We start from the raw sequence: 57,671 nt of genomic DNA, 5'->3' as shown, positions 1-57,671 counted from the left end.
GCGCTGTCTGATGCTATCAAGCGTATCGCGCTCGATCCGAACCTCTTTGATGCAATCTGTCGCAGGATCGAGGCCACGAGAGCGGACCGCTCCATGGCCCGCTTTCTGGAAAAATGCGTTGAATACACCCTGGGCGCAGGGAAGCGGCAAACGGAAGAGCAGCCGTAGCGCCGCTTGAGCATGAGGTCTCGATATTGCCGGGAGATTAGGGACCGTGAGAGGACGGACCATCATAATCGAACCAAACTTGATCAACGAACGTGGTCACCACGCGTTTGCCACGTCCAGGTTTGCAACCCTCATGGGCGACACACGCCCGCTGATAGCCGCTGGGAAGGGATGGAACGGATCGCAGCATCTCGGCGGCGGCGATATCTTGCGAGTATTCAGACATAATCGCGATACCGTATCACGATCTCGCCGTTACGGGCCCACGGTCACGACCGCGTTCTCGCTCGGCGCAGGCGCGATCATGCCTATAGCACGCTTCATTAGGGGCCGCAGAGGCTCTCATGCTCCTGACGCACCTACTCTAACGGTCGCTGGCGCAGACGCGAGCAAACTCCGCTCGATCATTGCCCCTGAACTCGGCGAACTTCTCAGCACCCTTGAGCCCGAGCCCGGAGACACCGTATTCTTGCCGTCTGCCGACGCTGAGCTTCTCATCGCAACCGCCGAGCAATTTGAGGCGCATCGCGGTCAGGCTCGTTTTGTCGTGCGGCTGATGTATGATGATGTGGGCTGCCATCCAAGCGATCCGACATGGCGATCAGCCTTAAAGCGTCTCCAGGAGTCCCCAGGGGCCATTGAGAACGTGGATCTACTCGCAGAGACGCCCGCCTTCGCACGCGCGATACGCGAAATCTGGCCTAAGCCTGTCGAGTTGCTACCTCACCCCACTGACCTGCCGGCCCAGCAATCTCCCGCGGTGAATGGCAGGTTCATTCTATACATGGCGGGTCATGCTCGCTCGGACAAGGGAGCTAGACTATTGAACGCGACGGCGCAGGCGCTCGCGGCAAAGCTCAACGCGCATGACCCAGACGTCGTCCTGCGTGTTCAGGGCCATCCAAGCAGCAGGGCGGGTAAGGTTCAAATAGAAGCATTGCCACTCCATCTGGATCCGGACGAATACGTATGGAGCTGGAAGCAGGCCCACGCAGCGCTCCTGCTGCATGATCCTGCTGTCTATGCGATACGAGGGTCGGGCGTCGTTTGTGACGCAATTTCGAGTTCGAGGCCCTTCGTGTTCCTGAGTGGCAGTTCGCTTTCCGACTGGAACGTGGGATGCAACGCCCTCGAAGCAACTCCATCCCCGCATGCAATCGCCCAGGCAATCGTTGAATTATTGAACGGTTACGAGACCTTCGCGGAGGCGAGCGCGACCGTCGCCTCGACTGTCGCTCGACATGTTGAAGTAGGAATGGTGACGGTGATGGGGCGCGACACGGCGAGCGAGGCTGGGTGACCTGGCGCCGGCAGCCACCCCCATATTGCAGGCGAGCTACCGATATGCCGCGTCACTTCAACAGCTATAGGCTCCACCTCCATCGAGGCTCCCAAACCTTCCCGACCCGTCTTGGCATCCAGATTCATTGATGCCTCGGCGTTGCAAGGAGCGACAATGAACCGTCCTGAGCCATGGCCCAGAATAACACGCACATCCAAGAGCAGGATCTCGCCATGGGTGACTTTGACGGCTCGCGAAGTCGAGTTTTCTTCAGGAACTGCGAGCGAAACGTACCATTCAGTCGAAACGTTCGACTACGTTGTCGTTCTCGCCATATCCCCCGAGGGTCTGGTGCCGCTGGTTCGGCAATACCGGCCGGCGGTTGAGGACTTCACTCTGGAGCTTCCAGCGGGTCTGATCGATCCTGGAGAGCAAGCCGCGAGCTCAGCGGCTCGAGAACTGCTTGAGGAAACTGGATTTCCGAGCAGGGCCGTCCATTTGCTCGGAGTGAACAAAACCGATGCAGGTCGCCTCAGCAATCGCGTACACTCCTTCTTCATTGAGACAGAAGCCCGGATCCCAGGATTCGCGCCCGAGGCAGGCGTCGAGACGCTGCTGGCAAGTCCTCCAGAACTACTGAACATGATCATGGGCGGGCTTTTCGATGCACAGATTGCCCTCGGCACGCTGCTGTTGGCTGACCTCCAGGGACATTTGCGCTTGCGAGGATCGCCGTAAGACTGGGTTGCGAGACTGCCCACCCACGCCGGAGTATCGCCTGGCGCTCGGGCCAAGCCGATCGTTGCGCCGCAGTTGTAAATATGTCATTCGATTAAACGCCCTTCCCTCGTTACTTGGCTATCACGATTCCTACGTCCATCCGTCTGGGTGCGGCTCAAGAGGAACCAATGCTAAGACGCGCGACACGATACCTAAAGCGCCTCATCGCGCCGAGACTCGTCAACGTTGCTGCACGGATCCGCCAGCCGGCAGCTGAACCAGCGATTGTTTCGCAACAGGGTCTTCTGGGCCGGCTGTCGCAAATTCCTTATTGGGAAGACAAGATCCGGGCCTACAAACAGTATACTTATGAGCCGGACTCTGGAGCCTGGACCAAGGCGGGATCTCGTGCTGCCCTCCGGAAGACAATCGAGGGAAACGATCTGAAGGTGAATTACGGTTGCGGCAGCACGATCCTCGACGACTGGATCAACATTGACCTGTTCGAGCACGACCATCCAGCCTACTATCAGGTCAACTTGCTGGACAAACACCCGTTCGCCGACAACACTGTTCGATTCGGCTATTCGGAGGATATGCTTGAGCATCTCCCCCAAGCCGCCTCGATCTTCGTAATAGCTGAGATCTATCGGACACTAAAGCCTGGAGGCGTGATGCGCTTCAGCTTTCCTGGGCTGGAGGGAGTTCTACACCGCCACTACTCGCCACCGACCGAGACAAGGATTCGTGAAGGTGAGTTCGAAGCCTATGCGTTTTGGGACCACATTCACTTCTATGCGAAGGAAGAGCTCCGACTTATCGCTGAGCACATCGGATTTAGAAAGGTAAGCTTCTTCACTTACGGCATTTCCGAGCATGCCGAGCTTCAAGGCCGCGATACCCGAGCACACCAAGTCGACCTCAACACCTTTGCTGAGCTTACCAAGTAGTTTCTGGATAAAACGTCTTGACCCCGGAAGGTGAGGCTCGCCCTGTCTCATCTGAAATTTCTGTTCTTTCGGACTTTCAACAGTCCATCATATTGGGCCGGATAGTGGCCCGATGGCCAGGGCGCAATGGCGCAAGGTCGCCGATCAGCTCAATCCCAAGGCGCCCAAGCTCGCAACCGTCATGGATGAGGCGGAGCTCGCCTGTATGAGCCGCCCGGCGCAGCACCGCGCCAAGCTGCACTCGCCCAATCCAATCGAGAGGGTCAACGGCGAGATCAAGCGCACACCGAGGTCGTGGGCATCTTCCCAAACGAGGACGCTATCGTTCGTCTCGTCGGCGCGATCTTGCTCGAGCAGAACGACGCGTGGCCGTCCAGCGCGTCCGTTACATGACGATGGAACCATCGCGCCTTTAAGCGACGACCCCATGGTGTGGCAGGCTGACCAGCCCGGCGCCCCACCATGCCAGCGAAACCACTCAATGGGACGCGGATCTGAAGTAGTTCGATGCGCAGACCACACGCTAAGGGCGAGCTGGGCATCGGGACTCCGTTTTGTGCCGGGCTGCTGCTGCGCAGATTGCGCGCTCACGTTTGACCTGTGGTTGTATTTATTCCGCTTGCCTCGGAATCGGTCTGGTAGCCTTGCGGTTACTCCTCACGCTGGGATTGATTTCGCATTCGTGAACAGGTACTGTTTCACCATATTTCATCGGTTTATGGTTGGGCCGGAATGGTTTGGGCGCTTGTTGCTTTGGCGGCGATAGTGGGGATTTCGGTTCTATTGTACGCCGTCCGACTGCTTGATAGCGACGCTTGGGATGACTCGAAAGATCGGTATGACTTGAAAGAGCAGATCCCTCCCTCAGCCGAGCGCGCGGGAAAGAGCGGTGCATCTGGCGAAGACAGGGGAGCTAACGGCTCCTGGCGCGATCAGGCCGATCGCAGTGATCGTCTCGCAACAGATTTGCAAGGGGCGTCCGGCTCCCGAGCAGTCGTTTGACTATCGCCCTCACTGATGATCGGGACGCCAGCTAGAAATCCCGAAAGGCAGGCTATGGATCTGCCGTTGGCTCGGCCGCTCACATCGGCTCGTGCTATAAGGCGCTGCTGGAATCGTTGGTGATCCTCATGCAGAGGGGGATGAGGAGTCCGAACGTTGATCCTTTGGTGGCGGCACGGGTCCAAATTGCTTTGACCTTTGCGCTGACGCTGGAAGCAGCCGCGTTGCTCGATCAGCGACCTGCTGCATTTCGATGCTTGTGACTGCGCGGCCGCAACTCTCCGATCTGACGCAATTCCAGAACTGGAAGCCATCCATTCAACCACCTCGATGTCGACAGGTACGTGCTTCGGCCGCCGGACCTCGAAGGTTTCATGGCGGATATTGGCCCTGCGCCGCCTCGGCAATTCAGCGAACAGTTGGGCTCAGAATGCCCCCAATGGGCGGCCTCCAGCCTGATCAACGCACGCACCGGGCCAATCCGCTTGCGCAGCAAGGCCATGCATCCCCTCGCACCCGCAGGACGAACTTTGTCACCTTCATGGTCGACGCGCTTGAACAAGCTCGTGAGGTCAACACCAGAGCACACAGACTGCAAACAACTTTTACGCGCAACGCGGCGCGACGCTCGGACCTGCGCCTCCCGCATTTCGAGGGAGCAGCCCTGAGCTGATGCCAGTTTCGACTCAACTGTTGATTTTTTTCACTAGTTAAGAAATGCCGAATTGCGTAATAATGAGACAAATTTAGTATGGTGTTTGTAATGGTCGGAAACTCTGCGAAACCGTCGTTGGCCCTCCGCCGACTTTCTCCGAGAGACATCATCGCGAGGTCGTACCCTGGTTGGGACTACAATACGGCCGACCGGGTACTCGATTGGCTAAGTGAGTGTGGCTATAGCATCGTTGAGAGCGGTGCAAATTTATCCCCTCCGGGAAATGGCGCCTCCGATCCAGTACAGCAGGACACTTAACCTGTCTCAGGCCAAATCGGCACGCAGATTGGGGCGCTGCAACTTCTCGGTGCATGCAGCCTCCAAGCTTGGAGTCGCGGCTCCGATCATCCCGCGGTTCTCAGCTTGGGTGAGTCCTGATCGACATTGTTCTGGTTGTGGGCTTCCACAAGCTTGGCCTGAGATGGGCCGACTTCCTACTGGTAGCTAGCCTTCTCGTCCTCGCTAAGGCGGATTCTCGGCACCGCCTGTTCGAGCCGCCGCCGCGACGAACTCGATCGTCGGAATGGACTGAAGGGTCTCGATCAACTTGTATCACCCCGCAACGGTCGCGTTCTAAACCCGCCGGCCGAATGGCGGAGACAGTTTCAGCTGTTGAACCCGGCCCCGCAAGAACTGCCAACTGGCCAACCGCAACGTTGCTGGCGTCCGCACGGCCCTGCCCATGTCGGGACAAGGCGCCCGGTCAGACGGAGCGAGAGAGTTCCGTGAGCCGATATCGATTGCGTTGGAACAGTGTCTCACCCACATCGATGCCGGCAGCCTTGCGATAGATCTGCTACCACGATCTTGATCCGGACCATCTAGTGACGCTGATTCAGCCGTTGACGATCAAGCGATCTTCGCGCGAGAAGAAGGGTAGGACGCTGGCTGTCGCAATGTCACCGGCTGCTCGAAGATTGCGTCGCCGGGTCGTCGTGGCCCGAAACGCGCCAATGGCATCTGACGGTTCGTGACGACAGCGCCATCGTTGCGACCCGTTGGAGGGAGACTTTAGAGGAGTGGAGAATTCAGATCGCTGCTTGCTGCCGGCATACTTCTCGACTTCGCCCATTTGGCGACGATCATGCAGGCAAAAACGCTTCACAGAGTTCGTCCTGCGTGCCGCAATCTCGTGCCGCATTACTGCCTCGGAGATCAGCGCTCCGTAGTTGACGGCTCCGGTTCCGTTAGCCGGGCGCCGGACGCGGCGGCGAGGCTCGTCGGGCAGCATCGTTGCGCCATGTGCTCCGAACCACCATTCGAACACAACCCGGAGTCCGGAAATCGTCAGCCGGAGTCTGGCCACGCTGTTGGACTCGTGCAGCAGAACGCCCCGTCCGAGCCTGGAGACATGGCAACGCGAAGGCTGGCTCCGCACAATGGGAATGTGTGGGCGGTCACCGTCATCGACCTGGATCGCCGGTGCTGCTATGCCATAAAATCAGACCGAAGACGATTTTGATGCTGCATGTCAGAGGGTAACTCGTGTCCTACCGCTTTCATCTTTCTGGAAAACGCGTTTTTGTCGCAGGTCACCGCGGCATGGCTGGCAGCGCATTGATACGCCGCTTGTCGTCCGAGGGCGTCGAGCTTCTGACGGTGCCACACCGAGAACTCGATCTGCGCGATCAAGCCGCGGTGTTCGCATGGTTCGCACGCGCGAAGCCCCAAGTCGTGGTCCTGGCGGCCGCCAAGGTCGGCGGCATCGTCGCCAATAACACGCTGCGCGCGGAGTTCATCTACGACAACATCGCCATCGCCACCAATGTCATTCACGCTGCCCACGTGAACGGCGCCGAGAAGCTGATGTTTCTGGGCTCATCCTGCATCTATCCGAAGCTTGCTCCTCAGCCGCTGCGCGAGAACGCGATGCTGACAGGGCCACTGGAGCCGACCAACGAGCCTTATGCGATCGCCAAGATCGCCGGCATCAAGATGGTCGAGGCCTATCGCAGCCAATATGGCGCCGACTTCATCAACGTCATGCCGACCAATCTCTATGGTCCGGGCGACAACTATCATCCCGAATACAGCCACGTCGTCGCGGCGCTGATCCGCCGCTTCCATGAGGCCAAGCTCGCGGATGCGCCGGAGGTCGTGGTCTGGGGCACCGGCACGCCGCGGCGCGAGTTCCTCTATGTCGACGACATGGCGGATGCCTGCGTGCACCTGATGAAGACCTATTCCGACACCGCGCTGGTCAACATCGGCACTGGCAAGGATATCACCATTGCCGACTTCGCCCGCGTGGTTGCCGCCGTAGTAGGCTTTAAGGGCAGCATCAGCTTTGACCGGTCGCGGCCGGATGGCACACCACGCAAGCTTCTCGACGTCTCCCGCCTGACGGAGCTCGGCTGGCGCGCGACGACTTCCCTGGAAGTGGGAGTCGGGCTCGCCTATCAGGCATTTCTGCGCGAAGCGGCGACGCAGTAGTTGGTCATCATTGGCAAGGGCGAGTCCACCAAAGGCCATTCGGCGCTGGATCTCGTCGAGGCTGCCGGAAGCCTCGATCTCAGCGACGATATCAAGATCCCAATAGTGCCGCGAATAATCCGGATTCTGGGCCTCGATGAAGTGCTCGGCTGCCGTGAGAGCCTCACACTCCTCCGTCCGACGGTTGTTGTTGATAACGGCGAGCACCCCGTTCTGCGACAAGACGCGGCGCACTTCACGAGAAAGCGCGGCCTATCAGTGAAATGCCTGCGCCACCGTGGCCAGGCCTACGGAGTTTGGCTCGATCGGCAGAGCCTCAGCGGGCGCGATTGTGACTTCGAGTCCCGCCGCACCCGCACGTGCAGCTATGTGGGGGTTGGGCTCGGCGGTCTGCACGGTCCAGTCAGACAGGGCGTCAATGAGTGCACGCATCGAAATTCTGTTACCTGCGCCGACATCGAAACAGCGATGCCGGACCATTACCTGCGGCGACAGCATAGGCGACGGCAACGAGAACGTCAGGCGGATAAGTCGGCCGGCTAGCCGTCGTAAAGGTCGGCGAGACCGTCAAACTTTCGCGTATGGTTCTGCATTGCGGACAAAGCTCCTTGAGTTTGCCTGTGGAGGGATCAATAGACGGCGCTTTCAACAGCCTTGTTTCAGGCAGACTCCAGGCTCCCCCTCCGTTTGCGGTCCGCGAACACGATCTTGCAATTCAATCTATGATTGACCGTCGAGCGGCGGCCGCAAGGCTCGTGGTCGTGAATGCACCGCGGAGACCCGGCCGCTATCGACACGTCGGCATAGAAAGCGGTAGCCTTCCAGAACTGCCCCGTCGACTGTCGCAGCGGCCGCGTTGTCGAATGACACTCCCTCCGCGCTCTGCGCATCTGCGCGACATGCATATCTGACACGTGTGCTTTGCAAGTCGCGAGCGTCGCCGGCTCATTCTCAGTGCGTCGAACTGATTCAGCGCAATCGCGCGGCCGACTCGCCGGCCATAATTAATGCTGATCAACTACTTTCGACAATTTTTGGTCGCAGTTTATGATGATTATCGCTCCGCGTGCACTCGACTTGTGCAACCTCGGCGAGCTTTTGCCTTGCTCGTGCGGATGATCGTTCGTATGATTCGAATGTGATCGGATCGTGAGAAAAGTTCACTGCCGGCACGCATTCTTTCAACGCTCGCGAGACCCGGCCAGTGTTACAGCGACGTAGTTTTCTCGGGCTTCCGCTATTGGCGTTGTGTGGCTCGGCGAATTGGGCCTGGGCGGGCAACTCTGTCGAGACGACCAGAGTGAGAGTCACGATCGGCGGAAAGGCATTCCTACAATACGCACCGGTCACACTTGCCGAGCGCCTTGGCTTCTTCAGGGACGCGGGCCTCGACCCGGAGCTTCTTGACGTGAGCGGCGGATCCAAGGCGCTCCAGGCTCTGGTGGCAGGAAGTGCTGAACTCACCGCTGGCGCTTTCGACCACACGATTCAGATGCATGCCAAGGGACAGAAAATCGTCGGGGTTGTGCTGTTTGGCAGGCATCCGACCTTCGCATTGGCTCTGCGAAAGGAGAAGGCTGCGGACTATCGCGACCCAAGCAGCCTGAGAGGCATGAAGATCGGGGTCACGGCATTAGGATCCCAAACGCAGTTCATGGTGGAGTACATCGCTTTGCGAGCTGGTGTCTCTCCGGCCGACATTTCCTTCGTCAGTGTCGGAGGTGGCACAGGTGCCGTAGCAGCGATCCGCAATGGCGCTGTGGATGCGGTCGTCACGGGTGAGCCGGCGCTTACGGCGCTGACATCAGCAGGTGACGTCAAACTGGTCGCGGACACTCGCACCAACGAAGGGACCATCGGCATTTTCGGCGGTCTCTATCCGTCAGGGACGATCTACGCGCGGTCGGACTTCATCGAACGCAATCCCGATACGCTCCAGGCCTTTGTTCTCGCGATGGTGCGCGCCCTGCAGTGGATTGATCGCGCGTCCGTCGACGAGATCGCCGATGCGCTCCCGGAGGAATGGGCCAAACCTGATCGAAACATCTTTCTCGCCTCCATCCGGGGCACCCGAGACATGTTTTCGCCCGATGGCCGGTTCAGCGCCGAGGGCGCGGGGATCGCATTTCAGGTGTTGTCGACCGTCGACCCACAATTGCGTGGCGTGAAGGTCGATCTCGCGGAGACATTTACGAACAGATTCGTCGAAAAGGCTCTCCAGACGCTAGCATCGAAATAGCATCGTGGAGAGTTCGAGCCGATGAACACGCCCGCGGCACTGTGGGATCGAGGCTAGGTGGTGGCGCCGCGAGCTCCGCAGCATTCGAACGCTTCTGCTTCGGCCGTCAAGAAAACGGCGCCGAAGACGCGTCCGACAGATAAGCCCAAGCGCCCAAAAGGACGGCCCGCGATCCTTGCAAGACGGCGGCGCGACATACCGCTTCATCATCAGGTGTTCTTGGTCCTGCAGGACGAAATTGCAGAACGCCGCTATGCACCAGGAGAAGTCTTGCCGGCGGAGGCGGATCTGGCTGTGCTCTTCGGCGTCTCGCGCGTGACGATTCGGGCAGCTTTGGACACTCTCGATGAGCTCGGACTGATCGAACGCCGCCAGGGTATCGGCACGTTCGTACGGGAGCTCTCGAAGCCAGAGCCTCTCACGGTGCCGATGATGGACCTCGCTGCTCGAAACAGGGAGATCGTGCGCACAACGCGAGCTCACGTGGTCGAGTTCGAGTTCAAGGCGGCCCCTCGTCACGTTCGCGAGCACTTCCAAGCCCAGCCAGGCGACCTTTTCCAGCGCACAGTTCGCATCCGTTACATGAATGACTGGCCAATCATGCAGGTCACGACCTACATTCCGGAAGCGATCGGACGGCAATTTGGTCCTGAAGACATGGAAGGAGGGTCGCTCTATGCGATTCTGCAGCGCTTCGGCATCACATTCACATCTGGCGAGCAGATTGTGACGGCAGCTGCAGCCGACCCCATTGTCGCAGCACGCCTCAATGTCGCGATAGGCGCACCGCTCTTGAAGGTGGTGCGCATTCATTTCGACAGCGCCGGACGTCCGATTCAGCACTTCGAGCTGCTGGCTCCACCTGCAACCTACGAGCTTCGCATGCCATTGAAAGACTTCTAGCCTGCCTGCAAGCGCGCCAAGTCCCGAGCACGTCCCGTCCAAACTGACATTTCGGTGTGCGTGCGAAGGAGAAGCGCTCACGATCTCATGGGGCCGCGCCATGGGCGGACCGGCCCACACCGGAAGGCGTCACAAGACATGAGCTTCAGCACGGCTGTCGAACGATACAGATGACGTCCGAACCGGCCTCTCCAGCATTCCCGCGCTTTCAATCGACGGTCCCTCACTACGTGGCCGGGCGACCGAATTACGCACCCGCGCTCATCCAAGTCGTGGCGGATCACCTTCGTCTGACCAAGGACCACCGATTGATGGATCTCGGCTGTGGACCAGGGTGGCTCGGCATCGCATTTGCGCCCCTGGTCGGCAAGGTCATCGGAATAGATCCGGAGCCTGCCATGCTGGAGGCTGCTCAGGCGATCGCCAACGCGGCGGCCGTTGAGATCGAACTGATCGAAGGCAGCTCGTTCGACCTCAGCCCGCAGCTCGGCCGCTTTCGCGCCGTGGCGATTGGACGCGCCTTTCATTGGATGGATCGCGCCGATACGCTGCGAAAGCTCGACCCATTGATCGAGGAGGACGGCGCAGTCCTGCTGTTCAATGACGTACGTCCCGATGTCCCACAGAACGCCTGGTACAAGCGTTACTCGGACGTCGTCGATCGCTTCACCAACAAGAGTGTCGGTTTCGCACCCGAGCGCCTACGTCACGAACCGATCCTGCTGGAGTCGCGCTTCGGTCAGCTCACCAGAATTGGTGTCATTGAGCAGCGTCTCGTGCCTGTCGCTCGTCTGATCGATCGCGCACTATCGATGTCGACCTCCTCGCCTGAACAGCTGGGCGTCCTCGAAGGTCAGCTCGCGCAGGAATTGACGATGGAGATGTCGCCATTCGCAACCGCCGGCGGCATCGTAGAAGTCATTGAATCGCAGGTCCTCATTGCGCAGCGCCGCTGAGGCCTACAAGCTTCGCTGCCCAATCGACCTACTTGGCCGCCCCATAGGGGCGAGAGCGCCGGCACACGCCTGTCGCCACAGGCCATCGCACCGCTCCATGATGAAGACGGCCCGCAGCAAAGACCTTAGCTCAGCTCTACACCGGCGACTGAACAAGCGGATTCGATCAGATGCCGCACGGTCCGGGCATCCCAGTCGAGCCTCTCGGGGACGTCCGCCCAGTAATTTGAGAGCACATGTGCAGCATGCCGCGCCTTCACCCCCAGGCCGACGACCGTTCTGGCCGGAATCGCCATGATGGCGCGTTCAATCGGGTCAAGCGAGCTCAAGACCGCTTCGATGCGCTCTACACCGGGCACCACCACGGCGGAGATCTGCGAGTTTGCATCCCAGGTGGCCGCAGCTGATTGCGCATCTTGCTGCTGGAGAGTTGCGAGTTCTGCGGAGAGCGCTTCAAAGCTGCGTCCGAGGGCAACGAGCACGGCGTCGGGATTGCTTTCGATGGCTTGCTCATCGAGCCTCAGACCACCTGGCTCGACGGTTGCCAAAATCCGCAGGGTTTCATCAAGAGACATCACCGAACTCCAGGCCGAAAACGGTCGGTGGAAGGTCGCCGACAGCCGATCGGTTGCAAGGGATCGACGTGCACCCAGCGGACGAAGTCCGCCTCTCCTTCTCGACGTGAGACGATATCGCCCAGTCGTATCAACATCAATACAATATCTGTTTCAGGCCGTCATCAATAGGTCCCAGACTGCCAGAGCCCCGTCACGACGCAATGCGGAGAGCTCGCATCGCGACGCAGGAAACGGCGTTGTCTTTGACGCCGGCTCATTTCACGCGATGTGCCGAGACGAAAGAGGTTGCGCTCGGCCAGCTTGGCCCACTCATGCCACGCAAGCCTGCGCTTGGCGAGCTACCGAAATTGGTGGTCCTACACCAGCGGCGGAGTCACTGGCCAGAAAGCTCGTCCGGCGTCCGCAGTGCGGCCTATTGCTGCGTGCACTATCATCACCACCCGTCTTACGCGAGTAGCCAACGCCTGTTCGCCTCACTTGGCCAGCGCTGAACGCCTCCGTCCTATCATGGGACGGCGCAATCAAAAGCTCCGGTTGAGCAGACGGCTGCGACATGTCGCGCCTGAATTGAGCCAAGCCATGCCGCGCCGCGTTGCTGCGGACCCAAGCACGAACTGCCAGGTTTCAAGACAATTGACGCATTGCAAGCGGGCCGCTCAACAGCCGGAAAGCTCGCAAGACGGCACTCAACCACTCGCCATCAGGGGTGCATCAATCATCCTCGTACTGCATCGCGCAGCTATCAAGGGGTTGATGCAACGTTCTCGACGAGCGACGCACCGACAAGCCGAGCTGGTCTGGAGCCAATCGAACCGCAGGGAAGGATGAGGCGCCTGTAGTGCACCCGCAACCTGTCATTTCGGTGCGGGCGCCGGATGACGGCATCAACGTCGTCGAAGAGCGGCTTGCCTGTATGAAGCACATGGTCGTAAACGCCACGGACCCATTGGCCGTAATGATAGTCCGGCTGCTCCTCGAGCGGCAATCCCGGTGCATGCTGTTGCCAGGTTCTGCCGAAGCTTTCAAACCCCGAGCCGATGTCAGCGAAAATGAGCCGGCCGTCGACAGGCTCGATGATGACGAAGCGCTGCAGCGATTGCAGATCGAGGAGGCCCTTCAGTTCGGTATTGTCGCGGCCCTGATCACATTCGAGCCATCGCATGAACAGGACCGCAAGAGGCTCTGCCTCTTTGGCAAGCGCAGTGATGGGCAACTCACGGCTTCTGAACACCGGCGACAGATGCAGGCGGGCTCGCGCGACCTCATCCCCGATATAGGTCATCGCCTGGCTGACCCTCGGGAACATGCGCTCGACAACTTCATCGCCTGCTTTCACAACGATGATTCGCTCCACGGCCCTATCCGCGATGAAGTATAGCGCCGAAGCGATGCTGATCCCGCAGGCGGTCCTCGGCCTGAGCCGGATCCGGGCCGATCGACTGTCGATCATGGTGACAGCGACGAATCCCAGATTGTCGACCACATAGGACGAGAAATCAAAATCTGACACCGGGCATTGCAGGAATCGCCGCAAAACCGGCGAATGAGCATCCCAAGCCCGCCCATGATCGTCCAGAAGGATGGTTGTCATCGGATCCACGCCATCTTCAATACGAACGCGGCAGCGCGCCAGCGTCTCTGGCGCCCGTTGATGTATCGTCATCGGATCAGATCCGCCAAACGGCTGACCGGATGCCGAACGAAGCAACCAGTTGAACGCATATCGGTCCGCGCCGCTACTACAAGCTTAGGTAGCGGCCGGCCATCGCCCTCCCTCCAGGCACGCGACTTTCCCGGCGGCGCAAGCGGACGCGGCAGGGCCGCGGTCCTCCCCTTGCCAGCACGAACCCGGGCCTGCTCGCCGGCAGTGCTCGCCCTCGGCGAGATCGCCTCCCTTGCCCTCCCCACCGGAACCTATGCGCTGGTGTGACTACCAGAGTTAGTAATTGATCCCGGTATCGCAAAACTGTCAACTGGTGGTTGATGACAGACCCGCACGGGGAAGGGAGACCTTGCATGCTCACGCGACCGCAATCGATTCGTCATGCTGCAGATCATCGTCCGGAACTCGCCACTCGCGCCGCAGTGCTCCGCGAGCAGATCTGCTGCAATCGAGATCTGAGCTTTCTGATGGAGGCCCATGATGGGCTCTCAAGCGCCGTCGCCGAGCGCGCCGGCTTCAGGGGCCTATGGGCATCCGGCCTGTCGATCGCCTGCTCTCTCGGCTATCGCGATGCAAGTGAGGCGTCCTGGACCCAGCTCATCGACGTCGTCGAACGCATGGTCGATTCGACTGATCTCCCCGTTCTCGTCGACGGTGACAGCGGCTTCGGCAATTTCAACAACGCGCGCATTCTGGCCCACAAGCTCCGTCAGCGGGGTGCCGCGGGTGTGGCCTTGGAAGACAAGCAGTTTCCGAAGATGAACTCGTTCGTCGGCGATCGTCATCCGCTCGCCGATGCCGGCGAATTTTCCGGGCGTCTGCGTGCCGTGAAGGATGCGGTTGGAGACGAACTCGTCCTCGTCGCCCGCATCGAGGCCTTGATCGCCGGCCATGGCATGGACGAGGCCCTTCACCGCGCTCACGCCTATGCGGACGCCGGAGCGGACGCCATTCTCATTCATTCCCGGAAGAGCACGGCGGACGAGATTTTCGCCTTCGCCAATGGTTGGCAGAACCGCCTCCCCGTCGTGATCGTCCCAACGAAATACTACCGGACCCCCGCGTCCGCCTTTCGTGCTGCCGGCATCTCGACCGTGATCTGGGCCAATCATTCGATGCGCGCCGCGACAAGCGCGATGCGCAATGTCTGCGAGCGCATCATCACCGAGCAGAGCATCGCCGGGATCGAGGCTGAGGTCGCGACCCTCGAGGATGTCTTCTCGCTGTTTCACTACGACGAGCTGGCGCGCGCCGAGGCCCGATACCTGCTCGTGAATGCCGCGTCAGGCCAGCCAGACTGACCGAACAACTCATGCCGTTCTCGTAAAGGATCAGACTCATGACCCCGACTGCACTCGCATCTCGCATCGACACACCGACGGATGTCTCACAGGTCGACCGCCCCGACATTGCCCAGGTCATCAAGTGGCGGGATAGCTCATACGCCGCCGACCTCTACATTGCAGCGGTATCCTGGCTCGACCTGTTCACCTATCTGGACGGTCATCCCGTCTCTGAAGACGAACTGCGGGAGCATTTCTCGCTTCGTGACCGGCCGACACGTACAATGATCAGGCTCTTCGAATCCTGGGGCCTGATTGCCCGCGAAGGCGGAAAACTTCACGCCACCATCGAAGCCGTCCGATATCTCAGCGGCCGATCCGACGAGAATGTCGCCTCCTACATCGCCACAATGAAGTACAAGTCGTCGGTTCGCGAGCTGTACGACGTCCTGCGGAACGACGGCTCCGACACCTGGCATGTCGCGCGCGGCGACACGACCAGCTGGGACGATCTGATGCAGACGGATGAGTTCGCGGACCTCAACACGCGCGGCATGGAGGAGCGCGGCCGGATCTTTGCCCCGCATCTCGCTACCCTGCTCGATTGCAGCGGCGATACGTCCATGCTCGACATCGGCGGCGGCTCCGGCGTCTATTCCGCTCATCTGCTGATGCGCTATCCTCGGCTATCCGCGACCATCTTCGAGCGCCCCCCGGTCGACGAGCTCGCGCGATCCTGTCTGATCGCGCGGGGTCTCTATCCCGACCGCGTCCGTATCGTCGCTGGCGACATGTTTGTCGACCCGCTGCCTCGCGATGCAAGCCTTCATCTCTATTCCCACGTTCTTCACAATTGGGGACCCGAGAAGGTCCGCCTGCTGATGCGCAAGTCCCACGGCAGCCTCCAGCCCGGTGGCCGCATTGCTGTCTACAGCTGCCATCCCGACGATCGCGGCGGGCGTCCGGCCCCGGCCGCCGAAGCTGAATATTCGGTGCTCCTGACCACGGGCTACGAAGGCTGCTGCTACAGCTTTGAAGACATGCGCGGGATGCTCGAACAGGCCGGCTTCGGGCAGGTCGAGTACCACAGATCGCTCTGCAACCGCAGCCTGATCGTGGCGAAGAAACTCAGTTGAGGTCACAGGACGTCGATTCATTGGGGGCGGCAGAGCCGCTCCCAATGCCCTTGTGCAGGAGCAGAGACATGTCCGTGCCGACGAGCGTTCTCCTATCGAGATTGAGTACAGCAGGCTACACGTTCTTCTCGGGCGTTCCGTGCTCGCACTTCGCTGACCTGTTTGAGAGGGCGGCCGAAAGCAGCGCGTTGACCGACGTACCCGCGGCCAACGAGGGCAGCGCGGTGGCGCTCGCCGCTGGCGCTGCGCTGTCCGGCCAGCGAGCCGTCGTCGCGCTGCAAAACTCCGGTCTTGGTCACGTCGTCAATCCACTCACCTCGTTGTTGATGGTCAACAGGATCCCGGTCCTGTTGCTGATCTCGGTGCGAGGGCATCCCGACGAGAGCGCAGATGAGCCGCAGCACATCTTCATGGGTGCCGCGACCAAGGCGATCCTCGATCAGCTCGCCATCGACTGGGACGAGTTCGACGGAACGACGGGCGGACTGGATCGGCTTCTCATCCGCGCCGCTGAAGCGCATCGGCAGGAGGCACCTTTTGCTGTGCTGTTGCGAAAGGGCCAGCTCACGCCGAGCGCCGCAGGGGCGACCCCCGACGCACCGCTCGATTACCCGCTCAGCGCGGGAGAGGCGATCGAACTGATCTGCGAGCGGCTCGATCCGACCACGTCGATCGTCTCGACGACCGGCTTCATCACGAGAGAGCTCTTCCGGGTCAACGATCGTCCCGAGAATTTCTACATGCAGGGCTCGCTCGGACACTGCAGCGCATTGGCGGCAGGCCTCGCCATCGCCATGCCCAACCGTCCCGTGCTCGCACTGGATGGCGACGGCGGGGCGTTGATGCACATGGGCGTCATGTCCACGATTGGCCACACCAAACCCCAGAACCTCATCCATGTCGTGCTCGACAATGAAAGTTATGCGTCCACCGGTGGCCAGGCCTCGACGTCACGAAGCTCGTCCCTGGATCTTGTCGCATCCGCCTGCGGCTATCGCTCGTCGGTGCGTTGTGCCGAAGCCGGGCACATCCTGACAGCAATGGAGCACTGTGCGACGACGCGGGGCCCGCATTTCCTGCTTTGCAAGATCAATCGTTCCCATCCCGCAACGCTTCCGCGCGTGACCACCCGCCATACGCCTGTCGGTAACAAGCGCCGATTCCAGGACGCCATGGGGCGCTACGTTCTTGAACCTTCAGCTGCCGGCTAAAGGGGAAACGATGTGATGGTCCGCAAGACGTCTGCTTCGGCAGCCCTCTGCCTGATCTTCGTGATCCTGATCTGGGGTATGAACTGGCTCGTCATAAAGGACGCGCTGCAGATCGCGCCGCCCCTGTTCTTTACAGGACTGCGTCTTATCGGCGGCGCGGTGGCGATCGCGGTGGCGCGCCTTGCCTTGGGGTATCAGCTCCGCATCGGCGATCGCGGACGGCTCAACCTGATTGCCGTGGGCATGCTGCAGATGGCCTGCGGGCTGGGCCTGAGCCTCGTTGGGCTCCAATATCTGGACGTCGGCCGAAGTGCTCTCATTTTCTATACGATGCCGCTCTGGCTTGCGATCATTGAGTGGGCTTTGGACGGAAGGCGGCAGACCGGCTTCGAGCTTGCAGCGATCGGGAGCGGGCTTGGTGGCATCATGTTGTTGAGCGCCAATGGCCTCGGGCCAACGGCTGCGCCAATGACTTTCGACAACGCGGAAGGGGTTGCCCTGCTGCTGATTGCGGCCATCTGCTGGGCCCTGGGAACCTGGCTCGCCAACCGAGCTCACAGCGATATCGACGTCTGGAGCCGGACTACATTCCAGCTCGCAGCGGCAGGGATGGCGGTCATGATGGCCTCAGCCGTCCTTGAGCCGCATTTCGAGGTCAAGCGCCTTTCAGCTCTCGCCTTCCCGATCGCGTTCAACTGTATCGTAGCGACCGGCCTCGCATTCGTTGCCTGGTACTATGCGTTAGCTTCGATTCCGGCGCGGATCGCATCTCAGAGCCTCGTTCTCATTCCCGTCGTCGCGCTGATCTCAGCTCTCATCCTGCAGGGGGAAGAGCTCGCGTTGCGCACGGTTCTTGCCAGCCTGCTGATCATCATGGGCGTTACGATCGTGATCTGGCAGCGCGAAGAGCAGCCTTCGCGCAACAAGCCGGCCAGAGCGCCTTTCAGCCAGATCGACGAGGCCGACAAGCCCCAAGCAAGCGTCAGCCAGCGCAGTCTTTGAGTTGAGGAGCCATACATGCACGCTGTTGAGCCGATCTACCAGCCGATGCTCCTGGCTGGAGCATCAGCAGACGCGGATCGCGTCATTGAAGTCAGGAATCCGTTCTCCGGCGCGCTTGTCGGGACGGTCCCGCAGGCAGAGCCACGTCAAATACGGGCGGCATTCGCGGCAGCCGCGCGCTTCCGCCCAAAGCTGAGCCGCCGCGAAAGGTCCGATATCCTGCTCGGCGCTGCGCGTGCGATCGCAAGAGATCAGAACCGGCTCGCACAGCTCATAACCGCCGAGACCGGTCTCTGTCTGAGGGACTCCCTGCATGAAACCAGGCGCGCCTGCGACGTCTGGTCGTTTGCCGCCCATGCGCTGATTCAAAATGATGGCGAGATCTACCCTGGAGACATCGGCGGAAACCCTCATCAACGGCGCATTTTTTCAATGCGTACGCCGATCGCGGGGGTCATCGCGGCCATCACCCCCTTCAATCATCCGCTGAACCTGGTCAGCCACAAGCTGGCGCCGGCAATAGCGACCAACAACCGCGTGGTGCTCAAGCCGTCGGAGCAGACGCCCCTGACGGCACTTGCGCTGGGCAGGATCCTCCGCGAACAAGGCTTGCCAGAGGGCATGCTCTCGATCGTGACCGGAACGCCGCGCGATCTTGGAGATTGCGTGTTCACCGATGAGGACGCCGAGCTCGTGACATTCACGGGGTCGGTTCGCGTCGGGCACCAGATCGCGGAACGGGCAGGTTACCGGCGGCTTGTCCTCGAACTGGGTGGGAACGATCCGTTCATCGTCCTTTCGGATGCGGACGTCGATCGGGCCGCGCATCTGGCCGTGCAGGGCGCAGTCAGACATTCCGGTCAACGCTGTACGGCCGTGAAGCGGGCGCTCGTCGTGGAGGAGCTTGCCGATCACTTCGCCGAGAGGGCCCTGCACCACATGCAGCAGCTCTCAACAGGCGACCCCAGCGACCCTTGCGTTGATCTCGGCACCGTCATCAGCGAAGACGCAGCCCAGCTGATTGCCAGACGCGTGGCCGGTGCGGTCGCGGCAGGTGCCAGGCTTCTGCTCGGCGGTGAACCTCGCGGCGCCTTTTATCCTCCCACGCTGCTCGATCATGTCTCGCCCGCTTGCGAGCTCGTTGCCGAGGAGACGTTCGGCCCGGTTCTGCCGATCATCCGATGCAACAATGATATCGACGAGATCATCAGGATTGCGAACGCCACCAAGTTCGGACTTTCCGCCGCCGTCTGCTCCAACCGCCTCGATCACGTCACGAGGCTCATCGAGGGCCTCGCGGTCGGCTCCGTCAATGTGTGGGAAGTTCCCGGCTATCGCACCGAACTCACTCCGTTCGGCGGCATCAAGCAGTCCGGCCTCGGTCACAAGGAGGGCATCCTGGAGGCGATGCGCAGCTTCACGCAGGTGAAAACCTACTCCCTGCCCTGGCCGGTCTAGGGCCCTCGACCTGCTCGCCGGCTGACACCGAGCGAGTAAGCGGTCGAGCCGCCGCGCCAGGAACGAAGCGGCTGCGCATGCAATGCCCACCTAGTCGACCAGCAGCTTCTCCGCCGCATTTTCATCAGTCACGAGAACATGACAGAGCCCGGCCAGCAGCGCGGCGCGAATGATCGCGACCTTCTGCAGTCCTCCCGCTGCCAGAACCCGGTGCTTGATCCGATGAATGTGGTCCCAAGGCGGATTGATGGTCCGCCGCGACAGCGGATGATCCACTCGCTTGCCCCTGCGATCGAGGTAGTGGCCGCAAATGTCTCCGACCGCGCCGGCCGCTCGCAGCGATGTCCAGGTCTTGCGCGAGATGACGTTGTATTCGAGCACCTTTGACTGCTCGGAAAGGTCGATCGCGCTCAAGAGGGCCATGTCCAGACTTGGCACCATGGCCAGCACGGAGCGAACCGGCTCGCTGTCCACGATGAGGTCTCGGAAGGCCGCGTCGTCGACGAACATGGGCGCTGTGAGATAATAACAGCGGGCTCCGAGCGCGCGAGCGATCATCGCAGCGTTGTCGTACGGATTGATCGGCGCGCTTTCCGCCAATCCGCCGCAGAGCAGGACGACCTTGGTGTTCTGCCCCTGACGCGGCCTCAGGTTCTGGGCGGCTGCGTTGATCGTCCCTCCCCAGGTAATTCCAAGCGAGCCGTCCGCGGGGAGCCGTTCAGCGACGTAGTTGGCAGCTGCCGCTCCCAGAAACGACCTGACGTCCGGGTCGGTCATAGGGGTTGGGACCACGATGGCTTGCATCAAGCCGTATCGTGCAGCGAGCTCCGCCTCGAGTTTCGTTCTCTGCCCGGCGGGATCGGTGATCGTGATCTGTACGAAGCCGCTTTCCCGCGCGAGCCCGAGGATCCGATTGACGCGCTTCCGCGTCATGTTCAGCCGCTGCGATATCGCTTCCTGGGTCTGCCCTTCCTTGAAGTAGTACCAGCATATTCTGGCAACCAGGACCCGGTCTTCCAGGATCGTATCGGCGTTGTCGGTCTCGCCGTCGCGCAGTTTCAGGTTTGAGGTGGTCACGTCACAGCCTGAGTCGGGTTTGGGTCAGGACCCATGTGTGCCCCGTCGCGGTCGCTACGACAACTGCCATCCCGAATAGCCCAATTGTACCGCGTTCGTCACAAATGTGTCAGCGAACCCGGCTAAGCACCCCCTGCCAATAATGATAGGGGGCTGACCATGCGAAGCATTCTGCTGTCGGTTGCATTTCTCTCCGTCTCGATGAGTGCCGCATTGGCGGAATTCTCGGACGGCAAGGTCGTGATCGGCGTCATGGGAGATCAGAGCGGCGTGGTCGCCGACGTTGGTGGTCCTGGCTCGATCCTCGCGGCCCGGATGGCCGTTGCCGATTTCGGGAGAACCGTCGACGGCACCCCGATCGAGATCGTCACGGCAGATCATCAGAACAAGCCGGACATCGCCTCCAGCATCGCCCGCGAATGGTTTGACCGGCGCGGCGTCGATGCCATCGTCGATCTGCCGCATTCGGGCGTGGTTTTCGGATTGATCCCGCTCGCAACCGATAAGAAGCGCTCGCTTCTGATATCCGGCGCAGCCTCTACCGACATCACGGGCCGCTATTGTTCGCCCTATGTCACACACTGGACCGACGACACCTATGCGCTGGCGCGCGGCACTGCGGCGTCGCTGCTCGACCAGGGCTTGAAGACCTGGTTCTTCCTCACCGCGGATTACTCCTTTGGCCATGATCTGGAGGGAGTAGCCCAACAGGTCGTGGACGAGCGCGGCGGCAAGGTGACCGGCAGCGCTCGCCATCCGCTCGGCACCGCCGACTTCTCCACACTCCTGGTGAGGGCGCGCAGTTCCTCCGCCGAGGTGATCGCGCTTGCCAGCGCCGGCGCCGACACTATCAACGCCATCAAGCAAGCCGGCCAATTCGGGATCACGCGGTCCGGGCAAAAGCTGGCCGCGCTACACGCCTTCGTAACGGATATCAATAGTATCGGTCTGGAGACCGCGCAGAACCTGATCATCAGCACCGGCTTCTACTGGAACGACAATGATGCGACGCGCGCATTCGCCCGGCGGTTTTTTGCCGCCCATGGACGGATGCCAACGCGTGAGCAGGCCGGCGTCTATGTCAGCGTGCTGCACTATTTGAAGGCCGCACGGGCAGGGAACAGCGACGACGCCGCTTCTGTCAACGACCAGATGCGGCAGCTGCCGGTCGACCGCTTCGGCAGCGTGGCGCACATTCAGGCGAATGGACGGGTGACCTATGACATCGGCGTCTATCGCGTGAAGGCGCCTGCCGAAAGCAAGGAGCCGTGGGACTTCTACGTCCGCACAGCCACGGTTCCTGCGAGCGCGGCATTCCGTCCCGCGTCGGCATCCGGCTGCAGCTCGCAGGCGGCCAAGGCGCAATAAACATGGTCGCCAGCGCCTCGCTCCAGGCTTTCGAAGATCCGAGAGCTGTCTCTGCCCCGCTGCCGACCAATCCCGTGCTGAAGGTTCGTGCTCTGACGGTTCAGTTCAAGGACTTCGTCGCCTTGAACGAGGTGTCGCTCGACCTTCGGGAAGGCTGCATTCACGCGGTGATCGGTCCCAACGGAGCAGGCAAATCCACCCTGTTCAACGCGATCAGCGGCTTCATCAAGCCCACCCGCGGTCAGATCGAACTGTTTGGACGCGACGTCACGGCCTGGCCTGCCAATCGGCTGGCCAGGCTCGGGCTGGCCCGATCTTTCCAGATCTGCGCGGTATTTCCCGAATTGTCGGTCGAGGAGAACATGTTGGTGGCGCAGGCCCATGCCAGCCCACCGCTCCGGCTGTTGCGCCGCCGCGTCAGCGGCGATCTCGCCCCTCACAACGAGACTCTGCTCGCGCGAGCTGGCCTGACCTCCGACCGACGCAGGCAGGCGCGTGAACTCTCCTATGGCCGGCGGCGCCTGCTCGAAATTGCAACCACGCTCGCCCTCAAACCTCGCCTCCTGCTTCTCGACGAGCCGACGTCGGGGCTCGGCCGGGAAGACATCGGTCCAGTCGTCGAGATGATTGCCGACGCAGCGCAGGATTGCTGCGTCCTGCTGGTTGAACACAATCTCAAGGTCGTCGAACGGCTCGCGGACCACGTCACCGTCCTGGCGAACGGCGCCGTTCTGAGCGACGGATCCTATCAAGACGTTGCGCGCGACCACCGCGTCCGCGCCGCCTATCTCGGTGCAGCCGCTGATGCTTGATCCGGAACGAAGCGAAGCAAGCCTTCCGCTTGCGATATCCAACCTCAAAGCCTGGTATGGCGAGGTCCAGGCGCTGTTCGGGATCGACTTCACCGTATCGGAGGGTGAGGTCGTCGTGCTGCTGGGCCGCAACGGCGCCGGCAAGAGCACCATCCTGCGCGCCATCATGGGCCTGTTGCAGCGGCAGTCGGGGCATGTGCTGGTGCAGGGGCGAGAGGTGCGTTCGCTGCGTCCATCGGAGCGCGCGCATCTTGGTCTCGGTTACTGTCCGGAAGAGCGAGGGATCTTCGCCAGCCTCACCGTGGCCGAGAACATGGCGCTATCGCCCACGCTGGGCGGCTCCGGCATGAGTGATGATGAGATCTTCGAACTGTTTCCGAATCTCAGGTCGCGGCCCCGCCATCTCGGCGGGCAGCTGAGCGGCGGCGAACAACAGATGCTGGCGATCGGGCGGATCCTGCGATCCGGTGCCCGAACTCTGCTGCTGGACGAGCCGACGGAGGGGCTGGCCCCCATCATCATCCGCCAGATCGAACAGGCGATCACCGCCCTCAAGCAGCGCGGCTACACCATCCTGCTGGTCGAACAGAACCTCGCTTTCGTGCTGGGCGTCGCTGACCGGGTTGTTGCAATCGAGAACGGACTGGTTGTCGACAATTGCCCGACCTGCGAGGCCGAGCGCATCGAAGCGCGCCTCTCCAAATACGTTGCCGTGTGAATCCCTATGTCAAACCTCGTTCTCTCCTATCTCACCATCGGTCTGGTCAATGGATCGTTCTATGCCCTGCTCTGCCTCGGCCTCGCATTGATCTTCGGGCTCTTGAACATCCTCAACATGGCCCACGGCGCGCTCTACATGATGGGTGCATTTGCCGCCTGGGCGGCCGTTGCGCGCCTTGGTCTTCCCTATCTCGTGGGCCTGTGTGCGGCTGCCGTTCTGGTTGGATCGACCGGGATGGTGCTGGAGCGACTCTTGTTGCGGCGGACCTACAGTCTCGATCCGCTCTATGGATTCATGCTGAGCTTCGGGCTCGCAACCGCGATCCAGGGCGGATTTCAGGTCATCTTCGGCTCTACGGGACTGCCCTTCACGACGCCCGCCTGGCTGTCGGACGTGGTCGATCTCGGCTTTGCAGTGTTCCCCGTCTACCGGCTGTGGGTCGTCATGGTCGCCTTTATTGTTTGCCTTGGGGTGTGGAGCGCGATCGCACGAACCAAGGCTGGAGCGACGCTTCGGGCGGCTTCCGAAAACGCCACGATGGCCGAAGCGCTGGGCGTCCCGATTCCCGCGGTGATGACGGCAACCTTTGGGCTGGGCGCGGCTCTTGCGGGCCTCGCCGGCGCTCTTGCGGCGCCGATCTATCAGGTGAGTCCGTTGATGGGGTCTGACGTCCTGCTTGTTGTCTTCGCCATCATTGTGATCGGCGGGATGGGCTCCCTCGGAGGGACGATCCTGGCGGCCTACTGCCTGGCATTGCTCGAGAGCGCGACACTGGCGGTGTTCCCGCAAGCGGCCAATGTCATGATCTTCGCTTTCATGTGCATCGTCCTGTCGGTCCGGCCACAGGGCCTGTTCGGCATCGAGGTGCTGCGTCATCATTCCTTTGCCGGCATTCCTCCCCCGGTCACGGCCACGCCGGATGTACGCGCGGACAAGAAATACGAGCGCATCCTGATCGTCGTCATCATCGCAGCTGCACTCGCTGTCCTGCCGGCACTGCTCTACCCGATCTTCCTGGTCAAGATCTTCTGCTTTGCGATTCTCGCCGCGTCGTTCAACTTCCTGCTGGGGTTCGCCGGGGTCATGTCGTTCGGACAGGCGGCTCTCTACGGGACGGCCGCCTATGTCACCGCGCATGCGCTGAAGCACTGGGCGATGTCCCCGGAGCTGGCCATGCTGGCGGGGATCACTGCCGCTATTCTGCTCGGCATCGTCATGGGAGCGCTGGCGATCCGGCGGCGTGGCATCTATCAAGCCATGATCACGCTTGCCGTCGCCCAGATGGTCTACTTCGTGTTCGTGCAGTCGAGCTTCACGCATGGCGAGGACGGACTGCAGGCGGTGCCACGCGGCCTCCTGTTCGGTCTGATCGATCTGCGCAACGACCTCGCCGTCTATGCGCTTGCCGTCGCAGCCTTCTGCTCCGTCCATTTCGGCATCAAGCGGCTGCTGTCGTCTCAGCTTGGGATGATGCTTGTCGCGGTCCGCGACGACGAGCGGCGCGCCTTGTCCCTTGGTCAGAATGCCCGGGGCCTCAAGCTGTTCGCCTTTGCGATCGCCGCCAGCTGTGCCGGCCTCGCCGGGTCACTGAGTGCGGTTGCCTTTCAGCTCGCGACTTTGTCCGGCGCGCACTGGCACCTCTCCGGAGAGGCTGTTCTGATGTGCCTCATCGGGGGCCTCGGCACATTGAGCGGACCCTTGGTCGGCGCCGCGGTCCTGGTCACAATGCAGCACTTTCTCGCTCCCTATGGGGCCTGGGTGCAGGTGCTCCAGGGCGTCGTCTTCGCATCATGCGTCCTGACCTTTCGTGACGGGATGATGCCTCGACACGCGTTCGCCTGGCCTTCACGGCTCCGCGGGACCAGCGCCAGCTCATTCGCACCTGCCGAGACCCTCGAGGAGACGGGCCGATCATGACCATCGCGATCCCACACAGTCGGCGTCAGCTTTGCGAGATGGATGGCGATCCTTCGCAGCTGACAGCCACGGCTGCAGCTTCGGCCATACGCGAACGACGCCTCTCCGCGGCCACACTACTCGAGGCCTGCCTCGCTCGCATCGCGGCACGCGACGGCGAGGTCCACGCCTTCACTCATGTCGCGGTGGACGCGGCGCGCGAGCAGGCGTTCCTCGCCGACAAGGCGCAATCGGAAGGCCGGCTCTCCGGACCGCTCCACGGCCTGCCCGTCGGCGTCAAGGATGTCTTCGATACGATCGACATGCCATCGGAATATGGCAGCAGCCTGCTGCGCGACCGTCGCCCGGCAGCGGACGCCGCGGCGGTCGCGATGCTCAGGCGATCGGGCGCCATCATCATCGGCAAGACGACGACGTCGGAGTTCGGCATGTATCATCCAAGCGCTGCCCGCAATCCCAATGATCTTGGGCGCTCACCGGGTGTGTCTTCGGCCGGCTCGGCGGCAGCTGTGGTCGACCGAATGGTCCCTCTTGCACTCGGGACTCAGCACACCGCCTCGACGGTGCTGCCGGCATCGTTCTGCGGAGCGTATGCCTTCAAGCCGTCGTTCGGGTTTGCAAGCATGGAAGGCTCCAACATCCTGGTGCCGCGGCTTGCGCAGATTGGCTATCTCGCGAGATCCGTCCAGGATCTCTGCTTGTTTGCCGGCGCATTTGATCCCGTTGTCGACAGCGCCGCCGATCGGATCGGACGCCCTCCGAGGCTCGCTGTAGTGCGCGGACCGGGATTCGAGCAGGTCGCTCCGGACGCGGGCGAGGCTTTGACGGCCTTCATCGGTGCGTTGCCGGTTGCAGTCCACGAGCTGGATCTTCCGAGCGAGTTCGGCGGTGCGATCGAGGTGGCTCTTGGCCTTTTGAACGCTCATCTGGCGGCTCGCTTCGGCGATCTACCCCAGCATCTGTCTGCCGAGCTGTGTCCACCGCTGCAGGATGGAATTGCCGCAGGCATTGCGCTCGGCGCAAAACGTTACATCGAGTTGAACGCGTCGGCCGATCGCTTGATCGGACTGACGTCGAAGCTGTTCGCGCAGCACGATGTGCTTGTGACCCTTTCGGCGCCGGGCGAGGCGACAAGGCTCGATGAAGGTCCCGGCTCGGGGAGTCTTGCCATGCCCTGGAGCCTGTGCGGTCTGCCTGTCGTCTCACTGCCGCTGCTCTGCGGCGCACACGGCTTGCCGATCGGTCTCCAGCTCATTGGGCGTCATGGCTCTGACCGTGAGCTGCTTCAGAGCGCCGCCTGGGTTGCTCACACCTGCCGCCTGCCAACACGGGTTGATCATTGATGCGATATTCATCCGCCACCGAGCCGACAACGGGTTCCGACACGCAGATCGAAGTGAACGGACGGGTCTACAATTGGCCGCGCGTTTCCACTGTCATCATCTGCTTCGACGGCTGCGATCCCGACTATATCGCAGCGGCGAGCAGCGCGGGCATCGTCCCTGCCCTCGATCGCATGCGACGCGACGGCTTTGCGACCACGGCGCTCGCGGCCATACCGACCTTCACCAATCCAAACAACGTTTCGATCGTCACCGGGGTCGCGCCGGCGCACCACGGGGTGTCGGGCAACTTCTACATCGATGCCGCGAGCGGAGAGGAGGTGATGATGGTGGACGCATCGCCGATGCGAGCGCCGACGATCCTTTCCGCCTTCTCCCGTGCCGGAGCCAAGGTGGCCGCCGTGACGGCCAAGGACAAGCTCCGCAAGGCGCTTGGCAAGGACCTCAAGGGAATCGTGTTCTCTGCCGAGAAGGCGGATTGCTGCAGCGAAGCCGAGAATGGCATTGCAGACGTGCCCGCGCGGATCGGCCGCTCCGTCCCTCATCAGTATTCGGCGGACCTGTCCCTGTTCGTCCTGGACGCGGGTCTCAGGCTCTTGGCGGATCATCGTCCTGATCTGATCTATTTGTCGCTGTCCGACTATGTCCAGCACGCCTACGCACCGCACGAGCCGGAAGCCCTGGCGTTCATGGCCAAGGTGGATCAGAGGCTCGGCGCACTGCTCGCCGAGGGCGCGCTCGTCGGGATCGTCGCCGATCACGGTATGAGTGATATGGCGCACGCCGATGGTTCGCCCAATGTCATGTATCTCGGCGATCAGCTCGACGCAGTCTTCGGCCTCGGGCGGACGCGGGTGATCTGTCCCATCACCGACCCGTTCGTCCGCCATCACGGCGCGCTCGGCGGCTTCGTCCGGGTTCACCTCCTGGATCCAGTCCTGCGCGCCTCAGACGTCGTTTCGTTTCTCGCGGGGCTTCCGGGCGTCGGTCTCGCCTTGACCGGAGACGATGCGGCCGCCCGCTTCGAGCTGCCGCGCGACCGCGAGGGCGACGTCTGCGTGATCGCAGCAAAGGGAATCGCCCTGGGCGCCCGGGCGTGCGACCACGAGCTTTCCAACCTGGCGGGCGCAAGGCTGCGCTCGCATGGCGGTCTCGCCGAGCAGCGCGTCCCCTTCATCCTGTCTCATCGGCTTCGCGCGAGCCCGGGCGCGCCCGACGGGCGCACTTTGCGCAATTTCGATATTTTCAGTGTCGCACTCAATGAGGTGGACCTTTGACCATGAAGCGTGTTGTCATCATGATCCTCGACGGACTTCGACGGGACCTCATTTCGCCTGCGACCACGCCCCATCTCGCAGATTTCGCCGCGCGCGCCGAATGGTTTGAGGACTACCGGACCGTCTTTCCTTCGTGCACACGCGTCGTGTCGGCGAGTGTTGCAACCGGATGCACTCCGGCAAGACATGGACTGCAAGGCAATTCCGTTGCCCTGATCGAATCCGGCAGGTTGGTGCTGCGCGACGCCGGAGATCCGCAGTTTCTGCAACACAAGCGCCGAGTCACGGGATCCTCACTGCAAGTGCCGACCCTGGCGGAACGCGTCAAGACCGTGGGTGGCCAGATCGTCTTCAGCAACGTGTCCCCCGGGGCTGCCTATGCCCATGATCCCGACGGGCATGGATTTGTCTATCACCGGGCCGGCTCGTTCGGACCTGGCCGCATTGAAGTGGCGGCCGGCGATCGATTGGACGTCACGCTGGACAGCGGCGGTGACGCCAGGATGACAGCCCGCTTCATCGACGACGTGATGGTGAAGCGTCGCCCGGCGGTCGGCATTTTGTGGCTTGGCGAACCGGACCACGTTCAACACAACGCACCGCTCGGTTCTCCGGACCATCTTGCCGTGCTGGCGGAGGCGGATCGTCGGGCGGCCGAGGTGATCGCAGCCGTCGAAAGACAGCGCGACCAGGGCGAGGACATCCTCCTTCTGATCGGATCCGATCATGGTCATCAAACGGTCGAGGACATCGTCGACATCGATGCAGCGCTGATCACCGCGGGTCTCAAAGCCAACCCCATGTCCGACGAGATTCTGGCCATCTCGAACGGGACCTCGGCCTTGATCTATGTCGATTCCCAGCGCGGCCCCTCGCTGCAGAACGTGCGATCGCTTCTGGAACGCAGTGATTGGGCCGGGCAGGTCTTTGGGCCGGACGAGCTCGACCGCGTTGGACAAGCTCACACCGGCGGCCTTGCCTTTGCTGTGTCCATGCGGTCCAGCGACGTCCCCAACCGCTTCGGAATCCGCGGTTCGAGCCTCGCGGCCAAGCCTGCCCTCGGCAAGCCCGACCGACTTGGATGCGGACAGCATGGGGGACTCGGGACCTACGAGCAGGCTCCGTTCCTGATGGCATGGGGCGAAGGCTTCAGTCCGGGTCGGATCCGCAAGTCACCCGCGCGCGTCATCGACATCGCGCCGACAGTGCTGTCCCATCTCGGGCTGCCCCGCACAGGGATGGACGGCGAGGCCTTGCAGGCGGCAGCCTGGCGTTCCGAGACGCGCGCCATGACGGCCTGACGCCCGCGCTGTACACGCATTGGCCCAAACGATGTCCAACCAAGCATCTGTGGCCAATGCCTGCCGGCTGCACCGCAGCCCCCATCCTGTCGATGCCCCCTGGGGCGAGCAGTTGTTCACTGGTGCCGAGAGCGCGTGGCCACTGCGCTGATCAGAGCGCCGGACTGTCGAAGAACGTCCGCCGCAGGCCGATGCGGCCACCGCTGAGATGATAGACATCGGCAAATCTGGCCTTCAAGGGACGCCCATTCTTGTCCTGGCCCGCAAAGCTGCCCCAGCAGGCGATCTGTTCGCCATTGCTCAGCACCTGCTCAAGCAGGTGCTCTCCCGAGGCCACGATGCGCTCGTGGCGATAGAACTGCATGATGGCCAACTTGCCGACAAAGGGCTCATATCCTGGACGCTCATAGACGGCACCGTCGTCCAGCAGGCTGGACAAGCCTGCCCAGTCGTGAGCGTCGATACACGCGAACAGGTGCCTGACATATGCCTCGGCTTCCCGGTGACCCAGCGGTCCCTGCATGCTTTCCCCCGACATTGAGAGCCGGCTCTGCTCACATCGCCGCTGCGCGCGGATCGGATTCCTCGCGCCAGCTTACGCCCATGGCGGCCTCCAGATCGGCCAGCATCTCCTGCACCGGCATCCAGACAAGACCACAGCGCATCGATCCGAGCGGAGATACGACCAGTTCGACGCTCGACCGCTCGATCCGGGTGTAGCCGGTGCGATCCGCCATGCCGCCGGCAATCACAGCGTCGGCCATCATGCTGATCGTGAAATCCGTATTCCAGCGCGCATGAGCATAGGCACGCGAAATCCGGGGCAGGATTCGCGCCAACCCTCTGCCGCGAAAATCGCGCCGGTACCAGCCGGCGCCGGAAAACACGACCCTCCCCGCAATCGTCGACGCCACCGGGGTCGCAATCAGACAGCCGTCGCCGCGCGCCAAGGCGGCTGCCGGATCTGCGTAGAACATACGAAGCGAGATGGCTTCCTCGAACAGCGTCGTGGCTGTCCAGTCGTAGTACCGACCCGCCTGTGTCGCGACGATCTCCCCGTCCTTGTCTTTTCCGACCATGACGAAGGTGTTCTCAGCTGTCGCGCCGCCGAGGTCGGGCTGGAAGATCGGCACCAGCGGTCGCCAGCTGTCGGAATTTGCGCTGTTGATGTCGAGCAAATCCTGTAGGCTCGCAAAATAGACGCTGACGCCACGCTCTTGGGCGGCGGTGTCAGCGGCGAGGAAGAAGCGTCCCAGGAGGCTGATCGGACCATGATCGATCTTCAGATTGGAAGGCACGCGGCCAGATTGAGGACAGCAATCCTGCATCGACATTCCTTGCCCTTTGCTACGTCACGCACATCAAACCGTGGCTGGCGACGATTGCATTTGATCTATCCTTTGTAGTTGTAGCGTGAATGACATAATTCTGGTTGATTGTTTCAAGCTGAGATTGATGCTTCATGGACGAACATCTTGGATACGGCATGAGGTAAGCGGACGTGGCGACTTCCAAACAGCTCCCTGACGGCCGCCCCGCTGTGTCCCGCAACCAAGGCAAGCGGCTCAGGAGGTCATCCAAGAAGCCCAATCATGTCGATCAGCATGTCGGAACGCGCTTGCGCCTGCGACGGAACCTGCTCGATCTCAGCCAGGATGACCTGGCAAGACGCCTCGGCGTGACAGCTCAGCTCATTCAGAAGTATGAAGCGGGCGAGACCCGGATCAGCGCATCTCGGCTGTACGAAATCGCAAACCAGCTCGCTGTTCCGATCACGTGGTTCTTTGACGAGATTGACGTCAAGGCAGGCGCCGCTGTGCCAGAGGCGTCTCATGAGCAGACGGCGGACTTCAGTGAGCTTGTGACCAAACGCGAATCTCGCCAACTGCTCGAGCTCTATTTCGGCATATCCGACGAGCGGCTTCGCCGAAAGGTGCTGCAGATGGCTGAACTTCTCCGCTCGCGCGACGACGAGTAATGCGCTCAGGACATCGGCCAAGCCGAATGACTGAGTTTTCGCATCCCTCATGCAGTCCTTGCGAGAGGGTCGACTTTCCGCGGCGGCTGCGAGACGGACCAGCGCGCCGATCATGCTGATCGCCGTTGGCTACGCAGCAGATTTCGATAGCCGCCTCGGATCAGGGTCTGACCTGTTTGAACCAGCCGGATCGTCCGGCTGCGCAGGTCGTGCGTTTTCCATCCCCGATCTTCAACCCGCTCGGACCCGAACAGAACCGTGGCGATCGCCCGATAGTTCTGACCCTCGAGGTGGCCATCCAAGGCGCGCAACGCAAGAACGAGGCGCTGGCGCTGTTGAATGGGCCCGGTGTGAGCCGGCAGCCGGACCGGACCTCGTCTCAGCGCCGTCCAAAGCCGATAGGCCGCGCGCGTCTGCAAATCGAAATCACGGTCGAGCGGCAGTTCGACAGCCACGGCCGTCCCCTTCGCCGGAAGCCGGGAGAGCATCAGCCGGTGCGTGGCGCCGCCCAACTGCAGCACCGCGTACCAGCCGTCGGACGCCCGTCTCAGCTCGGCGCCGGGCGATCCGCGAAGGTCGAGATGAGAGAATGGCGCAAGCGAGCCTTGCGAGGTCGGAGCAAGGCGAAGCACAGTCGGCAGCACTTCCGGCGCCCAGAATATGGCCTGAGCATCAAACCGGCGCATTGGGTCAGCCGCGAAAAGAAAGCCCCCATCGCTGCCGGAATTCAGGATCGGTCGGGCCGTCTTTGTCTTGTGCGAGCAGACCGCTGTAATCTCGCCGATAGTCTGGATTACGACGTAGACATTCCCAGGCAAAGTCGGCCGCATCGGCTGTTTCGAGCTTCTTGTAAGACTCGGACGACCGCCAGTTGAACTCGCTCATTACACACTCGTCCCTGCCATTTCCGCTCTCTCACCAAGGTTTGCAGAGGCTAGCAACGAGGGCTCCTGCACGGAGCTATCAATCTGCGGAGTTGACACCGATCGAGCGCAACACAGTGGATTTTGCGTATTCCAGTGACTTTCGGTTTCACTCAAATCGCGCCGGCCGCGCTACTGTGTGCGGCGCCAAGCTCGCCTCGGGTCGACTTGCTAAAGATTTCAGCAGATGACCGAGAAGGCAGCTGCTTACACTTGAGGCTCACGCGAGCTTCTCCACTAGTGCTCACGCACGTTTGACGAGCGCTTCCCGTCGGCCCGACCAATCTCGGTCAAGCGACCTCGCCCATGCCATATCGCCCAAGTCAACGCGCTCCGCTCAATCCGCAGGATCGAGCTGATGTTCCAGGCATTGCGCCGCGCGATCGGAGATCAGCTCCGGATGAAGTCCCGCTGCGCCGGCGCTCTCGTGCGGCGCTTCTATCGTAAGCCATTCGCCGCGCGCCCGTGCCCACCCCGCGGCAGGATCGATGGCCAAGAGCGGCGCAGCCAAGCTGCCCTGGAATAATGGAAGACGCCACACCGTTCCCTCAAGCACGCATATGTCGTCGCGAACGACGACAGTCCAGTGCTCAACAAATCCGGACCATTCGAGCGTAGATGGCGGCTGTGACGGACCCTGTGCTCAAACAGCCGAGCAGCTTCGCCGCGAACACAAGGTTCGCCTTTGATACCCGCCGGTTCGCCTCGCAATCCGCCCGACAGGAACGGGGCATTCTGGCAGTATCCGTTCCTGCACGTGAGGGAGGATCCGTTGCGACGCTCGGCCCGGTCTCTTGGCTATGGTCGATTCGATTGACGTGTGATTCTTTTCAATTCGATGGCGATCGTAGCGCCGTATTCACTGCACTGAAGATCTTCCCATTCTCGTGACAGCCATACGACCGCATTCCGGACCACTACCTTTACAGGTAGCTGCTTCAAAGTAATTTTCATATCAGGAGGCCAATTGACACCGCATGGCAAGGATGATGCTGGAGCGCTGCAGAAGCCAGATCGCCGGCGCCTCCTCGCCGGCTTCGCGCGCGCTTCTGTCCAGGGGGTGGGACAAAGCGATCTGCGTAGACCTGTTGGCAGGAGGACTTTCTTGCCGCCGTCTCATCGCTCGCTGGGCCTACTCGGCGACCTCAAGCCGCTCGACAGGCGACGCGTCATTCGAGCTGGCGAACAGCCTTGCTTCCAGCATCGATTGCAACGGCGCAACATCTCCGCTTCGCAACGCGCCAATCGCATGTGGCATCCCAGCCGCGACACGAGCATCGCGACCAGCTGCAATGGCCTGGAACTTCGACCCGATGTCGTCCCAACTCATCGGATTCGTAGGCTCTCCTTTCGGCGCCAACACGGTCCGCTCAAAGGAGCCCGACGCCGTGGTGATGCGAACCCGCCCGGGAACCGCGGCCGGGAACATGAGGTCGAATTCGGGATTGACGGTCATGTGGACGCGTCCAGCAATCTCGATGGCTCTTTGGTCTGTCAGCGACTCGTTGCTCAAGGGGAGCAACGCCGCTGCGCCGCCGGTCGCGGCGACACCGAGGCAGAACGGAAGGCTGTACTGCGCTCCTTCCAGCGTACGCGGCTCAACCTCGTTGCTCAGGGTCAACGACCTCCCAAAGGTCTCCACGTCGATGTTGATGATGGCTTCCGGATGAAGCTCATGATCGCTCAGCAATGTGATCAGCGCGTCAATCGGCGCGTGAATCCAACGGCAGCAACTATAAGGCTTGAAATAGGTGCTGTTGATGAGCCAACTCGTTCCGAGCCCGTCGAGAAGCCGCGCGCGATCGTAACGTTCTGAACTATCCAGAATATCGACCGGTCCGGTGAAGCCCTGCTTGGCCAGATCGACCGCAAGGATGCCATTGGCGGCTCCCCATGGGATCCCCTCCTTGACACTGTTGCCTCTGAAGCGGGTGTATGGAGTAGCCGACTGGCTCGGTGCCGTCGTGCCAGCGATTGAGATCGCGTGTGCGATCTGGCCCCGCGACAGCCCCTTCAGCCAAGCAACCGCTGCGGCAACGGCTTGACCGCTCCAGAGGCCGCTGTTCACCGTCGGGACGCTTCGTAGATCCCGGGCGGCAGAAATACGAACGCCTATCTCATATCCGATGGCAATCGCGGCAAGCGCGCGTTGCCCATCCAAGGACGGAGTGCCGAGCAGTGACAATACCCCCGGAATGATCGCTGCGCCGGGGTGCCCCGAAGCGGCGCGGTGGCCATCATCCAAATCGAGCGAGCACGCGGAGGCCGCGTTGACGAAGGTTGCCCCCGCAGCGGTCGACCGCTCTCCTGAAAACCACATCGCCGCCGATCCATGGCCCCAGGTCGCGCTCGCTATTCGGCGCACGGCCACCGCATTTGGCGTGTCATGGCCGGCTATCGCGGCCGTCATCAAATCGAGCACGCATTTCGCCGCGCTGATCCGGGCTTCTTCTGGAACTTTGCTCGCGCTGACCCATTCGGCCAACAGCTCGGCAGCGGTGTATGTCATGCAGGCCTCCAGGGATCTTCAACATGTGTACTGGATCGGACGAGGTGAGGTAGCGCAGCCGTCCACGTCGGCAGATCATGGCGGGCAGACAAATCAATGCGCGGTAAAATCCTCGAAACCGCTACAGCTCTCGGAGCGAGCTCCCGCTCAAGTCCATCTCAATCCAGGGGAGGATCGGGCAACTGGATTACGATCACGGCAAGCTCGCCAATGAACTCCTTTGGCGGGGCTCTAAGTCATCGCGCTCCGATGCGCAGGCTGTCCCACGCTATATCGCTTGTTTCCGGGAAGTAGCACGCTCGGAATCGGCCGTCTCCCGACGTCTCCAACTGCGGCTTTTCGACGGAACATAGACCTTCCGCTCGCGCGCAACGCGGATGAAAGCCACAGCCCGGAGGCGGATTGGCTGCGGAAGGAACCTCTCCCACGATCTGGATCAGAGGCCGGCGGGCCCTCGGATCCGGCACTGGATAGCTGTCGCGCAGAAGCCTGGTGTAAGGATGCAACGGACGGTCAAGAACATCTGCCGTCGGCCCCTCTTCGATGATGCGCCCAAGATACATGACGGAGACTCGGTCGCAGAAATGGCGGACCACCCCGAGATCATGCGAAACGAACAAGAACGACAGGCCGCGGCGTTCGCGCAGCCCCTCCAGCAGTCGAAGAATTTGCGCCTGGACCGAAGCATCGAGTGCAGAAACGGCCTCGTCTGCGACGATCAGTTCGGGATCCAAGACCAGCGCCCGTGCAATGCCGATCCGTTGCCGCTGCCCGCCGGAGAACTCGTGCGGATAGCGTTCCAACGCTTCTCGCGGCAACCCGACCTCGACCATGGCGGCTTCCGCCCTCTCGCGGATCTCCTTGGACGAGAGTCGCAGATGAACGCGAAGAGGTTCTTCCAGAGTCTGGCGAATTGTTCGGCGCGGGTTGAGCGAAGAATAGGGATCCTGAAAGACGATCTGCATCCGGCGCCGCAACGCACGCAAGGTGGCACCCTTGGCGGCCCGGACATCGATGCCGTCGAATAAGATTGATCCGCTATCGGGCTCAATGAGCCGAAGGATGGTACGCGCGACCGTTGACTTGCCACAACCGGACTCGCCCACGAGGCCAAGGGAAGCCCCCTTTGGAATGCGGAAGGACACATCATCGACCGCCCGGACGCATCTGGCGCCTGAACCTCCGTGTCTCACGAAGGTCTTCGAAAGATGACGTACAACAAAGTCGCAGCTTCCCAGGGACGTCGTCATCAATGCACTCCTCCGACCGGTCTGACGGGACAGCGCACCAAATGTCCGGGATCACCTGATGATACGAGCTCTGGGTGCAGTTCGGTACAGCTGCGGTCCTTGAACGGGCAGCGGGGCGCATAGGCGCAGCCTGCTGGAACGGCAGACAGGGCCGGAACACTGCCGGGGATCGGCTCCAGACTCTCGCTGGCCCGGTCAGCTCGCGGCATGGCGCGCAGCAACGCCGCCGTATAAGGGTGCATGGGCTTTGCGAACAGCGCGTCGACGGTCGCAAGCTCGACAATCTCGCCCGCATACATCACGGCAACGCGGTCGGCGATCTGCGCAACCACGCCAAGATTATGCGTGATGAACAACATCGACATTCCGTAGGCCTGTTTGAGCTCTTCGAGTTGAGTCAGCACCTGCGCCTGGATCGTCACATCGAGTGCCGTCGTCGGCTCGTCGGCCAGAAGAACCCTCGGATGGCAGGCAAGTGCCATGGCAATCATGACGCGTTGGCGCATCCCCCCCGAAAATTGATGCGGATACTCATCTAGTCGGCTCTTCGGCGATGGAATCTTGACCTCCGCCAAGAGCCGAAGCGCCTCAGCCTTGGCCTCCATGCGCGACCCTCCGCGATGAATGAGGATCGCCTCCGCGATCTGGTCTCCCACGGTCATGGTCGGATTGAGACTCGTCATCGGCTCCTGGAAGATCATCGCAATCGAATTGCCCCGGATCGTGCTCATGTCCCGCTCGGACAAGGTCACCAGATCTTGACCCTCGAACAACACCTCTCCGCCTTGGATGCGAGCACCGGCATGCGGAAGCAGCCGTAGGATGGACAGGGCCGTGACGCTCTTGCCACTGCCTGACTCGCCCACGACCGCGAGCGTCTCGTTTGGCATCAGTGATACCGAGACGTTTCGTACTGCCGGGTACCAATGGCCGCCGATTCGGAATTCGGTCCGCAGATTGCGCAGGTCGAGAGCTGGCCTAGGAAACGATGTCATGCCTGCTATTCCCCCCGCAGCTTTGGATCGATTGCGTCTCGCAGAGCGTCTCCCAGGAGATTGAGGGCGAGCACGGTCAACAAGATCGCAAGGCTCGGGAAGACCGCGAGCCACCAGGCGTCGAGGATGTTGTCGAACCCTTCGCGGATCATGCTGCCCCAGGTCGGTGTCGGTGGCGGAACGCCCAGCCCGATGAAGCTCAGCGATGCTTCCGTGCGAATCGCGGAAGCCATCCATAGTGAACTCATCACCACGACATCCGAGATGAGATTGGGGAGAATGTGAACCCCCATGATCCGGACGGGTCCGAACCCAAGCGCTCGGCCCGCGATCACGAAGTCCTGCTGCTTCAAGGCAATCGTTGGCGCCCGGGCAACTCGCGCAAACGGCGCGATCTCCGTGATTGCGATTGCAATGATCAGGTTCTGAAGGCTGGCGCCGAGCATCGCCGCAATCATGAGGCCGAGCAGGAGAGCTGGAAACGAGAGCATGACATCGAGCACTCCCATCACGAGCTGATCCAGCGCTCCTCCGACATAACCCGCAACGATTCCGATCGTGCAGCCGATCGTCATCGCAATCAGGATGGCGACGAAACCGACCATCAGGGAGATGCGGGCTCCATAGATCAGACGGGACAGGACATCTCGGCCGTAATTGTCCGTTCCGAACAGGAACTCCGCCGACGGCGGCTCGAGCCTGGCCACGATATTCTGCTCCAGCGGGTCATGAGGCGCGATCAGCGGCGCGAGCACCGCCACGACAATGATGAGCGCAAGAAGCAGCGCACCCAGCCAGAAGAGAGGATTTCTGGAAAAGGCCAGCCACAATCGACTAGGCTGCGACACTGCAACCGATGCAACCCCGACCGTCATTTGTATTTCACCCGCGGATCGATAAGCCCATAGGTAATGTCCGTCAGCGTATTCACGACGATGACGCAGATGGCAAAGATGATCATCAGCCCCTCGAGCAGCGTATAGTCGCGAGCATTGAGTGCCCCGAAGATCAGCTTGCCGAGGCCGGGCCGGTTGAAGATGATCTCCGTGAGCACCGAATTTCCGATCAACGTACCGAAGTAGAGGCCAACAACGGTAACCACCGGAATGAGGCCATTGCGCAGAGCGTGTCGCATGACGAGGCGGGTGGGAGTCACTCCCTTCGCGCGCGCTGTGCGGATGTAATCCTCACCAAGGACTCCCAGCATGGATGACCGCGTGACACGCACCACATAGGCCATCAGGATCAAGCCGAGATTCAGCGCAGGCAAGGCAAGGCTTCGTAACCGTTCGATCGGATCAGTGCTATCGGACGCGAGAACGGGGAACCATCCCAGCTGGATCGCGAATACGATGAGCAAAAGAATCCCTGACACAAACGCTGGGAACGATAGCCCGACCAACGAGACCAGCCGCGAGACGTAGTCGATCCAGCTGTTGCGGCCGAGCGCGGCGAGGATTCCGAGCGGCAGACCCAGGACGATTCCGATCACGATGGCCGCCAAGGTGAGTTGGATTGTGGAGGGCAACACCAGCAGGACCTCCTGCACGACAGTCCGGCCGCTGCTCAGCGATTGCCCGAGATTTCCGTTGAGCACCTCACCGAGAAAGTGAAGATATTGGACCTGGATCGGCTGATCGAGCCCGAGCCGGGCGCGCATCGCGCGAAGCGAGGCTTCGGTTGCCTGGTCGCCGAGGATGACGGATGCCGCATCACCCGGAACGAGACGCACCAGCACGAAGATTGCTGTCAACATCACCAGCAAGGTGGGGATGGCCAGCAGCAGCCGCTTGAAGGCAAAGCTGATCATTGGATCACCCAGCACATTCGCGAGTAGAAACCAGAACGTTCGGACTGAACTCTTCTCTCCAGACAAGGAAAGTGCCTCACAACACCTCCTCCTTTTGATCGAGTGTGGCCAGCTCTCCAAGCGTCACGGGCTTGAGCGGGGGCCTGACTCGATAGAAGCCGATCTCCCCTATAGGACAATCCTGGATTTCCGCGAGGATGCGGGTGACGGTATAACCGCATTGCCGCCCCTGGCAGGGGCCCATCCCTGCACGCGTGAAGGCCTTGATCTGGTTCGGGCCGGAGCCGCCGATCTGCGCCATCGCCCGGATCTCTCCTGCCGTGACCTCCTCGCAGCGGCATATGACGGTCTCATCGGACGGACTAAAAATCCTGCCGTGGGGTCTGAACATGGTGTCAAGAAAGGGCCGCAAGGCAAGTTCGCGAGCCAAACTCTTTTGAACGCGCAGCGCTTCCTTGAGCACGATCTGCTCGTCCGCATAGCCGAGCTTGACTGCCAGCCTGTGTGCTGCGAGCGCCCCACGACATTGCGCGGCCTTCGCGCCAGCAATGCCCGCGCCGTCCCCGGCAATGAAGATACCGGCTTTGGTCGTTTCACCCCATTGATCGAGAACCGGAACGTAGCAATCCTGCTCGTCACGCCATTCAACCGCGCAGCCCAGCCCCAGCGGAGCATGGACGTTCGGCACGACACCTTCATGCACAAGCAGATTATCCGCGGAAACGGTCTTCTCTTGCGCATCGGCCGTTCGATAGCTGATGGATTCGATCCGGTCAGATCCGTGCGCCACGAGGTCGATGACATGGCGGACGACGGGCACACGCCGGTGTCGAAGGACGGCCGTCCACGCGAGCCCTTTGAGGAGCGCCCCACTGCCACGCAGGGCCTTCGGCAGATGCCGGAGCGCCGCCCAATGACTCCCGGCCGGTGTCGTGTCCAGATAGCCGGCGATCTGACCTCCGGCGTTGAGCAACTGAACGAGGTAGAGAAGCGGCAACGGGCCACAACCAGCGACCCAGACCGGCTTGGAGGGGATCTGCCCGGCGGTCTTCAACAGGACCTGAGCGGCACCCACCGTGAGGACTCCCGGCAGTGTCCAGCCTGGGAAGGGAGCAGGCCGCTCCTGGGCGCCGGTTGCGAGGATGATGGCGCGCGCCTCGATCGTCCTGGCTTTGCCATCATGGGTCACGAAGGCACGAAAACCAGGTTCGACCTGCCAAAGCTGTGTACGAGGCTCGTACCGCGCGCCACTGGCGCGGAATGCATCGGTCGCAGCCTTTCCGTCCTGATAAGTCCTTCCAAGGATGGCTCCCCTCGGGGTCGCCGCTTGGGTTTCGACCGAGCGCCAGATCTGCCCGCCAGGAGAACTTTGATCGTCCACAACCAGGACGTCAATTCCATAGCGGCGGGCTGTGATGGCCGCTGTCATGCCAGCAGGGCCAGCCCCTACGATGAGAAGATCGGTGGTGCTCATGACGGCAAGCACCGCTTACGCTGCTGGCGCTCAACCTTCATGCCCTCCTGAACCGGGGTCATGCAGGTCTGAACCGAGGCGATTCCATCTACCTGAGCGAGACAGTCGAAGCAGACGCCGATCATACAATAGGGAGCTCGCCCGCTCCCTTTGACCGGTGTGGGGCGCGACCAGACGACAGCCTGCCGGAGCAGCACAGCTGCCAGGCTTTCGCCCGGCTCCGCCGTGACAGGTTTGCCTTCGACATAGACAGTCACGGTCTCGGCGGGCTCATGCAGCTTTCGAAACATCAAAGCGACTCTGATGAAAGATATCGAGCGAATCCGGCAACTGGCCGGCCGAGATGGCATCGGCCAAGACGGTGGAATGCAGAGCTGCAAGCGTGACGCCTGAATGGCACAACGCCACGAAGGCTCCCCGGTGCTTCTGGGACTGGGCGTAGACGGGACACCCGTCAGGGGTCATGATGCGCAACCCGGCCCACTGCCGAACCAATTTTGCCTCGGCAAGCCCCGGCACGATGCGAAGCGTCCGCCGACTGAGATCTGCGGCCGCGATCGCGGTCGCGGAGCTATCGAAACCAGTCTCCTCATGGGTAGCACCGATCATCACGGTGCCTTCCCGGGTTTGACGCAAGCCACTCGTCGGCAGAGGCAGAAATGGTTCAAGGCGCTCGGTCACCAGGATCTGCCCGCGTTGAGGCCGCAGCGGGATTTCAAGACCCACTTGCCGCGCCAGCGCCTGAGACCCGAGACCCGCAGCGATCAGCACGCGCGGCGCACTGACGGTCTCGTTTCCGAACGTCACCGTAAAGCCCGCCTCGCTGGGCACGATCTGCCGCACCGCAGCGTTTGGGCGCAGATCTCCACCCAGACGCAGGATTCCGGCATGAAGAGCCGCAAGGAGCTGAAGCGGATTGGCATGCCCGTCCCGCTGGCCGAAGCTGGCGCCGGCCACGTCAGGCCCCAATCGAACCTTCGGAAGCAGTTTGGCCAGTTCAGCGCGATCGAGCATCCGCCAATCCGCCTCCGCTCCGCCGAGCTGATTCTGCAGCCGCTGAAGGTCCAAGCGGCGCTTCTCGAACGCGTCATCTCCGAGGCAGAACGCCAAACCGCCATTCTGTTCATACTGAAGATCCAACGCGGCCAGATCAGTGAGTTCCGACGCAAAGTCGGACCACATGTCGACGCTACGGCGTGACAGCTGCTGATAGGCGGGCATGTTCTGGCCTTTGCCCTGTAGCCAAACAAGGCCGAAATTGGCCCGCGCCGCACGATGGTCGCGATCGTCACCGTCGAGCACGAGCACTCGGCGTTGTCTTCGCGCAAGCCCATAAGCGATCGCAGCACCGACCGTGCCCGCACCGATAACTATTATCTCAGGATGCATCAGATTTCCTCTTGCCCAATATGACGACAAAAAGAGATATTTGGTCAAAGTCGAAAATCTCTGGCTGTATTCTTCAGGGTTATGGGATGGCTCGTCAGATCAATCTCAGACAGGTTGAGGCGTTCAAAGCGGTGATCGAGAGCGGCTCGATCAGCCGAGCCGCTTTGATCCTCAACATCTCCCAGCCCGCGATGAGCAAACTGATCGCTCATCTCGAAGAGGATACCGGGCTCAGCCTGTTCGATCGCGTCAAGGGCCGCCTTGCTCCGACAGAGCGCGGCATGCGGCTTTACAAGGAGATTGATCGTATTTTTTCAGGTGTCCGCCAGGTGGAGAATGCCGTCGAGGCGATCCGCCGCGAGGAGCAGGGGCAGCTTCTTGTCGGAGTCATGCCGGCTTTGTCGCGTTCGTTCATCCAGCAGGCGACGATGGGCTTCCTGCAGCAGCATCCCAACGTGTTCTGCTCGGTCAAGTCACGCAGCTCGGAATGGATCGTGGACTGGCTGGTCACACGCAAGCTCGATGTCGGCCTTGTCAGCTCGCGGATCGACAATCCCTATGTGATCGCCGAACCGCTGATCCAGCACCCGCTCGTCTGCATCATGCCGACCGATCATCCCCTCGCCATGAAGAACGTTGTGGAGCCCGATGATCTCGACGACATTCCCTTCGTGTCTTTCGACCCTGAGAGCCAGGCCGGTCAGTGCATTGCGACGATGTTCGACGCCTACAACGTCAGACCCAACACCGTGCTCGTTGCCAATGTCTCGCCGACCCTGTGCGAATTCGTGGCAGCCGGCCTCGGCGTCGCGCTGGTGCACCCTTTGATGTTCAGCGGGCTTCAGGACCGTCTGGCCATCAGACGCTTCGAGCCTGCTTTGTCTTACGACTTCCAGCTCTGTCGAATACGCGACAGCCGCAATGCAAGTCTGGTCGACGCCTTCCTGCAGCAGGCGCGCACGACGGCCGCACGGCTCTCCCAGGAGTCGCTCAGCGCGGCATAAGCGTCGTCGCCTCGGTGATCGGCGGAGCGAGGTTCATGGCTCCTTTGAGCTCATAGCCGTAGTTGACACGCTTGCTGTGCCCCCAGACCTGCTGAAGCTCAAACAGCGGAACAGAACAGACGGCGTCGTGGATCTTGCGCTGAGCCTCCTTCCACAGCTCCTGCTGCCGCTCCACACTGCCTTCCACCCGCGCCGCCTGTATGTCGGCGTCCGCAACGTCGCAATGGGAGAAATTGGCAACCGCCGTCGGCTTTCCGATGCTCGAGCCCGAGTGATAGAACTCGGTCAGATAAGTGTCGGCGACCGGAAATCTGGCGGCGCCATAAAACACCAGAGCGCTGGCATTACCGCGAATTTGGCTCTGATAGGTGGCGTGATCGACAACGCTCATATCCAGCTTGATACCGGCCTTTGCGAGCTGGCGCTGAATAATTTCCATTGTCGGCAGGATAGCCGAGATATTGGACACCACGACCTTGAGCGTCAGGCCATTTGGGTAGCCCGCTTCGGCCAGAAGTGCCTTGGCCTTCACCGGATCGTAAGCATAAGCCCCTGATGAACAGTCCTCTCCGATATAGCCCGGGGGCACGACCGAGCAGCCTTTCAGACTGACGCTCTTACCGACAAACTGCACGAGATCGTCGAGATTGACCGCAGCGGCGATTGCCTGTCGGACTTTCAGGTCATCGAGCGGCGGAATACTGCTGTTGATGTGAAGCGTTCGAAACTCTCCTGGACGGAAGACATCAACGACCATGTTGCCGCGCTGGCGGGTCATATCGACCCAGCGTTGCTCGCGCCGGCCTTGGATGACGTCGAGCTCTCCAGACGCAAAGGCGAGCTCGCGGGCGCTGTCGGAGGGGATCGTACGGTACATGATATTGCTGATCTGCGGCCGGCCGCGGAAATAGCCCTCGTTTGCGACCAGCTTCACATGCCGCTGCGTTTCATGCTCTGAAAACGCAAACGGACCTGTACCGACGGGATTGGAGGCAAACTTGTCTCCGAGCTCCTCCACTGCTCTTTTGCAGACAATGTTTCCGCCGTGATAGTTGGACAAGCGGCCGAGGAAATTCGGATCTGGATACTTCAGGGTCATGCGAACGGTGGACCCGTCTACCTTGGCGATGCTCTCCACCGCGGAGAAGTCTGCAGCGAAGCTCGATCGGCTGGGGTCTGCGGCACGTGTCAGCGAGTAGACGACATCATCTGCGGTGAGGCTGCCCCAGTCGCCGTGAAACTTGACGCCCTTTCGGAGGAAGAAGGTCCAGACTCGTCCGTCTGGGGACGTTTCCCACCGCTCGGCGAGATCGGGTTCGAGATCCTTAGGGTCCGCGCTCCCTGGCTTGAATCGAACCAGGCCGTTGAACATCAGGCCGATCAGCGGCTTGTCGGTGCTGGTCGTCGCACGATGGGGGTCAAGCGTGGTAATGTCTGATCCACCGGCCCCGATTTGCAGGGTGGTCCCCGGGGCTTCCGCTGCAGACACATCACCGGTCGCGTTCACCGCGACGGCGATGCAGAAAGCCAACATATAGACGTACTTCATGGAGACGTGCTTCATCCGGTGCCTCGCCCGTTGCCCACGCAGCAGGCTGGAAGAGTCCTGCATCTCTGTCAAAGTCCGAAATCAAGGAGACCTATTCTTGGGCGTTATGGGGCTAACGACGAAGCTCAACTGCGGCGCAAAAGTGTGAGTCCCAGGACCCAGGTGACAGCGACTGCAATCAGAGCTTGCGCGTCGGCCGCGCCGAATGCCACGCCCACCTACAAAGCTCCTGGATCGGCAGATACAGCCGGGAAGCGGTAGTAGCCTCACTCTCGCGTTCCGCCCCGCCGAGAGCGGCCTGCCACCCCTCCTCTTGCGGCACCAAACGGCATCGCAGTCGTATTGACATCAATACAATATCTGTTTTCGGGTCGTAACGAATAAATCTCAAGGTTGCGACCAGAGCTTCGTCCAAACAGATCTGCCGAGATAAGCCTGCCTGGCGACTGAGGAGCGCGCGCCGTCATCGGACACCCGGCCATTCGCGGCCCTGGTGCCCAAGCAACAAATCGTCATCAGCCGACGTGCACCACTCATGCCACGCAGGCGCTTTCTTGACGAGCCACCGAGATTGGCGGTGCTACGCGACGACAGGACCACGAGACCCCCCGGCTAAGGTGTGCAGCACACCCCGCCTCACGTCGCACCCGCGGGCCCCACCAAAAGCCCGCAGCAGATGGCACCGCTGGCAGCCGAGATCATAGAGCGGATCAGGCACGCGCGAGCTTCCGATCCGACGAACGAGAAGAGTACTGCGCTTTCGCCGACACAACCACGTCGTCAATATGACCGCTCCAGCGAACTTAACGACGTACCGGCAATTCAGCTATCGGTCTTGATCCTCTTCTTCCTGGCGATCACGGCGTTCTCACCCGAGTTGAAGACGTTCCATCATCGCATAGGACATGCGACTGCATCCAGGACCACCACCTTTCCTGGTAGCTGGGCCGATTGTGATCTTCATATTAGGATGCCGTTGGGGCCGGCATGGATGGATGCGAAAGCTGATGGACTCCTGTGTCGGAGCGAGATGACACCGGGCTGAACAGAGGTCGTTTGGCGCAGGCACGGCCGTCTGCTCTCGGCAGACGCCAGATTGGCGTCCGCAGCGACCCAGACTGGTCACAACCTGCACACCACGTACTTCGCGTCGACTCAAGGTGCGGAGACGGACCAGGAGATTACGGATGCAAGGTCATCCTGGACGAACGGACGTCTTGATGCTGGGCTTTCGTGCCACCTCTACCATCGCAGCAATCGCAGCTGCGGTCGCGAGCTGCGCCAACGGCGCTCAACTCGCCGTGACGCGCTTGATCGTCCAGCGGCATGACCCGCTGGCCGTCGCCTTTCTTCGCTGTGCGATTGCGGCTGCGTGCCTCGCGCCGCTTCTCAGGAGATCGCAATGTCCGCCGGCCCGGGATTGTGCGACCATCCTCGCTCTTGGTGGTGTCGTCGCGGGTCTCTGTCCGTGGCTTTTGACTATTGCCATGCAATACACCACCGCCTCGCGGGGAGCGCTTGTGATCTGTTCCAGCCCTTTGCTGACCCTGCCATTCGCCGCCATGGTCGGACAGGAAAGATGCACCCGGCGCCGGGTCGCCGGCTGTTGCTGCGCGCTCATCGGAGTTGCCGTCGGACTTTCCGGACAGCTCGTTACGGGCACGCCAATGACCATCAATCGTGGCGATGCGGTCGTGCTCCTCACCACCGTGTTGTTGGCACTGTTCAACGTCTGCGCTGCTCGCATGTTGACGCGCTATCCCGCCCACACGATCGCTCCGATCGCCTGTCTCGGAGGCCTTGTGGTCTTGTTCGCCTTCACCCTCGCGGGAGGCACGCTCGGCGGCCTACCGCTGCTTGCCGCCGAGGATTGGCTCGCGGTTCTGTTCTGCGGGACGGTTGGGGGAGCCGGCGTATTGTTGCTCTGGTCCTGGGCCATCGAACAAGCTTCGGCGGCCAGGATTGCGATCTTCGTGACGGCGGCGCCGATTTCGGCGGCCGCCGCCGGCGTCATCCTGTTGGCTGAGAACCTGCCGCCTCAACTCGCCGTTGGGACCGGCCTCATCCTCGTCGGGATCTACTTGGTCTACCGGGCCGAACCGTTTGCCAAGCGCCAAGTGTAACGCATGGCGGCGATCCCTTCAGTTCCGAGGGACCGCACCCACACTCAAGCGGCTTCTCTCGAACCCGGAGATCGGCGGCGGCTCGCCGCCGAATTCGATCCGGGGAATCGCGTCGAGAAGCGCCTTGGTATATTCGTGTTGCGGTCTGCTGAACAGGTCTGCGACCGCTGCCTGCTCGACAATGCGTCCCCCCTTCATGACCATGACGCGATCGCACATCAGCCTGACGATGTTGAGATCATGACTGACGAACAAATAGGACAGGCCCAGCGCCCGCTTCAGCTTGTTCAGCTGATTGAGAACGACGGCCTGCACGGAGACGTCCAAGGCCGAGGTCGGCTCGTCGAGCACGACCAGCGCCGGGTTAACCGAAATCGCCCGGCCAATGCCGACGCGGGCCTTTTGACCGCCGGAGAGTTGATGTGGGTACCTGCTGAGCAGCGCCTTCGGAAACTCGACAAGGTCGCAGATGCTGTGGATGCGCTGTTCGAGGTCATCCGATCTTTTCAGCCGTTCGAGACGAAGCAGCGGATCGGCAATTGCCTCGAATGCGGTCCGCCGCGGATCCAGGCTGGAGGCGGGATCCTGAAACACGATCTGAATCAGCCGCCGCTTGGCCGACCTTGCAAAGGACCGCGGGTCGGCATCGGCGATCTCTTCACCATGAAGCCTGATCGATCCCGCCGAGGGCTTGACCAGTTTGGCAATCAGCCGCGACGTTGTCGTCTTACCCGACCCCGACTCGCCGACAAGTCCGACACATTCGCCCTGGTGCACCTCGAAGCTGAGATCATCGACCGCCCGAAACGACGAGGGCCCGGCCGCGGGGCGGCTGCGCCAAGGCGCCATGAATTTCGACAGGGTGCGTGGCGACTTCTGCAGTACGTAATCGTGCGTCAGCCCCTGGACGCTAAGAACGGGCTCCTTCGCAAGATCAGGCATATGAGCCGCCTCCGGGAGCTGCCGGGTCGGACCGAAGACCTGCGGCTCAGAGGCAGGGATCAGGTCCGAAAGCTTGTCATGACCCTGCGGCGTCGCGCTCAGCAGCTTCCGCGTGTAGACGTGTTGCGGACGACTGAAGATCTGCGCGGTCGGACCGTGCTCGACGACTCGTCCGCGCTCCATGATGATGACGCGGTCACAATATTGCGCCGCCAGACCGAGATCATGGGTGATGAACATGGTGGACATGCCGCGAGAGCGATTCAACTCCACCAGCAGTTCCATGATGGCCTTCTGGGTGGTGACGTCCAAGCCGGTGGTCGGCTCGTCAGCCAGCAGCAGCCGTGGCGTACACGCAAGCGCCATGGCGATCACGCTGCGCTGACACATTCCGCCGGACATCTCGAACGGATAGGCGTGGACACGACGCTCAGGGGCGTGAATGTGAACCGCACGCAGGGCTTCGATAGCTCTCCTGTCGGCGTCACTGCCCCTCAGCGGGCTGTGCGCTCTCAGGACGTCGCTGATCTGCGCTCCGACCGGCCTGATCGGATTGAGAGCCGTTTGCGGGCTCTGGAACACCATTGATATCTCACTTCCGCGAATGGCCTTCAGCTCCGACTCCCGCAGGCCGAGTAATGACCGGCCGAGATAGGTGATCGAACCCGATTGCACCCGAGCCTGGCGCGGAAGCAACCCCAGGATCGAGTAGGCCGTGACGGATTTCCCGGAGCCGCTTTCTCCGACGATGCCAACGATCTCGCCCGCTTCGATTTCGAACGACACGTGATCGAGCGCCCGCACGCGTCCATGCGGGGCATCGAACTCGACAGCCAAGCCATCAATGCTCAGCAGCGGGGGATCGGATCTCTTCAACATGACCTGCTCACCAGGGCTTCTATCGGCTACGAACGTCGAGGATGTCCCTCAAGGCATCACCCAGCAGATTGAAGGCGAACACTGCCAAGGCGAGCGCTGCGCCTGGAAAGACGACAAGCCACCAATTGCCAGCCATCGCCTGAGCGGCGCCATCAGCGACCATGATCCCCCACTCCGCCGTCGGCGGCCGAATGCCGAGGCCGATGAAGGACAGGCTTGCGGCATTGAGGATCGCCCAGCCGAGATTGACGGACAACTGAACCATGAGGTTGGGCATCACGTTCGGGAGTAGAACGCGCGCTATGATCCGACCGTCGCCATTGCCGGCGACGCGCGCTGCCTCGACAAACAGCTGGCTGCTCAACACGCCGACCTCCACGCGCGCCAGCCGCACATAGAATGGGAGATTCACGATCGCGGTGGCAAGGATCACATTGCGCAGATCGTTGCCGAGAGCGGCAACCAGCGCCATGGCCAGAACGAACAGCGGAAAGACCTGGAGCATCTCGGCGATGCGGCTGGTCCAGAGATCGAAGGCACCGCCCAGATAGCCAGATAATCCGCCGATGCCGACGCCTATGGTGAAGGACGCCGTCACCGCGCAGACCGCGATGAAGAGATCGAGGCGCGCAGACACGATCACTCTGCTCAGAAGGTCCCGCCCCAGCTGGTCGGTGCCGAACCAATGCGTCCCGCTTGGCGGCAGAAGCACATGGCCGAGATCGGTCGCATAGGGATCGAACGGTGCCAACATTGGTCCGAACAAAGCCAAGAGCAGCATGATTGCGACGGTCGTGACGGCCGCAACAGACAACCAGTTCAGCGTGACGATCCGCGCCGCATGTGAGACGATCGAAAATGAAGACTGCATCATACCCCTCTGCGTGCGCGTGGATCAGCAAGGCCATAGGCGACATCGATCGCCAGATTGACGGTGACAAGAAGCAGCCCCATCAGCAGGACGAACCCTTGTACGGGCGCATAGTCGGATGCGAGCAGCGCATTCAGCGCGAAGCTGCCGATGCCGGGCCAGCCGAAGACCCGTTCGACCAGAACATTCGAACCAAGCATCGTCGAGAACACGATCCCCATCGTCGTCAACACCGGCAGCAGCGCATTGCGCAGCGCGTAGCGGATGTAGACCGTGACGTCGCTGAGCCCCATCGCGCGCGCCGTACGCACGAAATCGGAACTCAGCACCCCCAGCATGGCAGATCGCGTCATGCGCGTCAGCGGCGACAGCACGAAGATCGCCATTGTGATGCTCGGCAGCACAAGCCTGCCAGCAGCTGACTGCAGCGCATCCCAGCGCCCGCTGAGGCTGCTGTCGATCAGGAGAAAGCCTGTCAGACGCGGCGGCGCGGCGATGAACATGTCGATCCGATCGACGGGTTCCGGAGCGATACCAAGCCAGAGAAAGAACACGTAGGTCAGGAGCAGGCCCGTGACGAAGGTCGGCATCGACACGCCGATACTGCTGATGACGCGCGCCAAGTGATCCACCGGCGAGCCGCGCCATATCGCTGCCATGACGCCTAGAGGAATGGATATGGCGAGCGCCAGCAGCAGCGCCACGACCGCCAGCTCAAGCGAGGCTGGCAGGCGCTCGCGCAGCTCCGTCAGGACCGGACGCCCGGTTGTGAATGACATGCCAAGATCAGCCCGGCCGATATCCTTCACATAGATCAGGAGCTGCTCGGGGACGGACCGATCGAGGCCGAGCTTTTGTCGGACATAGGCCGTCTCCTCCGCGGTCGGTACGGGACCCGACGCGAAGAAAACCGCCGGATCGCCGGGGAGAACGCGCATGATGAGGAATGTCGCCACGACCAGGGTGCAGATCGCGGGCACCGCCGCAAGCAGGCGGCGCAGGAAGAAGGTCAACATTGCGGGGCTCCAAGCTCTTCAACAACGCCCTTCAGCGCAACTAGATCAGGCGACCGCGGGACCCGCAGACGGCGTAGGATGGCGAAGCACCGGCTCCTCGCCGAGGGTGGCGAGGAGCCGGCTGGCATTTGTCAATTCCTGGTCAACGACCGCACATCTGGAAGGGTATGAAACCAGTACGCATAGTTCCCGATGTCCTTGCCGATCACAACCTCCAGAGCTGCCTGGCGAAACATCAGGAGCGGAACATCGCGATTCACGATCGCGATCATCTCGCGCATCGCCGCGTCATAGTCGGCATCGCTGCCGGCTTCGTCAGCCTTTGCCAGCAGCGCATCGAGCGCGGGATTGTTGTAGCCGGAGAAATTCGAGCGTGTATTTCCACGATAGAATATCCGGATCCAGTAGTCGGGAAGATTGAGCCAGGCGACCTGATTTTCGAGGTAGACCGGCATTTGCTTTGCTGTCTGCAGCTCGCCGAAACGCGCCCCTGGCAGCTTCTCGATCGTCACACGGATGCCAGCCCGGGCGAGATGATCCTTGAGCGCCACCGCGAGATTTTCAAAGTATTCTGCCTTGCAGGTGCATAGCGACAAGGTGGTCTCGAAGCCGTTCGGATATCCTGCCTCAGCCAACAGCTTGCGCGCCATCTCTGGATCATAGGCGAACGACTGTGGCTGCGGAAAGCTGGCACCTTTGGCCTCCTCGGGCGGACCGAACAGTCGCTTGCCCCGGCTGAGAAACACACTCCGGAAAATGTCGTCCTGCGGGATGGCGTGCGCGATCGCCTGACGAACCCTCACATCGTCGAACGGCTTGGTCTGCGTGTTCATGACCAGAAACTCGAACTGGTTCGGCATAGGTATCAACAGCAGCCTGGCCTGTGCGCGCCGCTCGACGCCTTCGATGGCATTCGGCGTCAGCCCAACGGCAACATCGGCCGCATGCCGTTCGACCAGCGCTACGCGGGTCGTATCTTCAGGCACGGTCTGAAACACAGCCCACCGCATGGCCGGGTGCGGCGCGCCATGCCATTTGTCATTGCGCTGCAGGACAACCTGGTCAGGCCGGAAAGTCATGACCTGATACGCGCCGCTTCCTGCTTCGTTGGCCTTCAGCCACTCGGTGCCCCAAGGATCATTCGGGGTGACATGGGCCTTGACCTGGTTGGCGTTGATGATTGGCGCGAACGGCGTGCTGAGCGAAAGCAGCAGATAGCGATTGGGCTTGGTGAGCGCGATCTCCACCGTCTTGGCATCGATCGCCTTGATCTGATCCTCGTTGACGAGCCCCCCCAGGTTGAGAACGAAGCGCGTGGTCGGCAGGCTGATCGCACGTTGCAGCGACCACTTGACGTCCTCGGCGGTCACCTGCGATCCGTCATGGAAGGCTGCGGAGCTGCGAAGATGAAATCTGTAGATCTTGCCGTCCTCGGAGATGTCCCAGCGCTCAGCGATGTCGCCGCGCGGTTCGTCCAGCCTGTATTGCTGGACGTTGTCACGCGGTTGATCCAGCGCGAACGTGACCAGCCGGTCGTAGACGTGCCAGGACACGCCCCAGGTCGATCGCTGCACGCCAGCGCCCGCAGCATCCAGCGAGCTGGTCTCGAACGGCCAGACCACTCGCGCGGTTTCGTTACGGCTCTGGCCCCAGACCGGTGGAAAACCTAATGCGACCTGAACGGCGACGGCCGCCGCGAGGATCGCTCGTCGTTTGCAGGCGTAGGCTCTTGCTGTGAAAGCTCCCATTGGGCGATCTCCTCAAGGGTGGTCGTGGTGAAACGTCTCTTGCTCCGCTCGCGATGCGTCGCCTCGTAGTCGACCTTCGACAGGTCGGATGACAGCACGACCTGATAGATGGTCCGGGCCGCATCCAGGCTGACGAGTTCGTCGATGACATCGCGGCGCACCGCTTCCGGATTCCGCTCGCCCGGATCGCCCCATCCGCCACCGCCGGCCGACTCGATCGAAATGTCCATGGGACCACAGCGCAACGTGCCGTAGGCCGGTGTTTGAACGAGGGTGCCGTCTGCAGCGCGGCATCTGATCGAAGCGACGGCCCCAGCCTGTCCGCCCATCACCCCGGACCCGGAGGGCCGCCTGCTCGCCTCGTCACGAAACGTGGTCTCGGTGGGCACCAACTGCCGGGCCTCGTAGTGAATTCCGGTCCCGCCACGCATCCGGCCAGGACCTCCTCCATCGGTTCGGAACTCCTGGCGGCGGATCTCGACTGGGTAGGCGAGCTCGAGGTCCTCGACATTCGGCAGCACGAGCCCACCGAGGGTGTTGACCGTGCCGAGCACGTTGAAGCCGTCGCGTTCTGCGACCGCACCGGCGGCGGGATAGCCCAGCCAATGATAGAGAACAAAGATGTTGCCCTGTCGCGTCGAACCGGCCGATACCGGGTGTAGCGACTTGCCCCACCCTGCGCAGCTGCGATCGGGCGCGGCGCCTGACAAGGCCTGCCAGCAGGCGGTAATGATCTCGTGCGCCGGATGCGTGGTCGTAAAGCCGACGGGCGCTGGCGATCTTGCGTTCACGATGGTGCCTTCAGGAGCGATGATCTGGATCGCCCGGTAGGCACCCTCGTTCCGGGGCAGGGACTGGTCCAGGAAGGTCGCAACCGCGAGATAGACGGCCGATGAGGTATTGGCCAAGGGACTGTTCTTGAAGCCTGCGATCTGCGGCGAACAACCGGAAAAGTCGAATATCAGTCGTTCGCGCTCGACGGTCAACGACACCTCGATCCGGATATTGGCCGCCGCAAAGCAATCATGATCGCTGAGGTCGACGCCGCTGTATCGACCGGGCCGCAATTGCTCGATCTCAACCTGCATTCGACGCTCTGCATAGTCGAGCAGGTTTGGAAACAGCCTTTGCGCTTGTTTGCTGCCGAGATCGCGGGCCAGCGATGCGAGCCTTTCGGCACCGATCCGCGTCGATCCGAGCATGGCGTGCAGATCGCCGATGAGCAGGTCGGGACAGCGCGTGTTGGCGAGCAGCAACTGCAGGATATCCTCGCGCACGACTTCCTTTTGGGCGATCCGCAATGGCGGGATGCGAACGCCTTCGTGGAAGATCTCTCGCGCGGCCGCATTATAGGTGCCCGCGACCCCTCCCCCGACGTCAGACTGATGTGCGCGATTGCATGAAAAGCCGAACAACGCACCTTCGACAAAGACGGGCCGCATTACCGTCCAGTCCGCCAGATGGTTGTTGCCCGCCAGATAGGGATCATTGGACAGGAAGACATCGCCCTCGGCGATATCTCCATTGAAGGCCTGCTTCAGAGCGCGCAACGCGAAGCCGCCGCTCCCGGTATGAATGGGGATGCCGTCAGCCTGCGCCACCACGGCCCCATCCGCGTCCCCTATGAAGCAGGAAAAGTCGTGAGACTGCGAGAAGATGGGACTGCGCGCGGTCTTCATCATCACCCATCCCATCTGCCGGGTGATATGATCGAGCTGCTTCTGCGTCAGGGCGAGCAAGACGGGATCCATGATGTTCCCCTATTGGAGCTCGATGATGTAGTTGCCGCCGGAGGTCACCCGGAGCCGATCACGCGCACCCACGAGAATCGTGGTGGTGCTTTCCTCGACGATGGCCGGGCCATCGACCAGCCTATGGGATGCAAGCGCACTCCCTTTGAACACCGGGACCTCTTGCCAGTCATGTTCGGCATCGACCCAGATTTCGCGCCGCCCGTCAGGATCATTCCCACGGCTGCCGGCGAAGTTCGATGCTTGAGCATGCAAGCGGGACAGAAGTCCGAAGCCACTGACCTTGACGGAAACGACCTGATGGCGACCGTCCGGTTGAGTATGACCGAACATGCGCAGATGCTCGGCTTCAAACCGCTCGATGATTGCGGCAATCGGCTCGTCGTCCCGCACGGTGATCGGGATCGATGACTGCTGACCGAAATAGCGCAGGTGCCACTGCGTCAGGAATCGCCGGCGCTCGGGTGGAAAGCCTTCCTCCTCCAGGAGCGTTGTTGCCTGCCCGATCAGACTCGCCGTCAGCCGGTCGAGAATGCCACGATGTTGCTGCTCCAGGGCGATCGGAATGCTCCGCTGCAGATCGCAGCGCAGGTCGGTGTTGCACATTCCAAACGCGCACAATATTCCCGCCAGACGCGGTACGAAGACGTTCTGGCAGCGTGCCAGACGCGCAATGCTGCTCGCATGCAGCGCGCCTGCTCCGCCACCGGCAACAAGAGTAAAGCGGTGCGGATCCAGCCCCTTCTCGATGCTGACGTTCTCGACGGCATGCAGCATCGTCTGCTCGGCCAGCCGAATGATGCCAACGGCCGCCTCAAACGGCTGAAGACCGAGCGGCTCGGCAATCTGGGTGCGGATCGCCTCCTCCGCGAGCCACCGATTGAGAATGATCGCGCCGCCGCCCTGCGCTCCAGGCCGCAGCCTGCCGAGCAGCAGCTGAGCATCGGTCACGGTAGGCTGCAAGCCGCCGCGCTCGTAGCAGGCCGGCCCAGGATTGGATCCCGCCCCGCGTGGGCCGACGCAGAGCAGCCCTCCTTCGTCCACGCTGGCAATCGAACCGCCGCCGGCACTCACGGTCGTGATTTCGACCGATGGCACCGCGACGCGCAGCCGTTCGATATCGAGAAGATCGGTCATGCCGATCTCGCCTGCATTGACCATCATCACGTCGCAGCTCGTCCCCCCGACTTCGAGCGAGATCAGATGATCGGTGCCGGCCTCTGTCTGAAAATGCGTGAGCGCACCGGCGGCTGCAGCGGGACCGGACAGCAGCATGGCCACCGGATGCCTGGCAATCTGAGCCACCGAGACAACGCCGCCATTGCTTTGAACGACCAACAGCGCGCGCAAGCCCATCGCCCGGAGATCACGTTCCAGGCCGTTGAGATAAGGTACGACGCGCGGCGCCACATAGGCATTGATGACAGACGTTGATGCCCGCTCGTACTCACCGACAACCGGCGCGAGCTCGCTAGACAGCGTCACCCACAGCGCGGGAGCATGCTCGGCAATGATGTCGCGGCATCGCTGCTCATGGTCGGAATTGCGATAGCTGTGGAGCAGGCAGACAGCGACAGATTCGACTCCGAACGAGAGCATACGGTCGAGCGCGCGGCGGACGGACGCCGGATCCAGCGGGACGACCGCATTCCCCTCCGCGTCCGTCCGCTCAACCACGGACAATCGCCGGTGCCGCGGCACAATGGGATCTGGCCAGGGAGCACGATGGTCCCAGGGATTGTCTCGCCAGCCCCTTCTGATCTCGATGGTGTCACGAAATCCTTCGGTGCCGAGCAGACCGACGACCGCGCCCGTTCTCTCGAGCAAGGTATTGGTCGCGATTGTCGAGCCGTGAACGAACAGATTGGTCCGGGACAACAACAGCTGAAGCGTCATGCCGAGCTCGGAGGCCGCACGCTCGAGCGCCGCAACCACACCTTTGGCCGGATCGGCTGGCATGCTTGGCGACTTGGTTGCATGCACACGACCGCCCCCATCGACAATGCTAACATCAGTGAAGGTTCCACCGATGTCGACGCCAACGCGAAACCCGCCCCTCAATTCACTGTCCATAATACCACCACCCTCTTTTTGATGTATCAGACAACAAATTTGTTATGTCAAGAGCCCGTCGCGCGACGCGCAAAAGCTCCTTGCGGATCGATCGGGAGCATCACGGCAGCGAATGCACAGGGGAATGATGCACCAAATAGCCTGCCCGGCTTGAAATCCCGCACTTATGCACTCAGAGTGCGGCCATGTTCTCAGACCTGACCGACTCCTCGTTGAAATCGGCCGCAGAGATGCCTCTCGTGCCGATCGACCGCCAGACCAGCCTTGGTGAACTCGCCTACGCCTCCCTGAAGGAGGCAATCGTGCGAGGTGAATTCTCGGCTGGACAAAAACTGACGGTGCGCGCTGTTGCCCAGGCGCTCGAGGTCAGCACGACGCCCGCGCGTGACGCCATCATGCGCCTGATTGGCGAAGGCGCCCTCGTCAATGCCGGCCCGAAGACCGTCATCGTTCCACCCTTGACCAAAGCTGCGCTCGATGAGGTCACCGCCATCCGCCTGGTGCTGGAGGCACTGGCGGCGCGGATGGCGGCGACAAACATGTCGCCAGAGACCATCGATAAGCTCAAGGCCTTGCAATCTCAGATCAATTCGGCGCTCGACGCGGGCAATTATTCTGCCGCCCTCAAGGCCAACAAGGCCTTCCATTTCCTGATCTATCAGACCGCGAACATGCCTCGCCTGACAGCCATGATCGAATCGCTCTGGGTCCGCATCGGCCCTTCGCTGAACGACCTGTACCCAGAATTCGCGACCTCCAGAGTGGGCGTGAGTAACCACATGGAGGCGATCGCGGGGCTGGAGAGTGGGGACGCCGCCCGGGTTCAGGCGGCGATCGAAAAGGACATTCGCGACGGATACCGACGGCTCGCCACGAGACTGGAATAGCGGGCGGCTCCAGCAACAAATTTGTTGCATCAAATATCAAACGCGCCTAGTCATGGCTCACTTCAGTCGAAGCGAGAACCCATGATGACTGTCCAATCAGCCCTGCCCCAGGCTTCCGCGAGGCAGACCGGACCCACCCAGGTGGGACCCAGATCCAAAGAGGCCTTTCGGCGCGCGAGCTGCGTCTTTCCCGATGGCACAACACGGGCCACCATCGAGCGGGACCCGCTTCCGCGCTATGTGAGCCACGGCTCTGGGGCTTACGTGTTCGATGCAGATGGTCGAAAATTTCTCGACTTGAATGCGAATTTCACGACCCTGATCCACGGCCATGCCTTCGGTCCTGTCGTGTCGGCGCTCGAGCGGCAATTGCGCGACGGGACGTGTTTCGCCAATCCGACCGAACGCGAGATCGAACTGGCGGAGCTGATCTGCGAGAGGGTCGCCGCCATCGAGCGCATCCGCTTCTGCAACACCGGTACGGAAGCGGTGATGTTCGCCATCAAGGCGGCCCGCGCATGGACCGGACGGCCCGCCATCGCCAAGATCGAGGGCGCCTATCACGGAGCGTATGATTGGGTCGAGGTGAGTCAGTCCAGCGGGCCCAGCAATTGGGGGGCACCCGCCGAGCCTCAATCCGTTGCATACTACAAGGGGCAGCCCGCCTCGGTGTTGAACGAGGTGGTGCCGCTGCGTTTCAACGACGTACAGGGAGCGGTGGAGCGGATCGAGCGCAACGCCGATTCCCTGGCGGCCATCGTCATCGATCCGATGCCGAGCCGCGCCGGCCTGATTGCGCCGGATCCGGAATTTGTCGACGCCATTCAGTCAACCGCTCGGGCTCACGGCATCCTGATCATCAGCGATGAGGTGCTGAACTTCCGTCAAGGCTTTGTTGGAGCGTCCGCACGCTATGGTCTGGAGCCAGACCTCTATACGCTCGGCAAGATCATCGGTGGAGGACTCCCGATCGGGGCGGTTGCCG

At 61.6% G+C, this 57,671-nt stretch carries 49 protein-coding genes and 2 pseudogenes (1 of these 51 running past the window's edge); 28 read left to right on the top strand and 23 right to left on the bottom strand.

Annotated elements, in window-relative coordinates; translation table 11 throughout:
• On the top strand, positions 1–168 hold the 3' end of the coding sequence (locus tag QW863_RS32425; RefSeq protein ID WP_315769776.1) for a glycosyltransferase family 4 protein. Its footprint begins 948 nt before the window's first position; 168 of the gene's 1,116 nt are visible here — the last part of the coding sequence; the start codon falls outside the window, past its left edge; its stop codon occupies positions 166–168.
• A 364-nt stretch (positions 169–532) separates the two neighbouring features.
• Here QW863_RS32425 and QW863_RS32420 read toward each other — a convergent pair whose 3' ends face one another.
• On the bottom strand, positions 533–748 hold the full coding sequence (locus QW863_RS32420; protein ID WP_315769774.1) for a hypothetical protein: 216 nt from the start codon (positions 746–748) through the stop codon (positions 533–535).
• Between the two features lie 243 nt (positions 749–991).
• Here QW863_RS32420 and QW863_RS32415 point away from each other — a divergent pair, with 243 nt between their 5' ends.
• The 9 genes and pseudogenes from QW863_RS32415 to QW863_RS32375 all read left to right on the top strand — a co-directional run bounded on the left by QW863_RS32415 (position 992) and on the right by QW863_RS32375 (position 11,368).
• Positions 992–1,468 (top strand): hypothetical protein, encoded by a 477-nt coding sequence (locus tag QW863_RS32415; RefSeq protein ID WP_315769772.1) that lies wholly within the window; start codon positions 992–994, stop codon positions 1,466–1,468.
• Positions 1,469–1,687: 219 nt separating this feature from the next.
• Complete coding sequence (locus QW863_RS32410) at positions 1,688–2,188, top strand: NUDIX hydrolase (RefSeq protein ID WP_315769771.1); 501 nt, start codon at positions 1,688–1,690, stop codon at positions 2,186–2,188.
• A gap of 170 nt (positions 2,189–2,358) precedes the next feature.
• The gene (locus QW863_RS32405) at positions 2,359–3,120 is read left to right on the top strand and encodes a class I SAM-dependent methyltransferase (RefSeq protein WP_315716393.1); all 762 of its coding nucleotides are present in this window, start codon (positions 2,359–2,361) and stop codon (positions 3,118–3,120) included.
• A gap of 115 nt (positions 3,121–3,235) precedes the next feature.
• Positions 3,236–3,544, top strand: a pseudogene (locus QW863_RS32400) (transposase); the annotation flags it as partial.
• A 2,778-nt stretch (positions 3,545–6,322) separates the two neighbouring features.
• The gene (locus QW863_RS32395; protein ID WP_315716394.1) at positions 6,323–7,270 is read left to right on the top strand and encodes a GDP-L-fucose synthase; all 948 of its coding nucleotides are present in this window, start codon (positions 6,323–6,325) and stop codon (positions 7,268–7,270) included.
• Positions 7,271–7,813: a hypothetical protein gene (locus tag QW863_RS32390; protein ID WP_315769769.1), complete on the top strand. Its 543-nt coding sequence runs from the start codon at positions 7,271–7,273 to the stop codon at positions 7,811–7,813. It begins immediately after the preceding gene.
• Positions 7,814–8,570: 757 nt separating this feature from the next.
• Positions 8,571–9,509, top strand: coding sequence for an ABC transporter substrate-binding protein (locus QW863_RS32385; RefSeq protein ID WP_315769768.1), 939 nt, complete (start codon positions 8,571–8,573; stop codon positions 9,507–9,509).
• A gap of 57 nt (positions 9,510–9,566) precedes the next feature.
• Positions 9,567–10,412 carry a GntR family transcriptional regulator gene (locus QW863_RS32380; RefSeq protein WP_315769767.1) on the top strand — a complete coding sequence of 282 codons (846 nt, stop codon included), beginning with the start codon at positions 9,567–9,569 and terminating at the stop codon, positions 10,410–10,412.
• 170 nt (positions 10,413–10,582) lie between these two features.
• A complete protein-coding gene (locus QW863_RS32375; protein ID WP_315716397.1) occupies positions 10,583–11,368 on the top strand; it encodes a class I SAM-dependent methyltransferase in 786 nt (261 codons plus the stop codon).
• 125 nt (positions 11,369–11,493) lie between these two features.
• Here the strand turns inward: QW863_RS32375 and QW863_RS32370 are convergent, their stop codons facing one another.
• Positions 11,494–11,943 carry a hypothetical protein gene (locus tag QW863_RS32370; RefSeq protein WP_315716398.1) on the bottom strand — a complete coding sequence of 150 codons (450 nt, stop codon included), beginning with the start codon at positions 11,941–11,943 and terminating at the stop codon, positions 11,494–11,496.
• 745 nt (positions 11,944–12,688) lie between these two features.
• The gene (locus QW863_RS32365; RefSeq protein ID WP_315716399.1) at positions 12,689–13,609 is read right to left on the bottom strand and encodes a hypothetical protein; all 921 of its coding nucleotides are present in this window, start codon (positions 13,607–13,609) and stop codon (positions 12,689–12,691) included.
• Between the two features lie 422 nt (positions 13,610–14,031).
• On the opposite strand from QW863_RS32365, the gene aepX reads away from it, so the two are divergent.
• The 5 genes from aepX to phnY all read left to right on the top strand — a co-directional run bounded on the left by aepX (position 14,032) and on the right by phnY (position 19,699).
• Positions 14,032–14,910: a phosphoenolpyruvate mutase gene (gene aepX, locus QW863_RS32360; protein ID WP_315716464.1), complete on the top strand. Its 879-nt coding sequence runs from the start codon at positions 14,032–14,034 to the stop codon at positions 14,908–14,910.
• A 38-nt stretch (positions 14,911–14,948) separates the two neighbouring features.
• Positions 14,949–16,028, top strand: coding sequence for a methyltransferase (locus QW863_RS32355; protein WP_315716400.1), 1,080 nt, complete (start codon positions 14,949–14,951; stop codon positions 16,026–16,028).
• Between the two features lie 68 nt (positions 16,029–16,096).
• The gene (aepY, locus tag QW863_RS32350; protein ID WP_315716401.1) at positions 16,097–17,239 is read left to right on the top strand and encodes a phosphonopyruvate decarboxylase; all 1,143 of its coding nucleotides are present in this window, start codon (positions 16,097–16,099) and stop codon (positions 17,237–17,239) included.
• Positions 17,240–17,254: 15 nt separating this feature from the next.
• The gene (locus QW863_RS32345; RefSeq protein WP_315716402.1) at positions 17,255–18,241 is read left to right on the top strand and encodes a DMT family transporter; all 987 of its coding nucleotides are present in this window, start codon (positions 17,255–17,257) and stop codon (positions 18,239–18,241) included.
• Between the two features lie 15 nt (positions 18,242–18,256).
• The gene (gene phnY / locus QW863_RS32340) at positions 18,257–19,699 is read left to right on the top strand and encodes a phosphonoacetaldehyde dehydrogenase (RefSeq protein ID WP_315716403.1); all 1,443 of its coding nucleotides are present in this window, start codon (positions 18,257–18,259) and stop codon (positions 19,697–19,699) included.
• 90 nt (positions 19,700–19,789) lie between these two features.
• Here phnY and QW863_RS32335 read toward each other — a convergent pair whose 3' ends face one another.
• Positions 19,790–20,776 (bottom strand): sugar-binding transcriptional regulator, encoded by a 987-nt coding sequence (locus QW863_RS32335; RefSeq protein ID WP_315716404.1) that lies wholly within the window; start codon positions 20,774–20,776, stop codon positions 19,790–19,792.
• A gap of 159 nt (positions 20,777–20,935) precedes the next feature.
• Here QW863_RS32335 and QW863_RS32330 point away from each other — a divergent pair, with 159 nt between their 5' ends.
• The 8 genes and pseudogenes from QW863_RS32330 (at position 20,936) to QW863_RS32295 (ending at position 29,515) form a co-directional block, all read left to right on the top strand.
• Positions 20,936–22,144: an ABC transporter substrate-binding protein gene (locus QW863_RS32330; protein ID WP_315769764.1), complete on the top strand. Its 1,209-nt coding sequence runs from the start codon at positions 20,936–20,938 to the stop codon at positions 22,142–22,144.
• Positions 22,145–22,146: 2 nt separating this feature from the next.
• Positions 22,147–22,956 (top strand): ABC transporter ATP-binding protein, encoded by an 810-nt coding sequence (locus QW863_RS32325; RefSeq protein WP_315716406.1) that lies wholly within the window; start codon positions 22,147–22,149, stop codon positions 22,954–22,956.
• Positions 22,949–23,674: an ABC transporter ATP-binding protein gene (locus tag QW863_RS32320; protein ID WP_315716407.1), complete on the top strand. Its 726-nt coding sequence runs from the start codon at positions 22,949–22,951 to the stop codon at positions 23,672–23,674. The genes QW863_RS32325 and QW863_RS32320 overlap by 8 nt, the downstream gene beginning before the upstream one ends.
• A gap of 6 nt (positions 23,675–23,680) precedes the next feature.
• Positions 23,681–24,535: pseudogene (locus QW863_RS32315) on the top strand (branched-chain amino acid ABC transporter permease); the annotation flags it as partial.
• A 6-nt stretch (positions 24,536–24,541) separates the two neighbouring features.
• A complete protein-coding gene (locus QW863_RS32310) occupies positions 24,542–25,594 on the top strand; it encodes a branched-chain amino acid ABC transporter permease (RefSeq protein WP_315716465.1) in 1,053 nt (350 codons plus the stop codon).
• The gene (locus QW863_RS32305) at positions 25,591–26,937 is read left to right on the top strand and encodes an amidase (RefSeq protein WP_315716408.1); all 1,347 of its coding nucleotides are present in this window, start codon (positions 25,591–25,593) and stop codon (positions 26,935–26,937) included. The genes QW863_RS32310 and QW863_RS32305 overlap by 4 nt, the downstream gene beginning before the upstream one ends.
• Complete coding sequence (phnA, locus tag QW863_RS32300) at positions 26,937–28,214, top strand: phosphonoacetate hydrolase (RefSeq protein WP_315769762.1); 1,278 nt, start codon at positions 26,937–26,939, stop codon at positions 28,212–28,214. Before QW863_RS32305 ends, phnA begins: the two co-directional genes overlap by 1 nt.
• Before the next feature lie 2 nt (positions 28,215–28,216).
• Positions 28,217–29,515 (top strand): alkaline phosphatase family protein, encoded by a 1,299-nt coding sequence (locus QW863_RS32295; protein WP_315716410.1) that lies wholly within the window; start codon positions 28,217–28,219, stop codon positions 29,513–29,515.
• 151 nt (positions 29,516–29,666) lie between these two features.
• Here QW863_RS32295 and QW863_RS32290 read toward each other — a convergent pair whose 3' ends face one another.
• The gene (locus QW863_RS32290) at positions 29,667–30,038 is read right to left on the bottom strand and encodes a nuclear transport factor 2 family protein (protein ID WP_315716411.1); all 372 of its coding nucleotides are present in this window, start codon (positions 30,036–30,038) and stop codon (positions 29,667–29,669) included.
• Positions 30,039–30,069: 31 nt separating this feature from the next.
• Positions 30,070–30,849, bottom strand: coding sequence for a hypothetical protein (locus QW863_RS32285; RefSeq protein WP_315716412.1), 780 nt, complete (start codon positions 30,847–30,849; stop codon positions 30,070–30,072).
• A gap of 167 nt (positions 30,850–31,016) precedes the next feature.
• On the opposite strand from QW863_RS32285, the gene QW863_RS32280 reads away from it, so the two are divergent.
• Positions 31,017–31,493 (top strand): helix-turn-helix domain-containing protein, encoded by a 477-nt coding sequence (locus tag QW863_RS32280; RefSeq protein ID WP_315716414.1) that lies wholly within the window; start codon positions 31,017–31,019, stop codon positions 31,491–31,493.
• Between the two features lie 110 nt (positions 31,494–31,603).
• Here the strand turns inward: QW863_RS32280 and QW863_RS32275 are convergent, their stop codons facing one another.
• The 10 genes from QW863_RS32275 to QW863_RS32230 all read right to left on the bottom strand — a co-directional run bounded on the left by QW863_RS32275 (position 31,604) and on the right by QW863_RS32230 (position 41,843).
• Positions 31,604–32,179: a DUF2285 domain-containing protein gene (locus tag QW863_RS32275; RefSeq protein WP_315716415.1), complete on the bottom strand. Its 576-nt coding sequence runs from the start codon at positions 32,177–32,179 to the stop codon at positions 31,604–31,606.
• 4 nt (positions 32,180–32,183) lie between these two features.
• Positions 32,184–32,378 carry a transcriptional regulator domain-containing protein gene (locus QW863_RS32270; protein ID WP_315716416.1) on the bottom strand — a complete coding sequence of 65 codons (195 nt, stop codon included), beginning with the start codon at positions 32,376–32,378 and terminating at the stop codon, positions 32,184–32,186.
• 1,170 nt (positions 32,379–33,548) lie between these two features.
• Positions 33,549–34,925, bottom strand: coding sequence for an MmgE/PrpD family protein (locus QW863_RS32265; RefSeq protein ID WP_315769759.1), 1,377 nt, complete (start codon positions 34,923–34,925; stop codon positions 33,549–33,551).
• 236 nt (positions 34,926–35,161) lie between these two features.
• A complete protein-coding gene (locus tag QW863_RS32260; protein ID WP_315716418.1) occupies positions 35,162–36,175 on the bottom strand; it encodes an oligopeptide/dipeptide ABC transporter ATP-binding protein in 1,014 nt (337 codons plus the stop codon).
• Entirely contained in the window at positions 36,175–37,170 is a 996-nt protein-coding gene (locus QW863_RS32255; protein ID WP_315716419.1) for an ABC transporter ATP-binding protein, read from the bottom strand. The genes QW863_RS32260 and QW863_RS32255 overlap by 1 nt, the downstream gene beginning before the upstream one ends.
• 5 nt (positions 37,171–37,175) lie before the next feature.
• Positions 37,176–38,045 carry an ABC transporter permease gene (locus QW863_RS32250; protein WP_315716420.1) on the bottom strand — a complete coding sequence of 290 codons (870 nt, stop codon included), beginning with the start codon at positions 38,043–38,045 and terminating at the stop codon, positions 37,176–37,178.
• Positions 38,042–38,980: an ABC transporter permease gene (locus tag QW863_RS32245; protein ID WP_315716421.1), complete on the bottom strand. Its 939-nt coding sequence runs from the start codon at positions 38,978–38,980 to the stop codon at positions 38,042–38,044. The genes QW863_RS32250 and QW863_RS32245 overlap by 4 nt, the downstream gene beginning before the upstream one ends.
• A 76-nt stretch (positions 38,981–39,056) precedes the next feature.
• A complete protein-coding gene (locus QW863_RS32240) occupies positions 39,057–40,454 on the bottom strand; it encodes an NAD(P)/FAD-dependent oxidoreductase (RefSeq protein ID WP_315716422.1) in 1,398 nt (465 codons plus the stop codon).
• Entirely contained in the window at positions 40,451–40,744 is a 294-nt protein-coding gene (locus tag QW863_RS32235) for a (2Fe-2S)-binding protein (RefSeq protein ID WP_315716423.1), read from the bottom strand. The genes QW863_RS32240 and QW863_RS32235 overlap by 4 nt, the downstream gene beginning before the upstream one ends.
• Positions 40,725–41,843 (bottom strand): FAD-dependent oxidoreductase, encoded by a 1,119-nt coding sequence (locus QW863_RS32230; RefSeq protein ID WP_315716466.1) that lies wholly within the window; start codon positions 41,841–41,843, stop codon positions 40,725–40,727. Before QW863_RS32230 ends, QW863_RS32235 begins: the two co-directional genes overlap by 20 nt.
• A 20-nt stretch (positions 41,844–41,863) precedes the next feature.
• Between QW863_RS32230 and QW863_RS32225 the strand changes: the two genes are divergently transcribed.
• A complete protein-coding gene (locus tag QW863_RS32225; RefSeq protein ID WP_315716467.1) occupies positions 41,864–42,847 on the top strand; it encodes a LysR substrate-binding domain-containing protein in 984 nt (327 codons plus the stop codon).
• Here the strand turns inward: QW863_RS32225 and QW863_RS32220 are convergent.
• On the bottom strand, positions 42,834–44,411 hold the full coding sequence (locus QW863_RS32220; protein WP_315769756.1) for an ABC transporter substrate-binding protein: 1,578 nt from the start codon (positions 44,409–44,411) through the stop codon (positions 42,834–42,836). The genes QW863_RS32225 and QW863_RS32220 overlap by 14 nt on opposite strands.
• A gap of 1,172 nt (positions 44,412–45,583) precedes the next feature.
• On the opposite strand from QW863_RS32220, the gene QW863_RS32215 reads away from it, so the two are divergent.
• Positions 45,584–46,519: a DMT family transporter gene (locus QW863_RS32215; protein WP_315769754.1), complete on the top strand. Its 936-nt coding sequence runs from the start codon at positions 45,584–45,586 to the stop codon at positions 46,517–46,519.
• Positions 46,520–46,537: 18 nt separating this feature from the next.
• Here QW863_RS32215 and QW863_RS32210 read toward each other — a convergent pair whose 3' ends face one another.
• From QW863_RS32210 to QW863_RS32185, 6 genes are all read right to left on the bottom strand, one after another.
• Positions 46,538–48,340, bottom strand: a complete 1,803-nt coding sequence (locus tag QW863_RS32210) for an ABC transporter ATP-binding protein (RefSeq protein ID WP_315716426.1) — start codon at positions 48,338–48,340, stop codon at positions 46,538–46,540.
• A gap of 19 nt (positions 48,341–48,359) precedes the next feature.
• The gene (locus tag QW863_RS32205; RefSeq protein ID WP_315769750.1) at positions 48,360–49,211 is read right to left on the bottom strand and encodes an ABC transporter permease; all 852 of its coding nucleotides are present in this window, start codon (positions 49,209–49,211) and stop codon (positions 48,360–48,362) included.
• A complete protein-coding gene (locus QW863_RS32200) occupies positions 49,211–50,227 on the bottom strand; it encodes an ABC transporter permease (RefSeq protein WP_315716428.1) in 1,017 nt (338 codons plus the stop codon). Before QW863_RS32200 ends, QW863_RS32205 begins: the two co-directional genes overlap by 1 nt.
• A gap of 131 nt (positions 50,228–50,358) precedes the next feature.
• Complete coding sequence (locus QW863_RS32195) at positions 50,359–51,975, bottom strand: ABC transporter substrate-binding protein (protein ID WP_315716429.1); 1,617 nt, start codon at positions 51,973–51,975, stop codon at positions 50,359–50,361.
• Entirely contained in the window at positions 51,894–53,726 is a 1,833-nt protein-coding gene (locus QW863_RS32190) for a hydantoinase B/oxoprolinase family protein (RefSeq protein WP_315716430.1), read from the bottom strand. The genes QW863_RS32195 and QW863_RS32190 overlap by 82 nt, the downstream gene beginning before the upstream one ends.
• A gap of 9 nt (positions 53,727–53,735) precedes the next feature.
• The gene (locus QW863_RS32185) at positions 53,736–55,799 is read right to left on the bottom strand and encodes a hydantoinase/oxoprolinase family protein (protein WP_315716431.1); all 2,064 of its coding nucleotides are present in this window, start codon (positions 55,797–55,799) and stop codon (positions 53,736–53,738) included.
• Positions 55,800–55,984: 185 nt separating this feature from the next.
• Between QW863_RS32185 and QW863_RS32180 the strand changes: the two genes are divergently transcribed.
• Together QW863_RS32180 and QW863_RS32175 are read left to right on the top strand one after the other, a co-directional pair.
• Entirely contained in the window at positions 55,985–56,686 is a 702-nt protein-coding gene (locus QW863_RS32180; protein ID WP_315716432.1) for a GntR family transcriptional regulator, read from the top strand.
• Between the two features lie 84 nt (positions 56,687–56,770).
• A partial coding sequence (locus QW863_RS32175) for an aspartate aminotransferase family protein (protein WP_315769745.1) occupies positions 56,771–57,671 on the top strand: 901 nt, incomplete at its 3' end.

This window comes from Bradyrhizobium sp. SZCCHNR1017, assembly GCF_032381375.1.
In the GTDB taxonomy this organism is placed as follows: domain Bacteria; phylum Pseudomonadota; class Alphaproteobacteria; order Rhizobiales; family Xanthobacteraceae; genus Bradyrhizobium.
This window is presented reverse-complemented; position numbering and strand designations above follow the sequence as displayed.

Bases quoted from the DNA above. Each gene is read 5' to 3' on its own strand.
- QW863_RS32420 (WP_315769774.1), bottom strand. From the start codon at position 748: ATGGCAGCCCACATCATCATACATCAGCCGCACGACAAAACGAGCCTG.
- QW863_RS32405 (WP_315716393.1), top strand. From the start codon at position 2,359: ATGCTAAGACGCGCGACACGATACCTAAAGCGCCTCATCGCGCCGAGA.
- QW863_RS32375 (WP_315716397.1), top strand. From the start codon at position 10,583: ATGACGTCCGAACCGGCCTCTCCAGCATTCCCGCGCTTTCAATCGACG.
- QW863_RS32370 (WP_315716398.1), bottom strand. From the start codon at position 11,943: ATGTCTCTTGATGAAACCCTGCGGATTTTGGCAACCGTCGAGCCAGGT.
- QW863_RS32365 (WP_315716399.1), bottom strand. From the start codon at position 13,609: ATGACGATACATCAACGGGCGCCAGAGACGCTGGCGCGCTGCCGCGTT.
- QW863_RS32355 (WP_315716400.1), top strand. From the start codon at position 14,949: ATGACCCCGACTGCACTCGCATCTCGCATCGACACACCGACGGATGTC.
- aepY (WP_315716401.1), top strand. From the start codon at position 16,097: ATGTCCGTGCCGACGAGCGTTCTCCTATCGAGATTGAGTACAGCAGGC.
- QW863_RS32345 (WP_315716402.1), top strand. From the start codon at position 17,255: ATGGTCCGCAAGACGTCTGCTTCGGCAGCCCTCTGCCTGATCTTCGTG.
- phnY (WP_315716403.1), top strand. From the start codon at position 18,257: ATGCACGCTGTTGAGCCGATCTACCAGCCGATGCTCCTGGCTGGAGCA.
- QW863_RS32330 (WP_315769764.1), top strand. From the start codon at position 20,936: ATGCGAAGCATTCTGCTGTCGGTTGCATTTCTCTCCGTCTCGATGAGT.
- QW863_RS32325 (WP_315716406.1), top strand. From the start codon at position 22,147: ATGGTCGCCAGCGCCTCGCTCCAGGCTTTCGAAGATCCGAGAGCTGTC.
- QW863_RS32320 (WP_315716407.1), top strand. From the start codon at position 22,949: ATGCTTGATCCGGAACGAAGCGAAGCAAGCCTTCCGCTTGCGATATCC.
- QW863_RS32305 (WP_315716408.1), top strand. From the start codon at position 25,591: ATGACCATCGCGATCCCACACAGTCGGCGTCAGCTTTGCGAGATGGAT.
- phnA (WP_315769762.1), top strand. From the start codon at position 26,937: ATGCGATATTCATCCGCCACCGAGCCGACAACGGGTTCCGACACGCAG.
- QW863_RS32295 (WP_315716410.1), top strand. From the start codon at position 28,217: ATGAAGCGTGTTGTCATCATGATCCTCGACGGACTTCGACGGGACCTC.
- QW863_RS32290 (WP_315716411.1), bottom strand. From the start codon at position 30,038: ATGCAGGGACCGCTGGGTCACCGGGAAGCCGAGGCATATGTCAGGCAC.
- QW863_RS32285 (WP_315716412.1), bottom strand. From the start codon at position 30,849: ATGTCGATGCAGGATTGCTGTCCTCAATCTGGCCGCGTGCCTTCCAAT.
- QW863_RS32275 (WP_315716415.1), bottom strand. From the start codon at position 32,179: ATGCGCCGGTTTGATGCTCAGGCCATATTCTGGGCGCCGGAAGTGCTG.
- QW863_RS32270 (WP_315716416.1), bottom strand. From the start codon at position 32,378: ATGAGCGAGTTCAACTGGCGGTCGTCCGAGTCTTACAAGAAGCTCGAA.
- QW863_RS32265 (WP_315769759.1), bottom strand. From the start codon at position 34,925: ATGACATACACCGCTGCCGAGCTGTTGGCCGAATGGGTCAGCGCGAGC.
- QW863_RS32260 (WP_315716418.1), bottom strand. From the start codon at position 36,175: ATGACGACGTCCCTGGGAAGCTGCGACTTTGTTGTACGTCATCTTTCG.
- QW863_RS32255 (WP_315716419.1), bottom strand. From the start codon at position 37,170: ATGACATCGTTTCCTAGGCCAGCTCTCGACCTGCGCAATCTGCGGACC.
- QW863_RS32250 (WP_315716420.1), bottom strand. From the start codon at position 38,045: ATGACGGTCGGGGTTGCATCGGTTGCAGTGTCGCAGCCTAGTCGATTG.
- QW863_RS32245 (WP_315716421.1), bottom strand. From the start codon at position 38,980: ATGATCAGCTTTGCCTTCAAGCGGCTGCTGCTGGCCATCCCCACCTTG.
- QW863_RS32240 (WP_315716422.1), bottom strand. From the start codon at position 40,454: ATGAGCACCACCGATCTTCTCATCGTAGGGGCTGGCCCTGCTGGCATG.
- QW863_RS32235 (WP_315716423.1), bottom strand. From the start codon at position 40,744: ATGTTTCGAAAGCTGCATGAGCCCGCCGAGACCGTGACTGTCTATGTC.
- QW863_RS32230 (WP_315716466.1), bottom strand. From the start codon at position 41,843: ATGCATCCTGAGATAATAGTTATCGGTGCGGGCACGGTCGGTGCTGCG.
- QW863_RS32225 (WP_315716467.1), top strand. From the start codon at position 41,864: ATGACGACAAAAAGAGATATTTGGTCAAAGTCGAAAATCTCTGGCTGT.
- QW863_RS32220 (WP_315769756.1), bottom strand. From the start codon at position 44,411: ATGAAGCACGTCTCCATGAAGTACGTCTATATGTTGGCTTTCTGCATC.
- QW863_RS32215 (WP_315769754.1), top strand. From the start codon at position 45,584: ATGCAAGGTCATCCTGGACGAACGGACGTCTTGATGCTGGGCTTTCGT.
- QW863_RS32210 (WP_315716426.1), bottom strand. From the start codon at position 48,340: ATGTTGAAGAGATCCGATCCCCCGCTGCTGAGCATTGATGGCTTGGCT.
- QW863_RS32205 (WP_315769750.1), bottom strand. From the start codon at position 49,211: ATGCAGTCTTCATTTTCGATCGTCTCACATGCGGCGCGGATCGTCACG.
- QW863_RS32200 (WP_315716428.1), bottom strand. From the start codon at position 50,227: ATGTTGACCTTCTTCCTGCGCCGCCTGCTTGCGGCGGTGCCCGCGATC.
- QW863_RS32195 (WP_315716429.1), bottom strand. From the start codon at position 51,975: ATGGGAGCTTTCACAGCAAGAGCCTACGCCTGCAAACGACGAGCGATC.
- QW863_RS32190 (WP_315716430.1), bottom strand. From the start codon at position 53,726: ATGGATCCCGTCTTGCTCGCCCTGACGCAGAAGCAGCTCGATCATATC.
- QW863_RS32185 (WP_315716431.1), bottom strand. From the start codon at position 55,799: ATGGACAGTGAATTGAGGGGCGGGTTTCGCGTTGGCGTCGACATCGGT.
- QW863_RS32180 (WP_315716432.1), top strand. From the start codon at position 55,985: ATGTTCTCAGACCTGACCGACTCCTCGTTGAAATCGGCCGCAGAGATG.